This window comes from Micromonospora sp. NPDC049274 (genome assembly GCF_040678875.1).
Lineage (GTDB): Bacteria > Actinomycetota > Actinomycetes > Mycobacteriales > Micromonosporaceae > Micromonospora.
On the sequence record NZ_JBFAQS010000021.1, the window covers coordinates 1 to 57671 of the forward strand.

Genomic DNA, 57671 nt, shown 5'->3' on the forward strand with positions numbered 1-57671 from the left:
CTCAACGACCGCCCCCGTATGACCCTGGGCTGGGCCACCCCAGGTGAGAAGATGACCCAGCTCCTGAGTGTTGCAACCACCAGTTGAGCCCGCCCTCGTAACGGAAAATGTCCAAGATCTGCCCTGCCAACTGCCTCGCCGGCGATCTGCGGGCGCTCAGTGGCCGCCGGAGTGGCCCTCGGGTGACCGGCGGGGGGTGGGGATCGACCGCACCGCGTACTCCTGCACGGCCGCCGCGTGCTCGGCCTCGTCCAGGTTCCACTCGGCGCGTCCCGGCGCGTGCCGGCGGCTCAACACCCCCTGCACGGTGTCCACCATCGTCGCCACCCCGGCGCGGGGCCGGGAGCGCCAGAGCTGTTCACCCTCCGAGGTGATGCGGAACCAGCCGTCCGCGACGGTGACCAGACCCGCCCCGACCAGCCGCTGGACCGCGACCTCCACCTCGTGCCGCTGCGGAATCGTCTGGTTGAGGTGATCGGCGGTGGACAGCACGTCGGTCAGACGTACGCCCTCCGGCCGGCGACTGGTCGCGGACCGTCGGTGCCGCCCGGCCCCGCTCGCGATCACCAACGAGACGAAGATCCAGGCGTCGCTCCAGCGCCAACCGTTCTCCCCCATGCAGAGATGATGACGGCGAGCGTCGCGGAAGGGAACACCCACCCTCCAACGAGCCCACTCGCACCAGCGCGGCGTGCCGGGGTGTGAACGGTAGGTGAGCGCTCAGCCTGCCGGGGCGGGAGCGGCGCTCGGCGGGTCGCCCGTGACGGCAGCCGGCGCGGGCACCGCGACGAGCGGGATGAAGAACTGTGCCAGTGGGCCGATGGCCAGGGCGTACGCGACGGTGCCCACGCCTACGGTGCCGCCGAGCAGAAAGCCCAGCGCGAGCACGGTGACCTCGATGACCGTGCGTACCAACCGGATCGACCACCCGGGCCGGCGGGCGACGAAGCCGGTCATCAGCCCGTCGCGTGGGCCGGGACCCAACTGGGCGCCGAGATAGAGCGCGGTGGCGGCGCCGTTGGCCACAATCCCGGTGATCAACAGAGCGATGCGGACGCCGAGAGGGCCGCCGGCGGGCAGCAGGGCCAGGGTGGCGTCCACCACCAGGCCGATCACCACCACGTTGCTGACGGTGCCGAGGCCGGGCCGCTGGCGCAGCGGGATCCACAGCAGCAGCACCAGGGCGCCGACGCCGATGGTGACGGTGCCGAAGGAGAGCCGGGTCAGCTCGGACAACCCCTGGTGGAAGACGTCCCACGGGTCGAGGCCCAGGTCGGAGCGGACCATGAGGGCCATGCTGACCCCGTAGAGGACGAGCCCGGCGTAGAGCTGGGTGAGCCGCCGCACCGGCCGTTGCCGCAGATTGCCAATCAGTGCCATGCATGCCACCCTAGGTGCCAATTCTGACCGTGGAAGAAGCCAATATCCGAGGGGTGGCCATGACAGGTCAGGTGCGAGGCGTCCAATTGGCCCGGTTGCTGGGGCAGTGGCACGCTCTGCCGGGCCGTCGCCGCAGCCCGGACTACGCCGCCCTGGCCGGGGCGGTGCGTGGCCTGCTCGCCGACGCCCGGCTTCCGCTCGGCGTCCGCCTCCCGGCGGAGCGCGAGCTGGCCGAGGCGCTGCGGATCAGTCGCACCACTGTCACCGCCGCGTACCGGGAGCTGCGCGAGACGGGGCACCTGGCCAGTCGCCGGGGCGCCGGCAGCTGGACGATGCTTCCCGGCAACCACCGGGTCGCCAGCACGGGTCTGTGGACCCCGCTGGACGACCGGGAGATGATCGACCTGGGCGTCGCCGCGCTGGCCGCCCCGCCGCAGCTGCTCGGCGCCGCGCGGGCCGCCGCCGAGGATCTGCCCCGCTACCTGGGCGGAGCCGGCTACCACCCGACCGGGATCGGCGAGCTGCGCGAGGCGGTGGCCGCCGGATACACCGCCCGCGGGTTGCCCACCTCGGCCGACCAGATCATGGTCACCAGTGGCACCCAACATGCCCTGGACCTGGTGCTACGCCTCGCCCTCGCGCCCGGCGGGAGTGTTCTGGTGGAGTCTCCGACCTACCCCAACGCGCTTGCCGCGCTGGCCGGCCGACGGGCCCGGATCACGACCCACGGGCTGTCCGCCGACGCCGGTGGCTGGGAGGCCGACCTGCTGCTGGGCAGCCTGCGGCAGACCCGGCCCAAGCTGGCGTACCTGATTCCGGAGTTCCAGAACCCGACCGGGCACCTGATGCCGTCGGCGTTGCGCGAGCGGGTGGTCGCGGCCGCGCACGCGGTCGGCACCGACCTGATCGTCGACGAGTCCTTCGTGGACCTGCCGCTGGACGGCACCGAACTGCCCCCGCCCACGGCCACGTTCGACAGGCACTCCCGGGTGGTGAGCATCGGGGGGATGAGCAAGCCGTACTGGGGTGGCCTGCGGATCGGCTGGGTCCGCGCCTCCGCGCCGCAGGTGCAGCGGCTGGCCGCCGTCCGGGTCGGCGTGGACATGTCCAGCCCGGTGCTCGACCAGTTGGTCGCGGTGCACCTGCTCGCCGACGCGTCGGCAATCGTCGCGGCCCGCCGGGCGCAGCTCACCGCTCAGCGCGACGCGTTGCTGGACGCGCTGGCGCACCGACTTCCGGACTGGCGGGTGACGGTGCCGCGCGGCGGCGTGACCCTCTGGGCCGAGCTGGACGGCCCGGTCTCCAGCGCCCTCGCCCGGGCCGCCGAGGAGGTAGGCGTCCGCCTCGCGCCCGGCCCCCGGTTCGGTCTGGACGGCACCCTGGAACGGTTCCTGCGGCTGCCGTTCACCCTGCCGGCCGCCGACCTGGTGGAGGCCGTGGAGCGGATCGCCACGGTCCGCTACGACCTGGATCGGACCGGCCGGCAGCGCTGGCGGGAGCCGTCCGTCATCGCCTGAGCATCCGACGCCCACGCCGGTGGCCCACACCCGCCAGGTGCGGGGCCACCGGCGGCCGTTTCTACAGCTCGGCGAGGGTGCCGGCGTACATCTTGTCGATCTCGGCGGCGAAGTTGCTCTCCACGCCGCGCCGCTTGATCTTCAACGACGGCGTGATCTCGCCGTCCTCGATGGTCAGGTCGCGCGGCAGGATCGCCACCTTCTTGATCGTCTCCCAGCGGTTGAGCTTGGCGTTGAGCTGGGCGACGTACTCCTCGACCATCGCCTGCGCCTCCGGCGAGGCGACGATCTCGGTGTAGTCGCGGCCCTCGAGGGGGCCGCCGGCCACCCAGCCCCGGATGGCGTCCGGGTCCAGCGTGACAAGCATCGTGCAGAAGTTGCGGGCCTGACCGACCACGACCGCCTGCGAGGTGTACGGGCAGATGGCCTTGAACATCCCCTCGATGTGCGAGGGCGCGATGTACTTGCCGCCCGAGGTCTTGACCAGGTCCTTCTTGCGGTCGGTGATCCGTAGGTAGCCCTGCTCGTCCAGGCTGCCGATGTCGCCGGTGCGGAAGAAGCCGTCCTCGGTGAACGCGGCGGCGGTCTCCTCCGGCAGGTTGTGGTAGCCGCGCATCACGGGCCGGCCGCGGACCAGGATCTCGCCGTCGCTGTCGATCCTGCACTCCAGATCGCCCATCGCCTGCCCGACCGTGCCGATCCGCAGCCCGGAGGGCGGGTTGACGAAGTTGCCGGCGCTGGTCTCGGTGAGGCCGTAGCCCTCGGAGATCGGCAGGTTGGCGGCGGCGAAGAAGGTGGCGATCTCCGGGCTCAGCGGTGCGGCGCCGGAGACCAGCACCCGCATCCGGCCGCCCAGGCGGGCCTGGAGCTTGCTGAACACCAGCTTCTCGGCCAGCCCGTAGCGCAGCTTCAACCCGGCCGGCACCGGCTTGCCGGCCTGCTCCAGGGCGACCTTCTCCTTGCCGACCTGGACACCCCAGGCGAAGATCTTCGCCTTCGCGCCGCCGGCGCCCTGGGCGGTGGTCACCGCGCGGTTGTAGACCTTCTCGAAGACTCGGGGAGCCCCGCACATCAGGGTCGGCCGGATCACCGCGAGCAGGTCGACAAGCTTCTCCACCCGCCCGTCGACGTAGGTGGGCAGACCGACGTGGATCGCGCCGCAGAGCAGCGTCTTGCCGAAGGAGTGGGCCAGCGGCAGCCACAGGTACTGCAGGTCGTCGTCGCGCAGCAGACCGACCTCGGCCTGCGCCACGGCCTCCCAGCACCAGCCGCCGTGCAGCAGTTCGACACCCTTGGGCTGGCCCGTGGTGCCGGAGGTGTAGATCAGCGTGGCCAGGTGGTCCGGACCGATGCCGGCCACCAGCATGTCGATCAGATCCGGCTCGGCGGCCAGCACGTCGGTGCCCCGCGCCTCCAGCTCGGTGAGGGTGAGCTGGGGGACCGCGGCGCTCGGGTCCGGGGCGCCGTCGAAGAGCACCACGTGGGTCAGCGCCGGCAGGGCCGCTCCGGCGATCTTGGCGGCCTGTGCCGGGTTCTCCGCGAAGAGCACCCGTGAGGCGGAGTCAGCGATGATGTATGTCGCGTCCGCCGGCTCGGTGGTCGGGTAGACGGTGGTGGTCGCCCCGCCCGCGCACATGATGCCGAGGTCGGCGACCACCCAGTCCAGCCGGGTGTTGGCGAGGATGGCGACCGGGTTCTCCTGGCCGACGCCGAGCGCGTGCAGGCCGGCGGCGACTGCCTTGGCGCGCTGGCCGACCTGCTCCCAGGTCAGCCAGTCGGGGCCCGAATCGTCGGGGGTCGGGGACGCGAACGCGTGCTGGTCGGGGGTGGCCGCCACGCGCTTGAGGAACATGTCCGGGATGGAACGGTACGGTACATCGAGAGCCATCGCTGTAGCCGCCTTCGGGGGTGGTGGCGTGACGGGCGTCACGTCATAGTGGTTACCGAAGAGTATTGCCTGCCACCGGGCATCGGCTAGTGCGGGTGATCGACCGGCGGCCCCCGTTCCGCCGGCCGGTGCCCCGCATCAGGCGTAGCGGGCGGCCACGAGTGACCAGTCATAGGTGGCCCGGACCCAGTTGCGCCGCGTGGCCAGCGGCGAACGCAACGCCTCGACACCGCTGGCCAGCAACCTCTCCTCCGCCGCCAGGTACGCCGCCAACCCCCTGTTGAAACGGTCGGCGGCCGCCCGCAGCGCGTCCGCCTCGGCCAGACCGCCCTCCTGGGCGATGACCGTCACCAGATTGTGCGCGTCCGGGTCGGTCCGGCTCTCCTTGCCGTACGAGAAGAGGTCGTTGCACCAGCAGACCAGGTCCACCGCCAGCAGGTCCAGGGCGGTCAGCCCCGGATCGGCACGCCGCGTCGGCCCGGGTGGCTGCTCCGACGCCAGGTCGGTCAGGGTGAGACAGGGGTGCACCCCGCCGATGTGCCGACGCAGTTGGACGTACTCCATCACGCTCGGCACCCGCCGGCGTTCCCGGTTGGCGGCCTCCCAGAGCAGCGCCAGCAGGTACTGGCGCACCTGACTGACGAAACGCAGCAACATCGGCGCCCGGCCCTGTGCCCGGGTCCGGCGGCACAGGTCGTGCAACGCGGCGCCCAGCGGGCCGGCCTCCGGAGGCGGTGTCGCGAGCGGGTCACCGCACCGGTCCAGCACGTCGAGCAGGGCGGCGACCACCGGCGCCAGCCGGCTCGGGTCCGCGCCGAGGCCGTCCTCGTCGCAGGCGTCGTCCATGACGAAGAGCCAGGAAATCAGGTCGGTGAGGAGCCGCAGTCCTCGCGTCGGCCCGTCCGGGCAGGCCCGGCCGGCCAGGCCGGCGGCGTCCGCCCGTTGTAGTCGGTGTACCTGATGACCGGAATTGACCAGGCCGAACGCGCGCGCCCACTCGACGCTCTCGCTGGCCACCCGATCCGTGGACCTGTGGCGCCCCGCCGTGAAGGAGGGTTCCCGTAGCGCCGAGATCGCGAAGCTCCGCATCGTGTGCCCCCACATCGTGCCGCCCCGGCGCGGAACGGCGCGCTGAAGCGTACGGGAGGGGGTATCGGCACGCATCGCTGGGACTGAGGCAGTCGTCCAGCCGAGCTGTGACCGATTAAGTGCAGTAAGTTACATGCCCAGGCTGGCGTTGCGGAGCTGCCGGGCGGACGTGGGCGAACCGTCCAGTTGCACCCGGGCCACCCGCTGCCGCCCGGAGAGGAACAGGGTCAACTCGGCGGGAGCGCCCACCAGACGAAGCCGCTCGCCGCCGCGGCCGACGGAGACCTCGCCGTAACCGGGCGCCTGCACGTAGAGGTCCGCCGGAAAGCGGCGCAGCGTCAACCGGGCCAGCGGGGCGGCCCGCTTCCACAGGGTCGCCTGCAAACCGCGGGCCAGCTCGCGCGGCTGCCACCCCGCAACGGCCCGCCGCACGTCCTCGTGGTGGATGAAGAACTCCATCGTGTTGACCAGCTCATCGGTCAGCGGGTTGCTGATCGGGCTCCACACCGGGGGCCGGCGTACCCGCTGCACCAGATCGGGGTAGGGGCCGGCGGCGAGCCGCCGGCGAACCCGTTCGGCGTGCCCCCGCAGCGGCGCCAGCAGGATCCCGCCGGCCGCGTCGGGACGACGCTCCCGCAACACCAGGTGGGCGGCGAGGTCACGGGTCGCCCAGCCCTCGTTGATCGTCGGCGCGTCGGGCCCGAGGGCCAGGAGGAGATCGGCCAGCGCCTCGCGCTCGGCTCGGGCGTACCGCGACATGGCCCGATCGTAGGCCCGCGCACGCGCCGGCGCGCGGCGGCGGACGCCGGGTCGCGCCCCCGCGTCCGCGCGTCCGGTACGTGACGGTCGACATATCCCGCCCGGGTCGGCGGTGCCGGCCCGCAACGGTAAGGATGAGGGAGATAATTGTGGCTTACGGCGGGGGAGAGCGTGGCGAGCAGGACAAGCCGAGACGTGCTCGGCAGAGGGCTGGGGGTTCTGCGGCAGGCGGTCCGGGAGCAGCCGCGGATCTTCGCGGTTGCCGTGCTCGGCAGTGTGCTGTTCGGCTCGATGGTCATCGTGAGCGCGTACGTGGTGGGCGCTGTGGTCGGTGACGTGGTGGTGCCGGCCATCGCGCGGGGCGACGTGGGCGTCGGCACCCTGGCGTTGGCGGCGGGCGCCCTCTTCGGGATCAGCGTGCTGCGGGTGGTGGGCATCTTCGGCCGCCGGCTCGGCGCGGGTTACATGCAGTACCGGCTCCAGGCCGCCTACCGTCGCCGCGTCACCCGCCGCTACCTGGACCTGCCGCTGTCCTGGCATCACCGCAACGCCACCGGCACGCTGCTCTCCAACGCCAACTCCGACGTGGAGGCGGCCTGGTATCCCATCGCCCCGCTGCCCTTCGCGGTGGGCACGCTGGTGATGCTGGTCGGCGCGATCGTCTCGCTGTTCGCCACCGACTGGGCCCTCGCCCTGGTCGGCCTCGCGGTCTTTCCCGCGCTGTTCGCGCTCAACGTGGTCTACTCCCGCCGGATGGCGCCCCGGCAGGCCCGGGCGCAGCGGTTGCGCGCCGAGGTCAGCAGCATCGCGCACGAGAGCTTCGACGGCGCGTTGGTGGTCAAGACGATGGGTCGCGAGGCGCAGGAGACGGCCCGGTTCGCCGGCCGCGCCGGCGAGCTGCGCGACGCGTTGATCTCGGTCGGCCGGCTGCGCGGCGTCTTCGACCCGCTGCTGGAGACGCTGCCCAGCCTCGGCACCCTGGCGGTGCTCGTGGTCGGGGCGTTCCGCCTGCGTCAGGGCGCGATAAGCGTCACCGAGCTGGTCAGCGTCGCGTTCCTCTTCACCGTGCTGGCCTTTCCGGTGCGGGCCATCGGTTGGGTGCTGGCCGAGCTGCCGCGCAGCGTCGCCGGCTGGGACCGGGTGCGCCGGGTGCTCGACGCCACGGGCGAGATGCCGTACGGGCAGCGTGTGCTCGACCCGGCCCTCTCCGGCCCGGCCACGCTCACGTTCACCGACGTGCACTTCTCCTATCCGCCGGCCGAGGCGCACCAGCCCGGCGCGCAGGTGCTCGGCGAGGTCGGCTTCACCGTGCCGGCCGGCCGCACGGTCGCCCTGGTCGGGCCGACCGGCGCCGGGAAGTCCACCATCGCCTCACTGGCCGTCCGCCTGGTCGACCCGGACTCCGGCGTCGTCGAGCTGGACGGCGTGGATGTGCGGGACCTGACCGCCGCGTCGCTGGCCGGCACCGTCGCCCTGGTCGCGCAGGTGCCGTTCGTCTTCGACGACACCGTGCGGGCCAACGTCGCCCTGGACCGGGCGGGCATCGACGACGAGGCCGTCTGGGCGGCGCTGCGCCTGGCCGAGGCGGACGGGTTCGTCGCCGCGCTGCCCGACGGGCTGGACACGATGGTCGGCGAGCGGGGCACCTCGCTCTCCGGCGGCCAGCGGCAGCGGCTCACGCTGGCCCGCGCGTTGGCGGGGCGGCCACGCCTGCTGGTGCTCGACGACGCGACGAGCGCCGTGGACCCCCGGGTGGAGGCGGCCATCCTCGCCGGTCTGCGGGCGTCGGCGGGTGAGCCGGGAGTGCCGGCCGCGTCGATCCTGGTGGTGGCGTACCGCCGGGCGACCATCGCCCTCGCCGACGAGGTCGTCTACGTGGAGCAGGGCCGGGTGGTCGCCCGGGGCACGCACACCGAGCTGCTGGCCACCGTTGCGGGCTACGTGGATCTGGTCACCGCGTACGAGCAGGCGGAGGTCGACCGCGCCCAGGAGCGCGCGTACGACGACGAGGTGGCGCAGCTGCCGTCGGGCCTCGAGATCGAGGTGGACCGGTGAGCGCGAGGAGTGCAGCGCAGCGGAGCCCCGCAGTCGCGAACGAAAGGCTGGCCCGGTGACGACGACGGTGACGAACGACGAGCGGGACGCGCGGGAGGAGACCACCTGGCAGACCCTGCGGCGGGGGTTGGCGCTCTCGCCGGAGCTGCGGACCGGCCTGGCCGCCACCCTGGGCCTGGCCCTGGTCTACATGGTGGGCCGGGTGGCCGTGCCGGTGGCGGTGCAGCAGGGCATCGACCGTGGCCTCGTCGGTGGTCTGAACCTCGACGTGGTGTGGTCGGTGGTGGCGGTCACCGCGGCGATCCTCGTGGTCACCACGGCGTGCGGCTATCTGATGATGCGCCGGCTGTTCACTGTCAGCGAGACGGCGTTGGCGAACGTGCGGTCGCGGGCGTTCCGGCATGTGCACGACCTGTCGATGTTGCACCAGCAGTCGGAGCGGCGTGGGTCGCTGGTCTCGCGGGTGACGAGCGACGTCGACCAGATCACCCAGTTCCTCCAGTGGGGTGGGGTGATCCTGCTGGTCAACCTGGGTCAGCTGGTGGTGACGACGGCCGTCATGCTGGCGTACTCCTGGCAGTTGACCCTTGTGGTGCTGGCGGCGTTCCTGCCGGCGGTGCTCGTCATCCGTCAGTTGCAGCGTCGCCTCGGCGCGGCGTACGCGACGGTGCGTCAGCGCACCGGCACGCTGCTGGGCGCGATCGGCGAGAGCGTGGTGGGAGCGCCGGTGATCCGGGCGTACGGCATCGCGGGGCGCACGGCGCGGCGGCTGGATGACGCCATCGACAACCAGCGCCTGGCGCAGCAGCGGGCGATCCGGATCAGCATCGTCGGCAGCTCGGTCGGCGAACTGGCGGCCGGGTTGGCGCTGGCGGGCGTGGTGGTGCTCGGGGTGACGTTGGGTGTGGACGGCACGCTGTCGATCGGCCAGCTGACCGCCTTCCTCTTCCTGGTGACGCTGTTCATCCAACCGGTGCAGATCGCCACCGAGGTGCTCAACGAGGCGCAGAACGCGATCGCGGGCTGGCGGCGGGTGCTGGACGTGCTGGACGTCGCCCCCGACGTGGCGGACCCGGGGGAGCAGGGCCGGGATCTGCCGGCCGGTGCGCTGGACATCCGGTTCGCCGGGGTGCGGTTCGCCTATCCGGGTGGCCCCGCCGTGCTGCACGACATCGACCTGGAGATCCCGGCGAAGAGCCGGGTGGCGGTGGTCGGCGAGACGGGCAGCGGCAAGACGACCTTCGCGAAGCTGCTCACCCGCCTGATGGACCCGTCGGCGGGGGCGGTGCTGTTGTCCGGGGTGCCGCTGGCGGACGTCCGGTTCGACTCGTTGCGCTCCCGGGTGGTGATGGTGCCGCAGGACGGGTTCCTCTTCGACGCGACGGTGGGGGACAACGTGCGGTTCGCCCGGCCGGAGTTGACCGACGAGCAGCTCGCCGCCGCGTTCACCGAGTTGGGCCTGGCGGACTGGTTGGACGGCCTGCCCGCAGGCCTGGACACGCCTGTCGGTGAGCGTGGCGAGGCGTTGAGCGTCGGGGAGCGGCAGCTTGTCGCGCTGGCCCGGGCGTACGTGGCCGATCCGGACCTGCTGGTGCTGGACGAGGCGACGAGCGCTGTGGATCCGGCGACCGAGGTGCGGCTGCAACGCACCCTGGACGCCGTCACGCGGGGTCGCACGACGCTCGCCATCGCGCACCGGCTCTCCACCGCCCAGGCGGCCGACGAGGTGATCGTGGTGGACCGGGGGCGCATCGTGCAGCGCGGCCCGCACGACGAGTTGGTGCACGACGCCGACTCGGTCTACGGGCTGCTGTACGCCTCCTGGCTGGAGCAGACCCGATAACGAAGCGGACGGGCTGGTGGACGTCGTGGACCGGGTGCTCTACGCTCCGGGTTAGGTTAGCCTAACCTCTTAAGGAGGTCGTGCCATGCGGCCCAGCCCCGCCGAGATCGTGCGTACCCTCGTCGCCGGTCGGCTGCCCGGTCTCGTCCACCTGGCTCGCCGGCCGGGCCCGCACCACGCCCGGCACGTGACCGACCCCGACGGCCGGGTGCTGCTGCTGGTGCCGGTGGCCAGCCACCTGCTCGCCGCGCTGCAACCGGTCGCCGGGGGCGCCGACGTCGCAGTGGTCCTGGACGTCCTCGACCTGCCGCCCGCGGCCGGCGCTCCCGGGCTGGGGCGGGCCTGGGTGTCCGGCTGGGCGGCCGAACTGCACGACGAGGAGGCGCGCCGCGCGGCGCTCGACTTCGCCGCGGTCGAGCCGACCGGCGACCTGCTCGACGTGGGCGTCCGGTTCCGGCTGTTCCGCTTCGAGGTGGCCGAGGTCCGCTGGGAGCGGGCCGGCGTCGTGCACCGGATCGACCCGCTGGAGTACGCCGAGGCCGAGCCGGACCCGGTGCACCCGTTCGAGGCGCTGCTGCTGGCCGACCTCGCCGAGCGCGACGCCCACCAGGTGACCGACTACCTGCGCCGGCAGCTCGGGTTGACCGAGCAGACCCCGGACGGGCCACCCCGCGTGGTACGCATCGACCGTTACGGCCTGGTGGTCACCCTCGGTCACCCCGGCGCGCGGCGGCGCGTCCGGCTGGCGTTCCCGTGTCCGGTGGCCGACCCGGACGAGCTGGGCCGGATGCTGCCGCCGCTGCGTCGCCCGGCCGACGCCCGCCCACCGCGCTGACCCACCCCGTCCGGTCTAGGTGGGCAGCTCTCCGGTGACGTACCGCTGGATGGTGGGGCCGATGGCGGCGACCAGGGTGTCCGGGTCGGCGGACGCCACCGGCTCCATGCGTACCACGTACCGGATCATCGCCAACCCGACCAGTTGGGTGGCGACAAGTGATCCGCGCAGCGGCAGCTCGGCCGGGTCGACGTCGAGTTGGTCGAGCACCCGGCGCAGCACCTGCGTGGTGATGAACTCCCGCAGCAGGCGCGCCGTCCACTCGTTGCTCACCGCCGAGCGCAGCAGCGCCACCCCGGCGCTGCCGGCCGGGGAGTCCCAGATGCCGACGAACGTGCGTACCAACCGTTCACCCACGCCGTCCCGGTCACCGGCGAGCACCTTCGGCAGCATCTCCCCGGGGTCGACGGGGAAGTTCATGGCGGCCAGGAAGAGCTGGTCCTTGCTGCCGAAATAGTGGTGCACCAGCGCCGGGTCCACCCCGGCGGCGGCGGCGATGCCGCGGATCGGAGCGGCGTCGAAGCCGCGCTCGGCGAACGCCGCCCGCGCCGCGTCGAGGATCGACTCCCGGGTGTCCGGGTTGCCGGGTCGCCGGCCGGTCCGCCGCGTCATCGCCGCCCTTCGTTCGTCCGCTCACGCCGCCGGTCGCCCGACGGCTGGCGGCAACCCGCGGGCGCGGGCCGCCGCCGGCCGGTCAGCCGGTGCGCCGGCGCAGGGTCGCCGCCGCGAGCACCAGCGCCAGCACCACCGCGCCGAGCACCACACCCACATCCCGCCACATGGCGCCGGTCGGCTCGGCGTTGGCGCCGACCTCCTGCAAGGCCTCGATGGCGTACGACAGCGGGAAGGCGTCACTGAGCGCCTGGAGCCAGCCGGCCATCTGGTCGCGGGCCACGAACAGCCCACACAGCAGCAGTTGGGGGACCACCACGACCGGCAGAAACTGTACTGCCTGGAACTCGGTGCGGGCGAAGGCGCTGCACAGCAGCCCGAGAGCGACGCCGAGCACCGCGTCGAGCACCGCGATCCCGATGACCAGACCACTGCTGCCGACGGTGCGGAGATCGAATATCCAGTACGCCACACCGGCGGCGACCGCGGCCTGCACGGCGGCGGCCAGCCCGAACGCGATGCCGTACCCGAAGAGCAGGTCGAGCTTGCCCAGCGGGGTGGTGAGCAGCCGTTCCAGGGTGCCGGAGGTGCGCTCCCGCAGCATCGCGATGCTGGTGACCAGGAACATGATCACGAAGGGGAAGATGCCCAGCATCACCAGCGCGATCCGATCGAACATCGACGGCTGCCCCGGCGGGGTCGGGTGGTCGACGTACATGAAGTAGACCAGGGTGAGCAGGACGGCCGGCACCGCCACGAGCAGCGCGATCGTGCGCCGGTCGTGCCGGAGCTGACGCAGGATGCGGCCGGTGGTGGCCGCCAGGATCCGCGGGTTCACGAGTTCTCCCGTCCGGCCGGTGCGTCGGCCGCGCCGGCCCTGATCAGTCGCAGGAACGCCTCGTCGAGGTCGTCCACGCCGGCGGCGGCGCGGATCGCGGCCGGGCTGTCGTCGGCGATCAGCCTCCCCTGGCGAATCAGCAGCAGCCGGTCGCAGCGGGCCGCCTCGTCCATCACGTGACTGGACACCAGCAGGGTGGTGCCGGCGGCGGCCATGGCGTGGAACCGGGCCCACAGGTCGGCCCGCAGCACCGGGTCCTGACCGACTGTCGGCTCGTCGAGGATGACCAGCTCCGGGTCGCCGACCAGGGCGCAGGCCAGCGAGGCCCGGCTGCGCTGACCACCGGAGAGGGTGACGACAAGTTGACCGGCCGCCTCTGCCAGCCCGACGTCACGGACCGCCTGATCGGCCTCGGCGCGACCACGGCCGTACAGGGCCGCGAAGTAGCGGGCGTTCTCCCTGACGGTCAGGTCGGCGTAGACGCTGGGCGCCTGGGTGAGGTAACCCACCCGGTGCCGCAGGGCCGGAGTGCCCGCAGGCTGGCCCAGCACGGTGACCGTCCCCGTGCTGACCACCTGCACGCCGACCACCGCCCGCATGAACGTGGTCTTGCCGCTGCCGCTGGGCCCCAGCAGACCGGTCACGGCGCCGCGCGGAACGGCACAGCTGATGCCGTCCAGCACCCGCCGCCCGCCCCGGTCGACCACCAGGTCGCGGACGGTTATCGCGTCGTCCATTCCGCACCTCCGAGAAACTCATCGTCTGTTGAACTCAACGCTAGATGAGATACCGCCGCCCGCGCAACGGCCCGCTTGCCGCTGGGCGTCCGCCGTCGCGCCCAGCGGCAGAACAGGCAGTAGGCTCGTACCGGACAGCAGGTCCGGCAACGGGCATTGCGCACCGATCGGGCGTACGGCACGATGGCGCCGTGGGTCACGCTCCGTTACCGCACAGCGGATTTCTTGAGGACTGGGCCGCGCGGTTGCGGGACGCCGCCGAACGGCCGGTCGTCGGCATCCTGCTGCGCGGAAGTCACGCCCGACGGGCCGCCACCGCGCACAGCGACGTCGACCTCGACGTGCTGGTCGGCGGCTCTCCGTACGCTGCCCGCCGCGCGTACCTGGCCGAGACGGCCGGTCGGGTCACCCACGTCTCGGTGGCCGCGCGGGACGTCCGCTCCTGGGTGCGCCGGCTCGGGAAACCGGCCGACTGGGCGTTCGGGCTGCCGGTCACCGCGCCGGCCCGGCTGCTCTGGGCCGACCCGCACTGGCGGCCCCGGATCGACCTGCCGGTGCTCTGCCAGCCCGCCGAGCCACCCCGGCTGGAGGAGCTGATCGCCATGCTCGGCAAGGCCGCGGCCGCCCGGACTTCGGCCGACCGCCTCGGGGTCCGGCTCGCCGTCGCGGACCTCGCCCGACTCTGCCCATCGGTGCTGCGCCCGGCGAACCCGTCGGTGCGGGTGTCCTCCCGTCGGGCGGCGTTCGCGGCCGCCCTGGAGCTCCCGGTCGCCCCGGCCGGCTACCGGGAGGACATGCTGCTCTGCCTCGGGCTGCGTCCCGGCGGCACCGGGCAGCTCTGGGCCGCCGCCGTACGGCTGGTCGCCGGGACCCTGCCGTTGATCCGCCCGTACGCCGCGGAGATCGCCGAGGCGGCCGGCGCCGACCTGGCCGAGGCCCTCATCGACGGCCGGCTGGACCGCTACGTGGCCCAACTCGCCCGGCCCGTGGCCCACCCGCCGAACCCGCGACGGGAGCCGTCGCCGGTGCCCGCCCCGCGTGCGGGACAATGGGCAACTGTGCCCGTACCTGACGCGCCGGTGACCGGCGTCCCCAGCGAACCGAGCGGCCCGGCGGCGTCGACGCCGGTCCGTCCGTCCCGGCTCGACCCGGCCATCGCGGCCCGGCTGCGCCGCAGCGCCGACGGCCTGGTCGCCGCCGTGGTGCGCGCGCACGACTCCGGCGAGGTGCTGATGGTCGCGTGGATGGACGACGAGGCGCTGCACCGCACCCTCACCACCGGCCGGGCCACCTACTGGTCGCGCAGCCGCCGGGAGTACTGGGTCAAGGGCGCCACCTCCGGGCACCACCAGTACGTGCGCTCGGTCGCGCTGGACTGCGACGGCGACGCGCTGCTGGTGAGCGTCGACCAGGTCGGCGCGGCCTGCCACACCGGGCACCGGACCTGCTTCTACACCGAGCTGCCGGTGACGAAGGCCGACGCATGACCGACGGCGCGGTGAGCCCCGACCTGACCACGTTCACCGACGTGGCGGCCCGCTGGCGCGTCGTGCCGGTCACCCGACGCCTGCTGGCCGACGCCGAGACCCCGGTGGGTGTCTACCGCAAGCTCGCCGGCGGTCCCGGCACGTTCCTGCTCGAATCCGCCGAACAGGGCGTCGGCTCGGCGGGCACGGCCTGGTCGCGGTACTCGTTCATCGGCGTCCGCAGCAGCGCCACCCTCGTCGAGCGGGACGGGGTGGCGACCTGGCTCGGCCAGCCGCCGGCCGGGCTGCCCACCGACGGCGACCCGGTGCGGGTGCTGCGGGACACCGTCGCGGCGCTCGCCGGCCCGCCCGGGGACCCGTCCGACGGTCTGCCCCCGTTGACCGGGGGCATGGTCGGCTACCTCGGCTACGACCTCGTCCGCCGCTTCGAGCGGCTGCCCGAGCTGACCGAGAACGACCTGGGCGTACCGGAGTTGGGCATGATGCTCGCCACCGACCTGGTGGTGCTCGACCACTACGACGGCTCGGCGATCCTGGTCGCCAACGCGGTGCTGCCGCCGCTGGACACCCCGGGCCGCGACGCGCAGGTCGCCGCCGCGTACCACCACGCGGTGGGCCGCCTCGACGCGATGACCACGGCGCTGTCCCGACCCATCCCGCCGATGATCTCCACAGTGGAGCGTCCGCCGGCCGGCGAGGTCCTCTGTCGTACGCCCGAGGGTGGTTACCTGAAGGCGGTGGAGGCCGCCAAGGAGGCGATCCGGGCGGGCGAGTGCTTCCAGATCGTGCTGTCCCAGCGCTTCGAGCGGGCGACGCGCGCCGACCCGCTGGACGTCTACCGGGTGCTGCGCACCAGCAACCCCAGCCCGTACATGTACCTGCTGCGCTTCGACGGGTTCGACATCGTTGGCTCGTCACCGGAGGCGCACCTGAAGGTCACCGCCGACGTCGACGGACGGCGTCGGGCGCTGCTGCACCCGATCGCGGGCACCCGGCCGCGCGGCGCCACCGCGACGGCCGACGCCGGGCTCGCCGCCGAGCTGCTCGCCGATCCCAAGGAGCGCGCCGAGCACGTGATGCTCGTCGACCTGGGCCGCAACGACCTGGGCCGGGTCTGCGAGCCGGGCAGTGTCCAGGTGCCCGAGTTCGCGACCATCGAGCGGTACAGCCACGTCATGCACATCGTCTCCACGGTGACCGGCACGCTGCGTGACGACCGCTCGGCGTTCGACGCGCTCGCCGCGACCTTTCCGGCCGGCACGCTCTCCGGTGCGCCCAAGGTGCGGGCCATGGAGATCATCGAGGAGTTGGAGCCGGTTCGCCGCGGCGTCTACGGCGGCACTGTCGGCTACTTCGGGTTCGGCGGCGACCTGGACATGGCGATCGCCATCCGGACCGCGCTGATCCGCGACGGACGCGCCTACGTGCAGGCCGGCGCCGGGGTGGTCGCCGACTCCGATCCGGCCGCCGAGGAGCAGGAGACCCGCGACAAGGCCGCCGCCGTGCTGGCCGCGATCGCAGCCGCCGAAACGCTGAGGCCGGCCCGGTGAGCGCGAGGAGTGCAGCGCAGCGGAGCCCCGCAGTCGCGAACGAAAGGCCAGCCCGGTGAGCGCGAGGAGTGCAGCGCAGCGGAGCCCCGCAGTCGCGAACGAAAGGCGAGTCCGGTGAGCGCGGGCGGGGGCGTGGGTGGTCGGCGTCAGCTGACGTACGCCATGTTGTTCTGCCTGGCCGGCGCGGGCCTGGCGCTGTGGGCGGCGACCCGGGGCTGGTCGGTCGAGGTGACCGCGCGTCCGGCGCCGTTGCCGCCGGTGCGCGAGGCCCGCAGCGGGGCCGCCCTGCTGCCGTGGCTGCCAGCGCTGGCGCTTGTCACGCTGGCCGGCGGTGGCGCCGTGCTGGCGACCCGCGGTCGGGTGCGGCGCGTGCTGGGCGTGCTGCTGGGTGCTCTGGGCGTGGCGGTGGCGGCGGGTGGCGGATACGGGTTGGTAGCCGATCTCGGCGGCGTGGTGAGCCGGCAGTGGCCGGCGCTCTGCCTGCTCGGCGGTCTGCTCGCCGCCGTGGGCGGCGGGTGGACGGCGCTGCGGGGCGGCGGGTGGCCGGCGATGGGCGCCCGTTACGAGCGGCCGGCGCGGACCGTCACGGAGAGTGGCCCCCCGACGGTCGCCCCGCCGAGCCCGATGGTCGGGCGGCGGACCACCGAGGCGTGGGACGCGTTGGACCGGGGCGAGGACCCGACAGCGGGCTGATCAGCCGACCGGCTGACGTTCCCGCTGCCGGCGGGCGGAGGCGGCGCGGGCGGCGGCCAGCTCGGCCACCAGGCGGTCCAGTTCGGCACGCTGGTCGGCGCGGGCACGGTCGGCGCAGACCGCCTCCCAGGCGTTGCCGCGCGCCGTGCGTACCCGGCCCTCGCCGACGACGGCCCGCTCCAGGGTGTGCACCACGCCGACGGCCAGCGACGCCACGGTCCGTGAGATGGTGGTCAGTCCGATGCTCGGGTTCGACTCGGCAATGCTCATGGGTCACCCCGCACGAGGAGTTGGCGGACGGTCGGGCAGGCGCGTCATCGAGTCTGCCCGAGGACGATGCTTGCCGGCTGACGTTTCGCCGGGGTGACCGCCCGGTCAACTGTCCCGCCATGCCCGCGACCTGGGACCGGCCGTTCGGCCTTGAGCTTGCTCACAGCATCGATCAGCGTCGTTGTCGTCGGGCGGCGGGGCGGAACCAGTGGCATGATCGATGGGTCGGCCCGGTTCGACCGGGGCCGCCGGGCTCCCGTCGTGTGACGGCGGTCGATACCGGAGGTGGCGCTGCGTGACATCCCGTTCACGGCAAGTCGGCCATTATGCCGCAGCCCTTTTCGTGAGCAGCGCCATACCCCCGGCTCCCGGCGTCGGTCGGCTGCCCCTAGCATCGGCCCATGACACCCGGAGAGGGGAGTCCGTTGGTGACTGCTGAGCATGCGCACGCGGAGGGGGACGAAGCCGGTCAGGCGGCGTCCGTAAGCGTGCTCGACGAGATCCTGGCTGGCGTGCGCGAGGACGTCGCCCGACGCCAGGAGCAGGTTCCGTTGGAACGGATCCGTGAGCTGGCCGCGGCGGCGCCGCCGCCGCTGGACGCGTACGCGGCGTTGCGTAAGCCCGGCGTCGCGGTCATCGCCGAGGTGAAGCGCTCCTCACCGTCGAAGGGCCGGCTGGCCGAGATCGCCGATCCGGCCGACCTCGCCGTCGACTACGCGGCGGGCGGGGCGCGGGCCATCAGCGTGCTGACCGAGGGGCGCTGGTTCGGCGGGTCGCTGGACGACCTCGCCGCCGTGCGGGCCGCGGTCACCGTGCCGGTGCTGCGCAAGGACTTCGTGGTTTCCAGCTACCAGGTGCACGAGGCGCGCGCGCACGGCGCCGACCTGGTCCTGCTGATCGTGGCCGCCCTCGAGCAGAACGTGCTGATGGGCCTGCTGGAGCGGATCGAGTCGCTGGGCATGACCGCGCTGGTCGAGGTCCACGACGAGGAGGAGGCCGACCGCGCCCTGGAGGCCGGCGCGCAGGTGATCGGGGTCAACGCCCGCGACCTGCGTACCCTTCAGGTGGATCGGTCGGTGTTCGAGCGGATCGCGCCGGGCCTGCCGAGCAGCGTCGTCAAGATCGCCGAGTCCGGCGTCCGCGGGCCACACGACCTGATCCGGTACGCCTCCGCGGGCGCGGACGCGGTTCTCGTCGGCGAGGGCCTGGTCACCCAGAAGAGCCCACGCGAGGCGGTGGCCGAACTCGTCAACGCCGGCAACCACCCGGCGACGCCCCGGCCGGTGCGCTGACCCGCGCCGGTGTGACGCCCCACCGAGAGGATTTCCGATGAGCGCCGATGCGCTGGCCCCGGTGGCCGGCTCGCAGCCCGACTCCGCCGGCCACTTCGGCCGCTTCGGCGGTCGGTTCGTGCCCGAGGCCCTGGTGGCCGCGCTGGACGAACTCGACGGGGCATGGCGTACGGCGATCGCGGACGAGTCCTTCCGGGCCGAGTTCGGCGCGCTACTGCGTGACTACGCGGGCACGCCGTCGCTGCTCTACGAGGCCCGGCGGTTCTCCGCGAAGGTCGGCGCGCGGGTGCTGCTCAAGCGTGAGGACCTCAACCACACGGGCGCCCACAAGGTGCGCAACGTGCTCGGCCAGGCACTGCTCACCAAGCGGATGGGCAAGACCCGGGTCATCGCCGAGACCGGGGCGGGGCAGCACGGCGTCGCCACCGCGACCGCCGCCGCCCTGTTCGACCTGGAGTGCGTGGTCTACATGGGCGAGGTCGACACCGAGCGGCAGGCGCTCAACGTGGCCCGGATGCGGATGCTCGGCGCCACGGTCGTCCCGGTCGTCACCGGCTCGCGGACCCTCAAGGACGCGATGAACGAGGCGATGCGCGACTGGGTGGCGAACGTCGACGAGACCCACTACCTGATCGGCACCGCCGCCGGGCCGCACCCGTTCCCGGCGATGGTCCGGGACTTCGTCCGGGGCATCGGCGACGAGGCCCGCCAGCAGTGCCTCGACCTGACCGGAGCGCTGCCGGACGCGGTCGCCGCCTGCGTCGGGGGCGGTTCCAACGCGCTGGGCATCTTCCACGCCTTCGTCCCCGACGAGGACGTGCGCCTCTACGGCTTCGAGGCCGGCGGCGACGGGGTGGCCACCAGTCGGCACGCCGCGAGCATCACCGGCGGGTCGGCGGGCGTGCTGCACGGCGCTCGCACGTACGTGCTGCAGGACGCCGACGGGCAGACGCTGGAATCGCACTCGATCTCCGCCGGCCTGGACTACCCGGGCGTCGGGCCCGAGCACGCGTGGCTGCACGACACCGGCCGCGCCAACTACCTGCCCGTCACCGACGTCGAGGCGATGGCCGCGTTCGAGCTGCTCTGCCGCACCGAGGGGATCATCCCGGCGATCGAGAGCGCGCACGCCCTCGCCGGCACCGTCACGCTCGCTCCGAAGCTGGCCGCCGAGCTGGGCCGGGAGCCCACCATCGTGGTCAACCTCTCGGGGCGGGGCGACAAGGACGTGCACACCGCCGGGGACTACTTCGGCATCCTCGACAAGGAGCAGTGAGATGAGCCGCATCGGGGTGGCCTTCGACAAGGCCCGGGCCGACGGGCGGGCCGTGCTGGTCGGCTGCATGCCGGCCGGGTTCCCGACCGTCGAGGGCAGCATCGCGGCCATGACGGCGATGGTCGAGGCAGGCGTCGACGTCATCGAGGTGGAGATCCCGTACTCCGATCCGGTGATGGACGGCCCGGTCATCCAGAAGGCCAGCGACATCGCGCTGGCCGGCGGCGTCCGCACGGCCGACACGCTGCGCATCATCGAGGCGGTCGCGGCGACCGGCGCGCCGGTCGTCACGATGACCTACTGGAACCCCATTGAGCGGTACGGCGTGGACGTGTTCGCCCGCGACCTCGCCGCCGCCGGCGGAACCGGCCTGATCACGCCGGACCTCATCCCCGACGAGGCGGCCGAGTGGCTGGCCGCCTCGGACGCGCACGGCCTGGACCGCACCTTCCTGGTGTCGCCGTCGTCCACCGACGCCCGGGTGGCGATGACGGTGGACAACTGCCGTGGCTTCGTCTATGCCACTGCCGTGATGGGGGTGACCGGCGCCCGCACGCGTACCTCCGACGCGGCCCCCACGCTGGTCTCGCGGGTTCGCGCGGTCACCGATCTTCCCGTCGGCGTCGGCCTGGGCGTGGGCACCGGCGCGCAGGCCAGCACGGTCGCCGGGTACGCGGACGGGGTGATCGTCGGCAGCGCGCTCGTCCGTTGCGTGCTCGACGCCCCCTCCGAGGCCGAAGGGCTGGCCGCGCTGCGCACCCTGAGCGCCGAACTCGCCGAGGGCGTCCGCAACCCCGCCCGCTGAGCCCACCTCGCTGGCCCTCCGCCGCTGGGCCTTGGTCCGCGCCTTGGGTCGCGGACCCCGGCTACGCGGCCCGGCCGGCTCAACGCCTGGCTTGAGCGCCGGGAGTGCCATTCCCTCAAGAGCGGTATACCTGTGAGTCATATTTATGACTCACAGGTATACCGCTCTCCAGCGGAAGTGGTCTGCCGGGCCCGGCGGGCCCACGACTCCGCCCGGCAGATGCGTGTGCGGCGCAAGGGGCAAGCGCTGCCAGGGACCAACGCGATGCCGGCGGGCAACGTATAGGTCAGGGCAAGAGGGAGGGGTCCGCGGGCGCCTCGCCGCGCTGCTCCGGCGGCTGACCGGCTCCCGGTCGCCCATCGCGATCCCCAGCCGGTCGGCCTTCGCCGGTCGGGGGGCCTTCGCCGGTCGGGCGGTCCTCCCCAGCCGGTCGGCCTTCGCGGGTTGGGTGGGTCTCGTCGGTCGAGTGGGTCTCGACGGTCGAGCCGGTCGCTGCCGGTGGCGCGATATCGGCGGTGTCGGGTGAGCGGGGGACGGTCCGCAGGACGCCGGAGCGGCCGGCGAGCGCGTCGGTGACGGCCGCCCGGGTGAGCGGGGTGACGGCCTCGGGCAGCGCGCCGGGGGCGTGCCAGGACAGCCGGCAGCCCGGCGGCGGGTCGGCGCTCGGCCGGCCCTCGGCGACACGAGCGCGGAACACGTGCACCAGGACGTCCGGCAGCGGCCCGGCCCGCCCCGCCCGCGCATGCGTGGTCGCACCGTCGAGGTGGTAGACCCCCACCAGGTCGACCAGGTCGATCTCCCAGCCGGTCTCGGCGGGGATGTCGCGCAGCGCCGCCCGCACCGGGCTCTCCGCGGGGCGCAGCCGGCCGCCGGGCAACGCGTACCGGCGCTGGCCTCGGCCCTGGCGGCAGAGCAGCACCCGGCCCGCGTCGTCGGTGACGACGGCGGCGACCGCCCAGGTGAGCGCGCTCATGGACAAAGAGCGTACGGCGGCGCAAACCAGAAGTCATCGGGATCCGCGCACGGCGGCCCGGGGTGCCGCTGCGGGGGTGCGCAGCGGTAGCGTGTGCACCCGTGACCATCGCCTCGCTGTCCCCCCAGGCGGCCCTGCCCAGTCCCAGCACCGCCGTCTGGCAGCTCGGGCCGTTCCCGCTGCGGGCGTACGCGCTGTGCATCATCGCCGGCATCGTGGTGGCCTGCTGGGTGACCGAGCGGCGCCTGCGTCAGCGCGGCGTCGCTCCGGGCGCGGTGCTCGACATCGCCGTCTGGGCGGTGCCGGCAGGCATCATCGGCGCCCGCATCTACCACGTGATCACCTCCCCGGAGAAGTACTTCGGCGCCGGTGGTGAACCGCTGAAGGCGCTCTACATCTGGGAGGGCGGTCTCGGCATCTGGGGTGCCGTCGCCGGTGGCGCGGTCGGCGCGTGGATCGCGGCCCGGCAGCTCGGCATCCCGTTCGGCGTGGTGGCCGACGCGCTCGCGCCGGGGTTGCCGCTGGCCCAGGCGATCGGCCGGTTCGGTAACTGGTTCAACAACGAGCTGTTCGGTGGCCGTACGACGCTGCCGTGGGGTCTGCAGATCCACCGGATGGACCCGGACAATCCGGGGCACGCGCTGCGGGACGACGCAGGCAAGCCGATCCTCGAACCCGGCCTCTACCACCCGACGTTCCTCTACGAGGCGCTGTGGAATCTCGGCGTCGTCGCACTGGTCCTTCTCCTGGACCGGCGGCTGCGGCTGGGGCGGGGTCGGGCGTTCGCGCTGTACGTGATGGGCTACACCGCCGGCCGGTTCTGGATCGAGCTCATGCGGACCGACGAGGCGAACCAGATCTTCGGCGTACGCCTCAACGTCTGGACCGCGGCCCTGGTCTTCCTCGGCGCGTTGATCTACTTCGTGCGGGTCCGCGGCCCCCGGGAGTACCTGATCCCGATCGGTGTGGCGGCGACATCCACGCCGCCGACCACGTCCGACCTGTCCCAGGTCGACATCTCCGAGGGCCAGACCAGCGCCCGCGCAGCCGCCCCGGAGGGTTACCGGGTGGTCAGCGAGGAGCAGTACGACACCTGGCGGGACACCGGCGTGGCGCCTCCGGAGCCGGCCGACGAGGTACGCCCCCAGGGAGCCGAGCCGCTCGACCACGAACCGGCAGGCGACGAGGCAGCCAGCGACGAGGCGACCACCGGCGAGGCAGCGACCGACGACGCGAGCAGTTACCGCGCCCACGGGCCGGTGGACGGCACGCGGGAGGCGCGCGACGACGACCGGGCCGACGCCGCCGGCGTGCGGCCCGCCGACCGGGACAGCTGAGCGGGGGCGACACCGATGCGAAGCGCGGTGGTGGTCGGCGCCGGGGTCGGTGGCCTCGCGGTCGCCGGCGCGCTGGCCCGCTCCGGTTGGCAGGTCACCCTGCTGGACCGCGCCGAGCGGGTCCGCCCCGAGCCGACCGCTGTGGTGCTCTGGCCCAACGGTGTCCGCGCGTTGCAGGCCCTCGGCCTCGGCGCCGGTCTGGCCGCCATCGCCACCCCGCTGCCCGACGGTGGGGTCCGCCGTCCGGACGGGCACTGGCTGGTGCAACCCCGGCCGACGCCGGCCGACCGGATGCCTGTGGTGGTGCACCGGGAGGATCTGCACGACGCGTTGATCGCCGGCCTCGGTGACCGGGTCGAGCTGCGTACCGGGGTGACAGTGCGCCACGTCCGCGTCGAGCCGGGCGAACGCCCCGGGGTGAACGACGGGCGACAGACCATCGAGGCCGACCTGGTGGTCGCCGCGGACGGCACGGACAGCGTCATCCGTCGCCAACTGGCCCCCGAGTCCGGCGTGGTCAGCTCCGGCTGCGCGGCGTGGCGGGCCGTCATCCCCTGGTACCGGGCGCCCCGACTGCCCGCCGACCAGCCGATCGCCGGCGAGGTTCTCGGCGCGGGCTACCGGTTCGTGGCCGCCTCGCTGGGTGAGCGTGGCTCGTCGGGTGGTTCCAGCCGGGGTGGCATCTACTGGGTGGCCACCGCCGCCGGCGCTCCCCGCCCCGAGCCCCCGGAGACCCAGCTCGCCCTCCTGCGCCGCTGGTACGCCGGCTGGCCGGCGCCGATCGCCGCGCTGCTCGACGCCACCGACCCGAGCGACCTCGTGCAGCAGGAGGTCCGCGAGCTGCGTCCGCTGCCCCGCTCCTACGGCTTCGGCGTCGGGCCGGGCGGGGTGGTGCTGCTCGGCGACGCTGCGCACGCCATGCCGCCGCACCTCGGTCAGGGCGCGTGCCTCGCCTTCGAGGACGCCGCCACGCTCGCCTCACTGCTGCGCGAGGCCCGCCTGCCGGATGCCGTGCAGACGTACGACCGGGTGCGCCGTCCCCGGGCCGCGACTGTGGTCCGGCAGACCCGGCGCATGTCGGCGGTGCTCCAGACCCGGGGCCGGTTGGCGGTGCGCGCCCGCGACGCCGCGCTCGGCACCATCAACTCGCGGCTGCTCTCCAGCGCCGCCGCCTCGGCGGCCCAGTGGCGTCCGCCGGCCTGACCGCCCGCGCGGTTCAGGGGATCAGGGCGGCGGGTTCGGCGATGCACGCGGTGCCGATGCGTCGGAAGCCGACGCGCAGGTAGACCCGGGCGATCTCCTCGCTGCCCGCGGAGAGGAAGACGAGGCCGGTGCCGGCGGCGAGCAGTTCGTGGGCGAGGGTGGCGGTCAGCGCGGCGCCCATGCCGCGACGTCGAGCGGCCGGCAGGGTGGCCACCCCGGCGATCTCCGCGACGTCGTCCACCCGCATCGCCATGCCGCTGGCCAGCGCGCCCTCGGTGGGTGTCCCGGCCAGCGCCGAGATCCGCCTGCCGTCGGCGATCCGGACCCGCTCCTCGTCCAGAGCGGCGAGCTCCAACTCGGTGACCGCCGCGTCCCGTTCGGCCGGGCCGGCCGGGCCGGGCGCGGTGCCGGCGGCGCCGAACGCCACGGCCGCCACCGCCCGCCGGGCGGCCACGTCGGCGGCGAGGTCTGGCGCGTCCGCCGCCAGCACCCGCACCGGTACGTCGGACAGCGTCGCCGGGTCGGGCAGCGCGGCCGGGTCGAGGACCATCAGCGGGGCCTCCAGCACGTTCAGCCCCGCCGAGCGGGCCACCGCCAGCAGCTCGGGGGTCGTCTCGTGCACCCACTCGAAGGCCTCCGGCAGGCCCAGCTCCCGCTGGCGCTCCCGCGCCGAACTCACGTCGGCCAGCGACGGCGCCTCGGTGGCGCCGATCCGGGGTCGGGCGTAGAACGGCCAGCCGACGCCCTCGCGGACGAACAGCACCAGCCCGCCATGCTCCTCGACACCGGCGACGTCGCGGGGCACCGCGTCGTAGAAGCGTTCCAACCGGTCGAAGATGTCCTTGTGCACCGAATCCACCGCGCGAGACTACACGTCCCAGACTCTGGACGGTGTGATCAATCTTGAGTGGCCTTGCGCCCCCAGCCCTAACGTAGACTCAATAAACCCACGGGCCGACGTCGTCCCCACCATGATCCAACCTGAGTGACGACAGGAGGCCCGGTGGCTCAGCCGTACGCGGACACGACACAGCCGCACCCGCACAGCCCGCAGGCGTCCCCGACGCCCGGCCCCCATCCGCCCGCCCAGGGTCTCTACGACCCGGCGCAGGAGCACGACGCCTGCGGGGTGGCCTTCGTGGCGGACATGCACGGCCGACGGTCGCACGCGGTCGTCGCCAACGGGCTCGGTGCGCTCTGCCGCCTGGACCACCGTGGCGCCCGGGGCGCGGAGCCCAACACCGGCGACGGCGCGGGCATCATGATCCAGGTCCCGGACGCGTTCCTGCGCGCGGTCGCCGACGTGACGCTGCCACCGGCCGGCGAGTACGCCACGGGCCTGGTGTTCCTCCCCGACGACGACGCTGCCGAGGCGCGTGCCCGTCGGGTGGTCGAGAAGTACGCGCTGGTCGAAGGCGCGGAGCTGCTCGGCTGGCGGGACGTGCCGATCGAGCCGCAGGGGCTCGGCGAAACCGCTCTCGCGGCCATGCCCCGGGTGCGGCAGGTCTTCGTGGCCGCGCACCGCCTCACCGACTCGCCCGCCGGGCCGGCCGGTTCCGCACTGAGCGGCATCGAGCTGGACCGGGTGGCCTTCTGCCTGCGTAAGCAGGCTGAGCGGGAGACCGCCGAGCGGGGCGTGCCGGCGTACTTCCCGTCGCTGTCCAGCCGCACCATGGTTTACAAGGGCATGCTCACGCCCGACCAGTTGCCGGCGTTCTACCCCGACCTGCGCGACGAGCGGGTGGAGAGCGCGATCGCGCTTGTGCACTCCCGGTTCTCCACGAACACCTTCCCGTCCTGGCCGTTGGCGCACCCGTACCGGCTCATCGCCCACAACGGCGAGATCAACACGATCCGCGGCAACCGCAACTGGATGCAGGCCCGCGAGGCGCTGCTGCGCTCGCCCAACGTGCCGGGCAACATCCGGCGGGTCTTCCCGGTCTGCACGCCCGCCGCCTCCGACTCGGCGAACTTCGACGAGGTCCTGGAGCTGCTGCACCTGGCCGGCCGGAGCCTGCCGCACGCGGTGCTCATGATGATCCCCGAAGCCTGGGAGAACGACCCCGGGATGGATCCGGCCAAACGGGCCTTCTACCGCTTCCACGCGAGCCTCATGGAGCCGTGGGACGGTCCGGCCTCGGTGGCCTTCACCGACGGCGAGATCGTCGGCGCGGTGCTGGACCGCAACGGGCTGCGCCCGGGGCGCTGGTGGCAGACGGACGACGGCCTCGTGGTGCTGGGCTCCGAGGCGGGCGTGCTCGACCTCGACCCGGCTCGGGTGGTCGCCAAGGGGCGGCTCCAGCCGGGGCGGATGTTCCTGGTCGACACCGTGGCCGGGCGGATCGTGCACGACGACGAGATCAAGTCCGAGTTGGCCGCCGCGCAGCCGTACGGCGAGTGGCTGCACGCCGGGCTGATCGAGCTGGACGACCTGCCGCCCCGCGAGCACACCGTCTACACCCACGACTCGGTGCGTCGGCGCCAGCAGACCTTCGGCTACACCGAGGAGGAGCTGAAGATCCTGCTCGCGCCGATGGCCCGTACCGGCGCCGAGCCGCTGGGCTCGATGGGCACGGACACCCCGATCTCGCCGCTGTCCACCAGGCCGCGGCTGCTCTATGACTACTTCCACCAGCTCTTCGCCCAGGTCACCAACCCTCCGTTGGACGCCATCCGCGAAGAGCTGGTGACCAGCCTCGCGTCGACGATCGGGCCGGAGGGCAACCTGCTCGACCCGAACGCGGCGAGCTGCCGGCAGATCGTGCTGCCGCACCCCATCATCGACAACGACGAGCTGGCGAAGATCCTCTCCATCGACGAGGACGGCGACCTGCCCGGCTTCAAGGCGGTGCGGGTCTCCGGGCTGTACCGAATCCGCGAGGGCGCCGCCGGGATCAAGGCCCGGCTGACCGAGATCTGCCGGCACGTCTCCGAGGCCATCGAGGACGGCGTCCGCATCCTGGTGCTCTCCGACCGGGACTCCAACGCCGATCTCGCGCCGATCCCGTCGCTGCTGCTCACCGCGGCCGTGCACCAGCACCTGGTGCGGGAGCAGACCCGCACCCAGGCGGCGCTGATCGTGGAGTCCGGCGACTGCCGGGAGGTGCACCACGCGGCGGTCCTGATCGGGTACGGCGCGGCGGCTGTCAACCCGTACCTGGCGTTCGAGTCCGTGGAGGACATGATCACCACGGGCGCGCTGCTCGGCGTGGAACCGGCAGCGGCCGTGCGCAACTACGCCAAGGGGCTCGGCAAGGGCGTCCTGAAGATCATGTCCAAGATGGGGATCTCGACGGTCTCGTCGTACTGCGGCGCGCAGGTCTTCGAGGCGGTCGGGCTGGACACCCGGCTGATCGACCGTTACTTCCGGGGCACTCCGAGCCGGATCGGCGGCGTCGGGCTGGCCGGTGTGCACACCGAGGTGGCCGCCCGGCACGCGCTGGCCTGGCCGCCGGCGAGCACCGCCGGCTCCGACCGGCTGGAGGTCGGCGGCGAGTACCAGTGGCGCCGCGAGGGTGAGCTGCACCTGTTCAACCCGGAGACGGTCTTCCTGCTCCAGCACGCCACCCGCAGCCGGCAGTACGACGTCTTCCGCCAGTACACGGCCAAGGTCGACGCGCTCGCAGCGCAGGCCGGCTCACTGCGTGGGCTGTTCACCCTGCGTACCGGGGTCCGTCCGGCGGTGCCGATCGAGGAGGTCGAGCCGGCCACCGAGATCGTCAAGCGCTTCGCCACCGGCGCCATGTCGTACGGCTCCATCTCGGCCGAGGCGCACGAGACGCTCGCCATCGCCATGAACCGCCTCGGCGGCAAGTCCAACACCGGCGAGGGCGGCGAGGACGTCGATCGGCTGCACGACCCGCTGCGGCGCTCCTCGGTCAAGCAGATCGCCAGCGGCCGGTTCGGTGTCACGAGCGAATACCTGGTCAACGCCGACGACCTGCAGATCAAGATGGCCCAGGGCGCGAAGCCCGGCGAGGGCGGTCAGCTGCCCGGCAACAAGGTGTGGCCGTGGATCGCCCGGACCCGGCACGCCACTCCCGGCGTCGGTCTGATCTCGCCACCGCCGCACCACGACATCTACTCCATCGAGGACCTGGCTCAGCTCGTCCACGACCTGAAGTGCGTCAACCCGGCGGCCCGGGTGCACGTCAAGTTGGTGAGCGAGGTGGGCGTGGGCACCGTCGCCGCCGGGGTGGCCAAGCTCAAGGCCGACGTCATCCTGATCTCCGGCCACGACGGCGGCACCGGCGCGTCCCCGATGAACTCGCTCAAGCACGCCGGCACCCCGTGGGAGCTGGGGCTGGCCGAGGCGCAGCAGACGCTGCTGCTCAACAAGCTGCGCGACCGGGTCACCGTGCAGGTCGACGGCCAGCTCAAGACGGGCCGCGACGTCCTGGTCGCGGCGCTGCTCGGCGCGGAGGAGTTCGGCTTCGCGACCGCGCCGCTGATCGTCTCGGGCTGCGTGATGATGCGGGTCTGCCACCTGGACACCTGCCCGGTCGGCATCGCCACCCAGAATCCGGTGCTGCGCGAGCGGTACACGGGCACGCCGGAGTTCGTGGAGAACTTCTTCCTGTTCCTCGCCGAGGAGGTCCGGGGATACCTGGCCGAGCTGGGCTTCCGGTCCATCGAGGAGGCCATCGGGCAGACCGAACTGCTCGACGTGGCCCCGGCGGTGTCGCACTGGAAGGCCTCCGGGCTCGATTTGGGGCCCGTCCTGCACCTGCCGGAGCTGCCCGCCGGCGCTGCCCGGCGCGGGGTGCGCGCCCAGGATCACGGTCTCGAGCACGCTCTGGACAACGAGCTGATCGCGCTGGCCCGTCCGGCCCTGGAGGATGGGGCACCGGTCCGCGTCGAGGTCGCGGTGCGCAACGAGCACCGCAGCGTCGGCGCGATGCTCGGCGGCGAGGTGACGCGCCGATTCGGCGGGGGCGGCCTTCCGGACGACACAGTCGAGTTCGTGCTGCACGGCACCGCCGGGCAGTCGTTCGGCGCGTTCCTGCCGCGCGGGGTGACGCTGCGCCTGCACGGTGACGCCAACGACTACGTGGGCAAGGGCCTCTCCGGAGGCCGGCTCATCGTCCGTCCGGACGCCGCCGCGCCGTTCCTCGACCCGGACGCCGAGCCGGGGCAGCGGGCCGAGGATCAGATCATCGCCGGCAACACCATCCTGTACGGAGCCACGGCGGGCGAGGTCTTCCTGCGCGGTCGGGTGGGGGAGCGGTTCGCGGTGCGCAACTCCGGCGCTGTCGCCGTCGTCGAGGGCGTCGGCGACCACGGCTGCGAGTACATGACCGGCGGCACGGTGGTGGTGCTCGGCGCGATCGGCCGCAACTTCGCCGCCGGTATGTCCGGCGGTACGGCGTTCGTGCACCGGCTGGACCGGTCCCGGGTCAACGCTGAGCTTGTCGACCTTTCGCCGCTGCGCGAGCAGGAGCAGGCGCTGCTGCACGAGCTGGTGCAGCGGCACGTGGCCGAGACCGGGTCGGCGGTCGCCGAGGAGCTGCTCAAGCGCTGGCCGGAGGCGGTGTCCGAGTTCACCGCAGTGGTGCCCCGCGACTACCGCCGGGTGCTGGAGATCATGCGGGCCGCCGAAGCAGCCGGCCGCGACGTCGACGACGCGGTGATGAGCGCGCTCAGCGTGCCGTCCGCCGCGCCGGTGCCGCCCGCCCCGCGGGTGGCTGCCCAGGAGGTGGCACGTGCCTGACCCGAACGGTTTCCTGCGCTACGACCGGCGGTTGCCGGCCCGCCGCCCGGTGCCGGTGCGGATCAGCGACTGGCGGGAGGTGTACCCGCCGGCCGGCGAGGAGCTGGTCCGTGAGCAGGCCACCCGATGCATGGACTGCGGCATCCCGTTCTGCCACGACGGCTGCCCGCTGGGCAACCGCATCCCGGACTGGAACGACCTGGTCCGCACCGGCAACTGGGACGCCGCTGTGGAGTCGCTGCACGCCACAAACAACTTCCCGGAGTTCACCGGCCGACTCTGCCCGGCGCCCTGCGAGGCGGCCTGCGTGCTCGGTATCGCCGGCGGCCAGCCGGTCACCATCAAGCAGGTCGAGGTGGAGATCGCCGACGCTGCGGCGGCGCGTGGGCTCACCCCGCGCCCGGTGCCGGCGCCGTCGGGCCGGTCGGTCGCCGTGGTCGGCTCCGGGCCCGCAGGCCTGGCCGCCGCCCAGCAACTGGCCCGCGCCGGTCACGCCGTGACGGTGTACGAGCGCGACGACGCGATCGGCGGCCTGCTCCGGTACGGCATCCCCGACTTCAAGTTGGAGAAGCGGCACATCGACGCCCGGTTGGCGCAGCTCACCGCCGAGGGGGTGCGCTTCCGCACCGGCGTGCACGTCGGCGTCGACGTCACCGCCGAGCAGCTGCGCGCCGAGCACGACGCGGTGCTGCTGGCCGCCGGGGCGTTGCAGGGCCGGGACACCCCGGAGACCCCGGGGCGGGCGCTGCGGGGCGTACACCAGGCGATGGCGCACCTGGTCGCGGCGAATCGCGCGGTCGCCACGGCGACCGACGGCGGGCCCGGCGTGGCGGTCACGGGCGAGGGCCGGGCGGCCCGCGCGGTGCTGCCGGACGGCACCCCGATCGACGCGGCAGGCAAGCACGTGGTGATCATCGGTGGCGGGGACACGGCTGCCGACTGCCTCGGCGTCGCCCACCGCCAGGGCGCCGCGGGCGTGCACCAGCTCGACCTGTACCCGCAGCCGCCGCAGGAGCGCGACGAGGCCCGCGACCCGTGGCCGACGTGGCCGTGGGTCCTGCGCAGCTACCCGGCACACGAGGAGGGCGGCGAGCGGGTCTTCGCCGTGGCGGTGCAGGAGTTCGTGGACGACGGCACCGGTCAGGTGCGCGCGGTGCGGATCGCCGAGGTGACGGTCGAGAAGCGCGACGGCCGTCGGGTGGTCACCGTCGTCCCGGGTTCCGAGCGGGAGCTGCCGGCGGACCTGGTGCTGTTGGCGATCGGTTTCGAGGGCACCGAGCAGCAGCCGCTGCTGGAGCAGTTCGGGGTGACCCGCAACCCGCGGGGGGCGATCGACGCCCGCGACGACTGGCAGACGGCCGCGGACGGCGTGTTCGTCGCCGGTGACATGCACCGGGGCGCCTCGCTGATCGTGTGGGCCATCGCCGAGGGGCGCGCCGCGGCCGCGGCGATCCACGGTTACCTGGGTGGCGCTAGCGCGCTACCGGCGCCGGTCGGCCCGGCCGCGCAGGCGCTCGCCGTGCGCTGAGGAGTTCCCGGAGCGGTCCGGTCGGCGCGGCAGGTATCTGCCGCGCCGACCGTCCTTCGTGAGACAGCGGTCACCGCTGGCGGGACGAACCGACACGAAGATCATCGTTACGCTGCGCTCGTGGACAATGAGGAGCGGTTGCGGCGTACGCGTCGGTGGCTGTGGATCGTGCTGATCGGCCTCTTCCTGAGCGGTGCCACCGCGTTCCCGCTGGAGATCGAGGTGCGCTGGCTGCTGCGCGCGCTGGACCCGCTCGCCGGCCAACTGCCGGCGCTTGTCGGCTGGATCGAACGAGTCCACACCGGACTCGTGACGGCGGGCGAGGACTACCCGTTCCTGCTCTACGGCACCGACTGGCTGGCCTTCGCCCACCTGGTGCTGGCGGTGGCGTTCTGGGGGCCGCTGCGTGACCCGGTGCGCAACGTCTGGGTGGTGCAGGTCGGCATGATCGCCTGCGCGGGGATCGTTCCGCTGGCGCTCATCTGCGGCCCGATCCGGGACATTCCCTGGTTCTGGACCCTCGTCGACCTGTCCTTCGCGGTGGGGGCGTTCCCGCCGCTCTGGTTCGCCTACCGGCACATCCGCGCGGTCGAGGCGAGCACGGCCGAGGCGGCGGGGTCCCCGGCGACGGTGGACGGTTCGGTGGCGCCGGCGTCCTGAGCAGCCGGTTGACCGGCTCGGCCGCAGCCTGCGCTGCCTGGTCGACCCGGAATCCGACCGCTGGCGACGACCCGGCCCGGAGGCCAGCCACCTCTGCGCGTCCTTTGCTCTGCTTCACCCCACGCACCACCGCGCGTCCGATAGTCGGACAACCGGTGGTGCGTCCGTTGAAGCAGAGCAAAGGACGCGTGGGGGAGGGCCGACGGGGGACGCGGCAGTGGCAGGTGAGATCGCACCGGCGCGACCAGCACGACCAGCACGACCGGCGGGGACGCCGGAAGGCCCGCCACCTGGGTGACGGGCCTTCCGGTGACGACTGCCGCTAGTGCGACAGCAGGCGGTGTGCCTCGTGGGACTCGCGGATCTTGGCCCACGACTTGGGCTCGGTCGGCGGGGCGGCCTTGCGGGCGGCGCTTGCCACGTCGGGCCGGCCCGGGGTGAACAGCCAGGTGGTGAACAGGTCGTCCAGGTCCAAACCGGAGATCCGCTCGGCCAGGGCCTGGAACTCCTCGATGGTGCCGTTGCCGTGCCGGTGCTCGGCCGTCCAGGCGGGCAGGATCGCGAAGAACGCGTCGTCGCCGACGGCCAGCCGGAGCTGGTGCAGGGTCATCGCGCCCCGGTCGTAGACCGCGTCGTCGAAGACCCGAGCGGCGCCCGGATCACCGGGCAGCACCTGCCAGAACTCGTCGTCGGCCGGGTAGCTGGCGTACGTGAAGTCGAAGATTTCCTGGGTGGTGCCCTCGTCCTGCTCCTCCGACCAGAGCCACTCGGCGTACGAGGCGAAGCCCTCGTTGAGCCAGATGTTGCGCCACTCGGCCACCGAGACCGAGTCGCCGAACCACTGGTGGGCGTTCTCGTGGGCCACCACGTACGTGTTGGCGCCGCGACGCCAGAAACCCGGGCCGTACACCGGTCGGGTCTGCGTCTCCAGGGCGAAGCCGATGCCGTCGACCGGCCCGGCCACGCCGCCTCGTGCCTCGGACGGGTACGGGCCGAAGATCCCGCTCTCCCAGTCGGTGATCTCACCGGTCCGTTCGATGCTGGCCCGCGCGGCCGGCCCGAGCGCGCCCAGCGAGGTGCTGTACGCGTTGATCACCGGCTGGCCGCCCGGGGTGGTGTCGGTGACGATGTCGTACTGGCCGATCGCCATGAAGGCCAGGTAGGTGGCGGTGGGAGTGGTGGTCCGCCAGATCCACCGGGTGCGGTTGCCGGCCTCGGCCGCTGGCGGCCGGGGCTGCACGCCGTTGCTGATCACCTCGATGCCTGTGGGCACCGAGACGGAGATGTCGAAGGTGGCCTTGTCCAGCGGGTGGTCGTTGCTCGGGAACCACCACCACGCCGACTCGGGCTCGTTGACCGCGAGCGCCCCGTCGTCGGTGCGCGTCCAGCCGGTGTAGCCGCCGACAAGGGTCTCCGACGGGATGCCGCCGTAGCGCACCACGATGGTGAGCTGCTGGCCCCGGGTGATCGTGCGGGCCGGGGTGACCACCAGCTCGTGCGCGCCCGTCGTGCCGGTGGTGGCCTCCCAACCGTTGACCCGCACCGACTCGACGTCGAGCAGGAAGTCCAGGTTGAACGCCGAGAGGTCCTGCGTCGCGGTGGCGAGGATCGTGGTGGTGCCGGTGAGCCGGTCGGTGGCCGGGTCGTAGCGCAGTCGGACGTCGTAGTGCGAGACGTCGTAGCCGCCGTTGCCGTAGTCGGGGAAGTAGGTGTCGCCCAGGCCCGCAGCGCCGGGTTGCGGCGCGACCGAGACGACGGGCCGGCCCCAGCCCGTCGGGGCGGCCGGGGCGGGCGCGCCGGTGAGCATGGTGCCGGCGGTGGTGAGGGTCAGGGCGGCGGTGGCCGCCGTGAGGACTCGTCGCACGAGGTGGACTCCCTCCATCGGGTGTACGCACCGCCAACCTAATCGACAACTGTGAACGTTGCTCGCCGGTCGGTCGCCGCGGATGGGTCATGGCGTCGCTGTCGCGAAAGAGTGGGTCGCTACTGTCCCGGTGTCACAGCTGTCCGTTAGGGTTTCGGCGAACCGGACGGCCGTGGCGTGGGAGGCAGAGCGTGGGCAGGCTCGCGTCGGCGTACGGGCAGGCGGTCACCGCCCACCGGGCGGCCCGCGCACACCTGGAGGCCGCCCGGGGCGTGCTCGGCACGGCGCCGGCACCGACGCCGCAGGCCGGCGGGGGCGACGTCGTTTCCCGACTCGCGCGTCTCGGCGGCGCGCTGGCCACCCCGACCCCCGGCGCCACCGCGCTCACCGACGCGCCCGCCGCGGTGCGGATCGGCGAGGCGTCCACTCCGGACGGCGGCTTCCCGGTGCTGCTGCCGCTCGGCGGCGGCCACCACCTGGCCCTGGACAGCGACGCCCGGGACGGGCGCGTCGCCGCGCTGCTGCGCGCGCTGGTGCTTCGGCTGGTCGCCACCGCGCCACCCGGTCGGGTGCGGGTCACCGGCATCGACACCGCCGCGCTGGGCGCCACCTTCGGCCCGCTGCGCCCGCTGCTCGACGCCGGGGTGCTCGAACCGCCGGCCACCGGCGAATCCGAGGTGGCCGCCCTGCTGGCCGCCGCCGAACGGCACGCCCGCGAGGCCCAGCACGCCGATCCCTCCACCCGGCAGTTGCTGCTGGTGGTCGCCACCGCCGCCCCGCCGCCGCGCGAGCTGGCCCGGCTCGCCGCGCTCACCCACGCCGGCCCGGCCGCCGCCGTCTGCGTGCTCCTCGCCGGCCACCCGTCGCGGCTGCCCGGCGAGATGTCGCCGCCGCTGGGCAGCACCACCGCCATCCGGCTCATTGAGGGGTACGCGCACGTCGGCGACCCGCCCGGCGCCCCGTTCAGCGCCGACGGCAGCGGCCTCGCCGCGCCCGTGCTGCTCGACGGCGATCCGCCGCCGGCCTCCGTCCGCGCGCTCGCCGAGCACCTCGGCGCCGCCGCCCGCCGCGCCGACGCGCTGCCCTTCGCCGAGCTGCTGCCCGAGCGGCGCTGGGCCGAGTCCGCGGCGAACGGCCTGCGTACCGTCGTCGGCCGGGCCGGCACCGCGCCGCTGACCGTCGCCTTCGACGACGCCACCCCGCACTGGCTGGTCGGCGGGCGCACCGGCGCCGGCAAGACGGTCTTCCTCCTCGACGTCCTCTACGGGCTGGCCGCGCGCTACTCGCCTGCCGAGTTGCAGCTCTACCTGCTCGACTTCAAGGAGGGCGTGAGCTTCACCGAGTTCGTGCCCACCGGCCGTGACCCGTCCTGGCTGCCGCACGCCCGTGCCGTCGGCATCGAATCCGACCGCGAGTACGGCCTCGCCGTGCTGCGCGAGCTGCGCCGGGAGGCACAGCGCCGGGCCACCGCACTGAAGCGGCACGGCGTCACCAAGCTCGCCGACCTGCCACGCGACAGTCCGCTGCCGCGCATCGTGGCAGTCATCGACGAGTTCCACGTGCTGCTCGCCGGCAACGACGCCCTGGCCCGCGAATCCGTGGACCTGCTGGAGGAATTGGCCCGCAAGGGCCGCTCCTACGGCATCCACCTGGTGCTGGCGAGTCAGAGCATGACAGGCATCGAGGCGCTCTACGGTCGAGCCGAGGCGATCTTCGGGCAGTTCGCGCTGCGGGTGGCACTGCCCGGCGGCGGCGGGGTCCTCGACCAGCTCAACGACGCCGCCGCGGCCCTGCCGATCGGCTCCGCCGTGATCAACACAGCCGCCGGGGCGGTCGGCGCCGACACCGTGCTGCGCTTCCCCGACGCGCACGCCGCCGCCGCTGACCTCGCCGCGCTGCGCCACGAGCTGTGGCAGGCCCGCCCGCCGGGCTCGCGGGCCCCGGCGGTCTTCAAGGGGTACGAGGCGGCGCGCGTCGAGGACGATCCCACGTTCGCCGGGCTGCGCCCCGGTGGCCGACGCCCCATGGCGCTTGTCGGTCGGACAGTCGACGTGCACGGCACCACCGCCCTGTTCCTGATGGACTCCACTCCCGGCCGGCACCTCGCCGTGGTGGGCACCGCACCGGCCGGCGCGGACGTGCTGCGCGCCGCGGCGCTGAGCCTGGCCCGCCAACACACCCCGGGCGACGCCCGGTTCCAGGTGGCCTCCCTGGTCACCGCCGCCGACCCCATCGCGGCCGAGACCGAGGCCGCGCTACGGGCCGCCGGTCACCCGGTGCACCGCCTCGACGCGGCCGGCCTGCGTGACCGGATCGTCACGCTGGCCGCCGAACCGGCCGGCCGCGAATACCTGGTGGTGTTCGGGATGGACGCCGCTGCCGGAGTCCTCGGCGCGGCCGACCCGGTCACGTTCCGCTCCGGTCTGGACGACCTGCGTACGCTGCTGCGCCAGGGTCCCGCCCAGGGCGTGCACCTGCTCGGCTGGTGGCGGGGCCTGCGACGGCTCTCCGACGACCTCGGCGGCACCCAGAACCGCGACGACGTCGCCTGCCTCGTCGCGCTCAACGTGCCCGGCGCCGAGCTGGCCCTGCACCTCGGGGTGCACGACCTGGCCTACACGCCGCGCGCCGACCGGGCGCTGCTTGTCGACAGGCACGACCAGCGCACGAGGCTGATCGTGCCGTTCGCCCGCGACGGGCACGAGTCGTACGGGGAGCGGTGAGGGTGTCCTTCGAGGAGTACGCGGCGCTGGCCCGACAGCTCGCCGAGCACCGCCGTGCCGGCGAGCGGGACGCCGCGGCCGAGTCCGAGCGCCGCCGTGACCTGCACGCCGCCGCCGACTACCTGCACCAGCGGCTGACCGCCCAGGGCCACCGCCTCGACCAGCTCGGCCGCGCGACAGGCATCGACCAGCCACCCGCCGGTCCGACTGCCGCACCGGGCAACGACGCGTCGGGAGCGAGGCCGGGCGTCCCACCCGTGGGGTCCGGCTCGCCGGCGGCGACCGGGTCGGCCGGTGACCCTGCCGCTTGGCCTGGTCCGCCGGCGGGGTCCGGCTCGGCCGCCGCACCCGGATCGGGGGACGGCGGATCCGTCGGCGCAGCCGGCGTGCCGGGGCGGGCGGGTGTCGGGGCGTACCCCGAGCTGCCGGGGGTGCAGGCGCGGCTGGCGCTGCCGACGGCGGTGAGCCCGACGGGCGCCGGGGTGCCGGCGCAACGGGCGGCCGTGGTCGACCCGGTGGTGGAGCTGGAGCTGGCCCGGCGGATGGCCGACGAGGCGGACCGGCACGGGCAGCAGGCCGAGGTGTTGGCCCAACGGCCGGCGCTGCTGCCGACGTGGTCCGCGCTGGCGCGGGCGGTCGCCGTCTACGCCGCGTGCGGTGCGGCGGCGGGGGTGCTCATGCTGACCCTGGTGCTCGCCTCCGGGGTCGGTCTGGTGGACGGCTTCACCCTCGGTGCGTGGATCTGTGCGGGGCTGCCGGCGCTGGCGTTCTTCGGGGGATACCTGGTGCTGGGCCGGTGGGGGAGACCCGCCATGGTCGCCGGCACCCCACCCCGCTACCTGCCGCTCGGGTTCCTGATCTGCTTCCTGCTGGTGCCGCTGGGCTACTGCGCCTATCTGCTGCTGTTCCGCGCCCTGCGCTGAGGGGTTTACGACGAACACCTCGTGTGTCAGTGTGGTGAACGACCCGTGGCGGGGTGAGCAGGACACTCACATCCACGTCGGACGACCGCCGCCGGTTCCCCAGTGATAGCGGGGGTTCGTGCGCATGTAGGGATGCGTTCGGCCCCCGAACCATCACGATTCGCTTCGTGGCAGACGAGCGGGGAGCCTGCATGTCCTACCCACGTACCAACAAGGTCTTCACGTCCGGTGAGTTGCACGATCTGCGCCGGACGGTGGCGATCCGGTCGGCGACGCGCCGTAATCTGGCGGCGGACCCCCTCTACGCGACCGCGTTGCCACAGGAGGTCAGCATGCAGCTGACCTACCGGTGCAATCTGCGGTGCCACCACTGCTTCCAGTGGAACGAGCAGGGCTTCTTCCACAATTACGACAGCAAGCGCAGGCGTTCCGAACTCGACCTCGACGTCGTCCGCGACGTGTTGGAGACGACCGCCCCCGAGCAGGCGAAGGTCTTCCTGTGGGGCGGCGAGCCGCTGATGCACTCCCGGTTCGGAGAGATCGCGAAGCTGCTCGGCGCCGTGCCGCGCGTCGTCAACATGTGCACAAACGGCCTGTTGATGGAGCGCAACGCGGAACACCTGCTGACCATCGGACCGCGACTCAACCTGCTGGTCAGCCTCGACGGCTTCGAACCGGAGCACGAGGCGCTGCGGGGCAAGGGATCGTTCCGGCGCACCATGCGCAACGTCGAGGCGATGCTCGACCTCCAACGGCGCGGCGAGTACCAGGGCGAGTTGTCCGTCGCGTGCATGGTCAGCGAGGACATGGTCGGCCGCATGTACGAGTTCACCGAGTGGGCCGAGCAGACCGGCTTCAACTCGGTCTACTGGCTGCTGCCCTGGTACATCAGCCCCGAGACGGCGTCGGCGATGGACCGGCTCTACGCGGAGTCGTTCTCCTGGCTCAACCCGCCGGAGCCGGGCGACAAGCCGACGTGGCACTCGTACACCTACGCGCTGCCCGAGCAGTACCTGCCGGTGCTGAAGGAGTCGATGGCGCGACTGGCGAGCCGGGTGTGGGATCTGCGGGTGCGTTACCAGCCGCAGGTCGAAGAGGACGAGATCGACGACTTCATCCGCGGCACCTCCCGTCCCGCCCAGCGGCGCAGCCGCTGCCTGGCGGTGTCCAACCGGATCGAGATCCACGCGGACGGTCGGGTCAGCTCGTGCAAGTTCTTCCCCGAGTTCGTCATCGGCGACCTGAGCGAGCAGTCCATGCAGGACATCTGGCAGAGCGAACGCTTCACCCGGGTCCGCGGCATCCTGCGCGACAGCGGGCTCATGCCTGTGTGCTCGAAGTGCATCCTTCTCTACCTGAGCGGGGAGTGAACGCATGGCAGAGGTCATCACCCGCATGGCGGCCCTGCTCGCGCGGGTTCTGGAGGATCCGGCGCTGGCCCAGGAGGTGACGGCGGACACGAATCTGCTGCTCGACCTCGGAATCGACTCGCTGCACATGATCACGTTCCTGCTCGCCGTCGAGGAGGAGTTCGACATCGAGATCGACTTCGAGTCGCTGGACACCATCCACCTGGAGTCGGTGAAGGCGTTCTGCCACTTCGCCCTCGACGGCGATGGTCGGTGAGGTGAGCGGGACCGTTCACTTCGGCTCGTTCGACGCGGAGGCGGTGTGGCGGCCGGAGGATCTCGCCGGGCTGCCTGCCGCCCCGACGGCGGGTGGCAGTCGGGGACGTCGCGGCATGGACGAGCTGCTGGCGGTCGGGTGCGCTCCGGGTGATCTGCTGCTCACCGCCGAGCCGATGGACGAGGCCCTGGTCGAGGCGCTGGCGGTCGCCGGCATCGCGCCACGGGTCGCCGCCGTGCCCGGCCACCCGGACTCCACGGTGGAGGAACGGTTGGCCGCGGCCGGCGGCACGTCCCTTCCGGCGGTGTCCGGGTGGGCCGCGGCGTTCTACGCCGTCCGACCGGACACCTCCGTGGCGGTGCGCAGGCTCGGCCTCCGTGCCGTGGTCCCCGCCGTCGAGGTCGTCGCCCGCGTCAACTCCAAGGTCTGGTCGAACGACCTGGTCCGGGACGCCGGCCTGCCCGGCGGCGCCGTCCTGGCCACCACGCCCGCACAGGTGCGGCGGCTGGTGCGGGACGCGCAGGGCGACGTCGTGCTCAAGGACCCGTACGGGGTCGCCGGCCGGGGCGCCCTGCGGGTCACCACCCCTCGGATGCTGGACACGGTCGTCCGGCACCTGGAGCGGCAGGTCGCGCGGGGTGCTCGGGTGGAACTGCTGGTGCAGCCCCTCTTCGAGGAGGCGTCCAGCTTTTCCACGCACGTCGAGGTCGACCCGGGCGGCGTGGTGCGGTGGCGGGGCGTGCAGCACGTCGACAATGCCGAGTTCGCCTACCGCGGTTCCGGTCCGCTCCCCGCGGATCAGCACGCGAGCCTCGACACGTCCGCGCATCGGGAGGCGATCACGCGGGTCGGGACGGCGCTCGCGGCGGAGGGCTACAGCGGTCCCGTCTGCGTCGACGGGTTGCGGCTGCACGACGGCACTGTCGTGCCGGTGCTGGAGGTGAACGCCCGGCGATCGATGGGCCTGCTGAACCTGCACCTCGACCGACGGGCCCGGGCGGTCGGCCTGCGTTCCTGGCTGCGCTGCCGCCCGACACCTGTGCGCCCGGGCGACACGGTGGCCCGGCTGGTGTCGGCGTTCGCCGACGCGAAGCTGCTGTTCCGGGGCACCGACCCCGGGGTGCTGCCGCTGGCCTCGGGGACGCTCACCCCGCCCCGTGGCCGGCTCTTCCTCGCGGTGTTCGCCCCGGACGACGCCTGTCGGATCGCCCTCGAAGCACAGGTGAGCGACGTGCGCGCCGCGACGGGCGGCGCAGCGAGTCTCGTCTCCTGACTCCCGACGATCGGAGCAACGATGGCGATTGTGCTGCTGACGTCGGGTGCCACGCTCGGCACCCACGTACCGGCCCTCATCCTGGCGGGCCGGCTGCGGGCCCTCGGGATCGAGGTGCGCGTGGAGGTGTTCGAGCGGCTGCTGCGACCCGACGAGCTCGACAGGCTGAGGGCCGCCAAGCGGGCCTTCCGCGGAAACTTCAAGCTCGCGGTCACCGCCCAGCGGATGGTGCGGGACCAGATGCCGGCGCTCGACGGCGCCGCTGTCGATGACCTCCTGCGCGGATGGCGGGCCGCCGACGTCGACCAGGTGGTGCTCTTCTCCGGCTTCTGGGTGCCCGTCGTCGAACGGTACGAGGCGCTCGCGTCCCGGACGCCCCGGGTCGACATCTGCCACCTCGACGCCGCGCCGACCGCCTCCTTCAACCTCTTCCGGGCACGCACCGAGCGCTTCCGGCACGTGTGGATGTTCGACGCCGAGCGGGGCACCGCGCCGACGAGCATCCGCGTCGGCGACGAGGACCCGGTGCCGTGGCACGAACGCGAACAACGCCTGCTGGCGCACGGCGGCGGCTGGGGGTTGGGCACCTACCGGGACCGCGCGGTGGATCTCGCCCGTGCGGGGCTGCTTGTCGACGTGGTGACCCACGACCCGGCCGACGTGTCCGGCCTGCCCCCCGGCTGCCGGGCGTACATGATCGACCCGGAGTGGGAGGCGTGGCAGGACGGCGACTTCCCGCCGTTCGGGGAGATCCGTCCCGACGGCACGGTGCGATACCGCAGGGGTCGGGCGCACCACGACTCGTTCGATCTCGCCCGGCACCGCGTCGCGATGCTCTGCAAGACCGGCGGGGGCACCCTCATCGACTCGCTGTGGTCGGCCACGCCGATCGTGCTGCTGGCACCCTTCGGCGCGCACGAGCAGGTGAACGCCGACCTGTGGCGTCGGTTGGGCTACGGCGTCACCGAGGACGCATGGCGCGAGAGCGGATACTCCCTCGCCCTGCTGGAGACCCTGCACCGCAACCTGCTGGCCGCCCGCGAGGGGACCGCCGACTACGCCGCCGAACTGGCGGCCCTCGCCGCCCGGACCGAGGTCGGGAGATGACCGCGGCGCCGGCCCCGGTCACGGTGGTCGTCGGGTCGGACGGGTTCATCGGCGCGAGTCTGTGCCGTGCGCTCGACCGCCGCCGCCGGCCTCCGCACCGGGTGACCCGACCCCGCAACGCCGCCGAGGAGCACCGGTACGCCGACACGATCAGGCGCGCGGACCTGGTCTTCTGGGCTGCCGGCACGGTTACGCCGAAGCGGGCGGTGAGCCAGCCCGAACTCGCCGAACTGGACCAGCGTGCCCTCGCCGCCGCGCTGGAGGCGTGCAAGCTGGGCGCCCGTCGTCCCACGGTCGTCCTGCTGGGATCCGGCGGGACGGCGTACCGGCCGGATGTGCCGCCGCCGGTGGACGAGACCGGCCCACTCGGCCCCGACAGCGTCTACGGCCGGGCGAAGCTCGCCCAGGAGCAGGCCCTGCGCGAGGCCGCCGACCATCTCCGGCCGGTCGTGCTGCGGCCGTCAAACGTGTACGGGCCCGGCCAGCGCGCCGAGGGTGGGCTCGGTGTGGTGTCGCACTGGTTGGAGGCAGCGGCCGCGCACCGGCCGTTGCAGGTGTTCGGCGATCCGGCGACCCGCCGCGACTACGTCTACGTCGACGACGTCGTGGCCGCCCTGCTGGCGGTGTGGGACCGGCACCTCGACCGCGACACCCTGGAGGGGCTCGACGGCGCGGTGCTCAACGTGGGCGCCGGCCGGCCCACCTCCCTCGCCGAGCTGCTGGAGGTGGTGACGGCGACCGTCGGCCGGCCGTTGACCGTGCGGTACGCGGCTCGTCGAGCCTTCGACCGGCGCGACATCTGGCTCGACGTCCGGCGTGCGTCGGCGCTGCTGGGCTGGCGTCCCGGCACCGACCTGCGGACCGGGGTGGCCCGGACGTGGGCGGCGCTGACGCCCCGCGCCTTCTGAGTCAGGGCTGGCCGGCCGGCTCGGGGACGGGCGTGAAGTCCCGCATTGTGCGCAGCGGGGAGAAGTAGACCCACAGTCCGGAGGCCCAGACGCCGAGGGCGGCGATCACCAGGGTCTCGCGGACGCCGAGCCAGGTGCCCAGCACACCACCGAGGACCGCCCCGATCGGCAGGGCGCCCCACACGATCCAGCGGACCCCGGCGGTGAGACGGCCGAGCAGTTCCGGCGGGCACATCTGCTGCCGGTAGCTGATCTGGGCCGCGTTGTAGATCGCGCAGAGCGCGGCGAAGCCGGTCATGCCGACGGTGTAGAACGCGACACGCCAGCCGGGCTCGGCCAGCGGCACCAGCAGCATCGTCCAGCCGAGCCCGAGCAGGGAGACCCAGATGATGCGGGCGGTGCCGATCCGTCGCGCCAGCCGGCCCGAGGCGAGCCCGCCGGCGATGCCGCCGGCCGTGCCGAGCGCCAGTTGCACGGCCACCTCGGCCGGCGTCAGTTTGAGGACCCGGACCAGGTAGATGACCGAGAGGGCGTAGATCACCTGGCTGAAGACGTTCAGGGTGCCGCTGGCCGCCACGATCTTCCGCAGCACCGGATGCCGGAAGGCGAAGGCGAGACCGGCGGAGATCTCCTCCCGCAGCCGTGGCCGGGGGCCCTCCGGTGCGGCGATCTCCGGCTCCTTGCGCCGGATCAGCAGCAGCGAGACGGCGCTGACCGCGAACGAGGCGGCGTCGATGAGTACCGTCCGCGCCGCGCCGAAGACCGCGACCAGTCCTCCGCCGAGCCCGATGCCCGCGACCTGGGCCACCGAGTACGTGGTGCTGAGTTTGCCGTTCGCGTCCAGCAGCTGGTCGGAGCGCACCACCGCCGGCAGGTAGCACTGGTAGGCCACCTCGAAGAAGACGGAACAGACGCTGCACAGCGCCGCCACCAGCCACAACTGCGCCATGGTGAGCTCACCGGCGAAGAACGCCAGCGGAATGGTCGCCATCGCGGCGGCCCGCACCAGGTTGCAGAACACCATCAGCCGCCGCTTGCGCATCCGGTCGACGATGACTCCGGCCGGCAGCGCCACGAGCAGGTACGCCGCCATCCCGGCGGCCTGTAGCAGGCTCACCGAGAACGTCGACGCGTTCAGCACCGACACCGCGATGAGCGGGACGGCGAGGGTGGACACCGCGGAACCGGTCTCGCTGAGGGTCTGCCCGGTCCACAGGGTCATGAAGTCCCGGTGACGCCACAGGCTCGGCGTGACCGGGACGGTGGTGGGCGGCGCGGTAGTGGTCATGCGGTGGCCTCCGCGTTCGCGCCGACGAGGTCGAGCAGGTCGTCGCGCATGGCGACGAGCAGAGCGTCGAGTTCCTCGCGGCGGTAGCCCTCGCGGATCACCCGGACTGTCAACCGGACCGTCGTGTCGGCGTTGGCCATCAGGTAGAAGCCGGGCCCGGTCGAGCGGATCGGCACGTGCCACTCGATCCGCGATTCCTGGATCTCCTCCGGCGGCCGCACCTCCATCGGGGGCAGGAGGAACGTGAAGTGGTATCCCGGGTCGAGCGCGCCGCCCTCCCGTTCGGCGTCCTCGCGGATCCGCGCCACCGCGTCCGGGTCGTAGACCCCGTGCTTGAGGGCGCGCATGTTCCGGACGTACAGGGCGCGCGCGGTGTGCGCGAACGACTCGTCCGGGGCCGGTGCGGCCAGCAGCGGAACCCACTGGTTCATGGACGTGACGAGCGACGTGACCGCCGGGTCGAAGCGGTTGGACGACATCGGGTAGAGCAGAACCGGCGTGCCGGTGGTGCCGGTCCGGATGACCGCCCGGCAGTAGGCGGTGAGCAGGACGCCCGCGACGGTGACGCCGATGCCGCGCGCCGCCTGCCGGAGGATGGGCTCGGGGATGCCTGTGTGCATCGTCGCCCGCAGCACCGGCCCCGGTGGTGGAGGGGTCCGCCGGGGTGCCCCCGACAGCACCTTGCGCCAGTAGGACTCGGCGGCGAGCAGTCGGGCGTCCATCTCGCCGGACCGTTGCCGCGTCGCGAGGTCGGCCGGCTGCGGCGCCGGTGGCAGCGCCTCGCCGGCCAGCAGCGCGAAGAAGTCCCGCTCCATGGTGTTGATGCCCGCACCGTCGGCCGCCATGTGGTGGATGACGACCAACAGGTCGCGGGGTCGGCCGTCGCTCTCGGTCAGCCACACCCGCCACGGCAGGTCGGTGGTCAGCGTGAACGGACGCTGGATCTCCTCGGTCTCGATCCGGGACATCCCCGTCTCGCCGTCGGGCTGTCGTACCGCCGCGACCACGTCGGCGGGGGAGTCCACAGCGACGCGTTGCCGCGGATCGGTCGGGTCCTCGACGTCGAACGTCGTGCGCAGCGAGGCGTGCCGCATGCCGAGCGCTCCGACCGCACGCCAGACCTGCGCCGCGGTCACATTTTCCGGCAACGACCAGGAAAAGCAGAGGTTGCCCTCCCACCACTTCTCCGGATGCATTCTTTCGATGTCCCGCCAGACGGATAGTTGGCCGAGGGTCATCGGATAGGTCGTTTCCGGGGTCACACCTGTTCCTTCCCGAGCGGGAACGACTGCGCCGCCGATGAGCGTGTGCCGCGACGCGACACACGCTCATCGGGACGAAAGGTAATTGGTGTGTGTCAGCCGGCCGAGTTGTTCTTCATCACGACACCTCCCGAAGAATTGCGGTTGTCGGAGGTGAGGCCGTGGCCCTGCGCCGTGCTTAGGGGTGCATGACGCGCCACCGTCGGATGACGGTTGGATGCAACGGCAGCAGTCCGACCAGCGATCGACCGAGCTGGTACGGCAATTGTCCACGCCCAACGTCGGATGCATTCTGCGGCATCCTGCGGCGAACACGGACGATGGCCGTCCCATTCGGAGCATTCGGTGGCGGATGAGCTTCCGGTGCAGGCCATGGAGCCGCGCGCGGGCGAATGCAGTAAAAGAACCGATCCCCCAATACGTGGCCCCGCCTCGGTTAGCAGGACTCCCACAGCATTCCGGCCGTCAATGGCTGTGTCAAGCCTCACATTGATGGATCTTGCTGTCTTGACCGCCGCCCCGGCGGTGATTATGGTCGGGGCGGCGGGCGTGTCCACAGCGCCCGCCACACGGGGGAGCACATGGGTGCGACAGGTCCTTTCGGACCGCCGATGACGGCTGGCCCACAATGATCAGTCCCGCGCACGCCGTGGTCGTCGGCGCGGGAATCGCCGGCACCGCCGTCGGTCTCTTCCTGCGCCGGATCGGCTGGCGCGTGACGGTTCTCGAGGCCCGCCCGGCGCGGGAGCGACCACTCGGCTCGCACCTGAGCATCGCCGACAACGGCCGTACCGTGCTGCGCGAGCTGGGGCTCCTCGCCGCGGTCGATGAAGCCGGCACGCCCACCGACCGCATCTCCTTCCACGACCACCGGGGACGGGAGATCGGCAGCAACAACCAGGTGAGCACGCTGATCCGCCGGGACCGGTTCGGCGAGGTGCTGCGGGAGGCGGCCCGCGAGGCCGGCGTCCGCGTCGTCGAGGGCGGGCGCGTCGTCGGGCTGCGCGACGACGGGCAGGACGGGGTCGTCGCCACCCTCGCCGACGGATCGACTCACGGCGGTGAGGTGTTGATCGGTGCGGACGGGGTGCACTCCCACACCCGTCGGACGCTGTTCCCCGACCACCCGTCGGCGCGGTTCACAGGCGTCCTCGACGGCGGCGGCTCGGCCCCCCGGGTCGACGGAATCGCACCTGAGCCGGTGCTGCGCCTGACGTTCGGCGTCAACGCGTTCTTCGGCTTTCAGGCGCTGCCGGACGGCGAGGTGGTCTGGTTCCAGAGCATGCTCAGCGGGGACGGGGATGTCGTGGCGGCCCCACGTGCCGACCCGATGGACCGGTGGCGGCAGCGACTCGTCGCGCTGCACGGCGCCGACCACCCGCCGATCCCCGGCATCATCGACGCCAGCACCGGCCCGGTCATCCGGTGGCCGGTGCACGATCTCGATCCGCCCGCGCGGTGGAGCCGAGGCCGGATCTGCCTGGTCGGCGACGCGGCGCACGCGATGCCGCCGCACGACGGGCAGAGCAGCTCCATGGCCCTCGAAGACGCACAGGTCCTGGCCCGCTGCCTCGCCAGCGCCGACGACCTCACCGACGCCTTCGCGCGCTTTCAACAGCTCCGGGAGTCGCGGGTGGCGGCGGTCGCCGCCCTCGCCCGTCGTACCGGCAGCCTGAAGTTTCCGACCGGCGCCCGCGAGCGGCGGGCGCGCGACGCCGTCCTGACGATGTTCCTGAAGGCAGGTGTGGCCGCCTCCGAGGACGTCAGCCGGTACCGCCTGCGATGGCCGACGGACTCGCACGCCGCAGCTCGGTCAGCTCATGATCCAGCAGGTCGGCCAGCCGCTCGAACCGGTCCGGACGAGTTTCCCGGGTGATCCCACGGCTGGGCATCTCGACGGTCATCAACAGATACAGGTGCAGACGGTAGAGGCTGAGCCGCCGCAGGGTGGCCTCGTCGAAGATCACCGGCTCGGCCGCGGCGGCGCGATAGCCGCGTAGGAAAGGATGGTCCGCGTCGTCCTCCACCCGCCGATAGATCAGGGGCGACACGAGATCCATCAGCGGATCACCGAACAGATACCGCTCACCGTCGACGATCCCGCGCAGGCGCAGGGCGCCAGCGGGTTCGGGTTCGGGTTCGGCCAGCACGTTGCCGTCCCAACCGTCGAAGTGCAGCAGCGCCGGCCGGCGCACCTGGTCCAGCACCCAGGCGTACCGCTCGGTCAGCTCCAGGATCCGCGCGGCCGGGACGGGCAGCCGCACCTCCCAGTCGGCCGCGTCGGCGAGCAGGTCGCCGAGCATGGCGGCGAAGGCCTCCCGCCACGTCACGCCGCTCGCCCGGCCGCCGTCGTAGCCGTAGTGGTCGCCGGTCACCGTGTGCAGGGCGGCGATCGCGGCGCCGAAGTCGCGTCGGGCCGGGGAGTCGTCGAGGTGCTGCTCGGAGTCCGACCACTCCGTCAGCGACCGCCCGGGCAGCAGGCCGCTGAACAGCCACTCGCCGTGCTCCCGATCGTTGCCGTAGTGCAGCAGCGGCGGCACCGGCACCTGCGGCGCGCGCGCGGCCACGAGGCGGAAGTAGCGGGCCTCCGCCCCGCCGAGGCCCCGCTCGTAGCGCAGCAGCGGCGCGTCCGGCGGTGGTGGCACCTTCAGCACGACCTCGCGCCCGTCGTCCAGCGTCACCCGCCACACCGTCGCGAAGCCGCCCCCCGGGATCGGTCCGCAGTCCACCACCCGGCGATCCGCGCCGAAGGACGCGTCGACGAAGCCTTGCACCTGATCATGGTCGAGTGACCGCTGGGTGCGGCTGAGCGCTTCCACCCGTCGTCCCTTCTCCCCGCCGTGCCGGTGCGGGAACGTCGATCCGTCACGAGCGGTGATCGCTCCGGTGACGTTCGTCAGCGTGCCAGAGCTCTCGACAGTTTGTGGTCCGGCTTCGCCCGCCGATGATCGTGCGGGCGGTTCCCGATGGCGGGTTCCTAGCGCCTCTCCTGCTGGTGGCGCGCGTCTGCCTGGCGCTCGTCCCCGCCGTGCGCTGCGGTGTCGGTCGCGTGCGCTGCGGTGTCAGTCGCGTGCGCTCGTGCCCGCGCAGCCGTCCCGCCAGCAGACCGCGCAGCGCCGCGTGCGGATCGGTCACCACCGTGACTCCCCGCGCCTCCGTCGGCGTCTTTGCCTCAGCAGGGCGCCCGCCACCCGACAGCCGCGGGCGATCTCCCCGGCGGTGGCGGCGCTCCGGGTCGCGTCGGGCACGGGCGACACCGCTTCGCCGGTCAGCGCCGCCACCGAGCGATCGATGCGGCACGCGCCGACCGCGAGCCGCGCGATGACCAGGTCCAACCGGGTGATGGCCGCCGCGAAGCGCCGGGCCGCGACCACGTCCGCCCCACTGTGAGTACGCCGCAGCCGGTACTCGGCCGCACCCAACCGCCATCGGGTACGGGCCGTCAGCGCGGCGGCCCGGTCAGCGTCGACCCGAGCCGCTCGGAGCCCGGGGAGCAGTTCACCCGCCGTCGCGGTCGCCGACGAGGCCCGATCGGCGGCCAGGCCGGCGTAGACCAGACTGAGCGCCCTCCAACACTCGGTGACCGCGTCCTGCCAGGGCAGCCGCCGACCTGGCAACCCCGAGCCGTGCAGGTGCGCGCCGGCCCGGTCGGCGGCGGCGATCGTGGCCAGCCAGGCGTCGCGCAGGTCATCCACCGGATCGTCGTAGTGCGCTATTCGGGCCCGCGCGGCCCGCTGCTCGTCGCATGGGCCGGGCCGTCCGCAGCTCCGGCAGATCCCGGTGTACGCCTCCGTCACATGCTCGGCGATCCTCATCCTCGCCTCGGTGACCTGCTGGTTGGTGTGCGTGTCTAGATCGTCCGCGTTCACCGGCGGCCTCGGCGGTTCACTTGTCGGCCTCAGCGGTGGCCTTGACCAGGCGGGCGAAGAGCACGTCGGTGCACGGGTAGTCCATGCCGCAGCCGCACACCCACCTGCGAACCACGCGCGGTGGATGGGCAAAGAGAGTGTCGTCGGCGTCCTCGACGTCCTGCTCGGACACGAGTCGCTGGGCTGGTGGGTGTTGGGCGGCTGGGTCGGTGGGCTGTTCGTCGGGTCGATCGGGCATCGGCGTGCTCCCGTCCGGTTGGTCTCCTTGCTGGTCAGGGCTGTGCTTGTGACGGCATGTGCCGCTCGCGGCGGTGCGCTGGGGCGCGTACGGGCACACCCCGGCACGCCCGGTCGGACGGGGGGACCGAACGACCGGGCGCTTCCTGCCGGTGGGAAAGAACCAGCTCCGGGTTTGCAGACCTGGGAGCCGGTCATGGGAAAGCGTATATAACAGGTCATGCACGCGCAAGCACTGTCCGCACATTGCTTGCTATACAAAGTTGCTCGTGATCGAATGGCGGGGCAGACCTGGGAGACACCAATGCCCGCCAAAGCCAAATGGGCGCTGATCGCCGACGGCATCCGCGCTCAGATTCAGTCCGGCGAACTCGTGCCGGGCGACAAGCTGCCTTCAACCTCCGAGTTGTGCCGTCAGCACGACGTCTCGGCCATCGTTGTTCGCCAGGCCATCAACGCGCTCAAGGTTGAGGGCCTGGTGGAGGGTGTCGGCGGCGTAGGAGTGTTCGTCGCCGACCGCTGAGCGCACGCGAATCTGGAGTGCCGCCAGAGATCTTGGTACGAAAGCGCCCCTGGAGGGGCAGTTTCGTACCAAGATCTTTCCACCGGGGTCACGACTGGGCGATCGAGTGGTCGCGCTAGGTGCATGGATCTCGTACGCTCCCTTGTGGTCTCTGCCAGTGCGGTGGTGGAGGCGATGGTCGACCAGGGGGAGGGTGCGCGTGAGCGCAGCACAGATCATCGCGAGGTTGGCGGCGGCATCGCAGAAGCTCGACGAGGCGAAGGCCAAGACCGCAGCGGCGGCACAGGACGCGGCCGAGGCGCGATCACTCGTTGCCGGTGCGCTCGAGGGCATCGCCGCCGGCCCGCTGGTCGGCATGATCGACGCGTACCGCCAGGCGCTGGCGCAGGCGTCTCAGGGCGGCGAGCCGGCCAAGCAGCACGTCCAGGAGACGATCGCCAAGGTCCGCGCTCTGGGAAACTGACCACGGGTGGTGGCAGCACAACGCACCAACCACCCGTGCGACCAGCGGTTCCACCGTCTGAGCCGGGGCTTGGCCGGCCTGCTCGTCCATCTCCAAGCGCCCCCAAGCGCGTGAGCGGGATTCTGAAGCCCCTCGGCGGGAGCGCCGGGTGGATGAAGTTGTCTCCTATTCAGCCCAGGGGTGTGATCCTCTCGCAGCGGCGTTCGATGGACTGAGCGAGGACGAGGTTGAGCGGCACGGGAGCGTCGCAACGCAAGTGACTGGCGTGTCGCTGTAAGTAAGCGGTGCGATCCGATAGGCTCCCTGGTGTGACCGGATCGGTGAGCAAGAAGTCGTTCTCGCTTCCGCAGGACGTGGCAGAGCGCTTGGAACGTGAGCCGAACGCCAGCGCGTACGTGGTCGACACGATTCGGGCGCGGATGCGCGCCGAGGATCTGGACGCCGAGCTGGCCCGCCGGGGCATGACCGTGACGGCCGAGGGGCAGGCTCGCGCCAAGGCCCAACGCGCTCAGGTCGAGCAGGAGTGGTCGCCCGGTCGACGGGCCGCGCTGCGTGACCGTTCCCGCCGCTCGGCAGCAGAGATGATCGATGGTTCCGGCAGCCAGGCCCCTGCGGCATGACGACTCCCGATGCGCCGTCGGTCCGGCTCATCCTGGATCGGTCCGCGCTGCTCGCCTACGTGGCCGGATCTATGGATGTTGCCGAGCCGATCCATGAGGTCGCCCAGGACGGCGTTCGGTTCGGTGTGCCGGCTGTCGTCGCGGCCGAGGTGCTGGCGGTGGTGGACGATCCGGCCGACCGCGCGGTGCTGCACCGACTGCTCGAACGTCCCGCCTGCGCGGTGTTGCCGACCTGGGGTGAGGACTGGCAGGAGTTGGCCTACTGGCGGTTGGTTACCGGTCGGGTCGACCTTGCCGCCGCCGTGATGGCAGTCCTGGAGCAGGATGCCTCGGTGCTCACAAGCGAGGGCAAGGCGTACGGCGACGGCGGTGACCTGCCGGTCATCCGCTTCCCTGGCTAGGGGCGGGATGTGCGTTCGATGACGATGACGGGGATCTCCCGGTCGGTCTCCTTCTGGTAGCGGGCGTACGTCGGGAAGACCTTCGTCATCACCGGCCACAGCCGGACCCGCTCCTCGCCTGTCGCCGTGCGGGCCCGGCCGGCGAACCGCTCCGCGCCGACCTGGATCTCCACGGTCGGGTCGGCGCTCAGGTTCAGATACCAGGCGGGGTGCTTCGCCGCGCCCCCGTTGGACGCGACAAGCAGGTAGTTGTCGCCGTCGCGGCCGTACATCAGGGCGGTGCGGCGCAGCGTGCCCGACCGGCGCCCGCGCGTGGTGAGCAGCAGCGAGGGGATGCCGTGGAAGGTCCCGCCGTCGGCACCGTCGGACTCCACGTATCGCCGGATGTGCTTGGCGACCCAGCCGACCGGGCTGTCCTCGATTGTCTCGTGCTGTTCCTGTGCGGTCACGCCGTCGCCTCCGTCACCGAGCCGGCCGATCGCGGACGCGATCGCGAATGGACGGTATACCTGTGAGTCATAGTTATGACTCACAGGTATACGGCGCGCAGCCCACACCCAGCGCAGCGCAGCGCACGCCCGGGGCAGCGCAGCGGACGCCCGGGGCAGGTCAGTCGCGCGAGCGCGGCAGGCAGCACTTCTTGTACTTCGCGCCCGATCCGCACCAGCAGGCGTCGTTGCGGCCGGGCGGCCAGGCCGTCAGGCCCGCCTCGTCGACGCTGAGGCTGTCGGCGTACTCGTCGAGGGTTTCCTCGTCGATGGGGTCGTCGCCGGCGAAGGTCGCCAGGCCTGCGACGGTGCCGGCGACGACGCCCAGGTCGCCGCCGCCCAGCCGGGACGCCTCGACGAGGGCGCGTTCGATCTGGGTACGGTGTTCGTCCCACGTCTTCGGGTAGCTGTCGACAAGCGCGGGCCAGCGCATCAGCAACGCGTCGAACTCGGCCTGCGGCCAGTACAGCAGCGTCGCGGGGCCGTCGTCGAGCGCGTCGAGGGCGTGATCGGTCGCGGCGCGCAGCCGGTCGGCGAGGTTGTCGTACTCGTCGTGCGGCAGGCCCAGCTCCTCGCGCAGGTCGTGCCGCTGCTGGCTGAGGCCGAAGATCATGGCGGCGGCCTCGTCCTGCGCGTCCTCGGACTCGTGCTGCTGGGTCCGGGTCCGTTCCAGGATCGTGTCCAGGGCGGCGGTGAGCCACTCCAGCGCCGTCTCGGTGTGGCCGGACTCGACCAGCTCGTCGATCAGGTACGTGGCGTCCGGGGCGGTCTCCAGCAGTGGACGCAGCTCGGTCAGCTCGGCCATGCCCTCGTCGGAGCGGCCGAGGCGCAGCAGCAGGCCGCCGCGCACCGCTCGGGCGTACGCGTCCTCGTCGGGCTGTTCGGCGATGGCGCGGGTGACCAGCGCGAGGGCGTCGGCCAGGTCGCCCGCGTGTTCGAGGATGTCAGCGGCGACCAGCAGCGCGAAACCGGTGTCGTTGGGGTCGGCGACCCGCCCCTCGTCGACGGCACCCACCAGCTCGGCGACCAGCGCGGCCGGGTCCGGGCTCTCGGGCCCCAGCTTGCCGATCTCTTCGATGCGGTCGGCGGTCAGCAACTCGGACATGGGCGCATCCTGAAGGGCGACGAACGGACGGGGAAGCGGCCAGCGTACTCCCGAACATGGAGCAGCCCGGGCGGCGAACCGCCCGGGCTGCGTCACGTTCCCTCAGGGCGTGTGTCAAAGCCCCTGGCCGGCCTGCGGCGGGCCCAGACGACGACCGGCGGCGTCGGGAATCGGCCCGGATACAAACACCGGTATCCGGGCCGATTCCCGCCTTGCCGGACCGCCGCTTGGACTCCGCCTCGGCTCGACCGAGGTTTGACACACGCCCTAGCGGGTCGCGGGCATGGTGGCGAACTCGGCGGCTAGCTCGGACTCGACGATCGTCGCGGTGGACGGCCGGCGACCGGCCGACGCCCGCCGGGCGGACGGGACGGCCAGGGCCGCGAGCGCGGCGGCGAGGGCGATCGCGGTGAGGACGAGAAACCCCGTCGTGAAGCCGGCCTCCCGGGGCAGGCCGCTGGCCTGCGGGTGGGCGGTGATCACGCCGCTGACCACGGCCGCGCCGATCGCGCCGCCGATGGTACGGATGTTGGCGTTCATGCCTGTCGCCACGCCGGTCTGGCTGGCGGGCACGCTGGCGACGATCAGGTTGGCCATCGACGCGAAGGCCAGGCCGATGCCGAGACCGACCAGGCCACCGGCGACGGCGACCTCCCAGCGGGTGTCGTGCGCGCTGGCGAGCATCGCGGAGGCTGCCACGTTGAACGTGGCACCGGTGGCGAGCTGCGCCTTGGAGCTGAACACGGCCTGGAGCCGCCCGGCGATGATGCCGGCGACGAACATCGCGACGAGCATCGGCAGCATGAGCAGACCGGCCTGGCTGATGCTGGCGCCGAAGCCGTAGCCGGCGGCGGTCGGCGTCTGCACGAACTGGGGAAGGAACGCGTACACGGAGAACATCGACGCGCCGTAGAGCAGGGCGACCAGGTTGGTGGTCCAGACGCCGGGCAGGCGCATCATCCGCATGTCGATGAGCGGGTTGCTCGAGCGCACCTCGGCGATGAGCCAACCGACCAGCAGCACCACGGCGAGCGCCAGCAGGCCGAGCACCCGGGCCGACGTCCAGCCCCAGGCCGCGCCCTGGCTGATCGGCAGGAGCAGCGCGACAAGCCAGCCGGAGAGCAGCAGTGTGGCGCGCCAGTCGATGCGACCGGGGGTACGGACTGGCGACTCGGGCACGAACAGGTGCGCGGCGACGGCGGTCAGCCCGACCACGACCATGGGGATCCAGAACAGCCAGCGGTAGTCGAGCGTGCTGACGATCGGGCCGGCCAGCACGATGCCCAGGCCGCCGCCGACGGCGACGATCGCCGAGATGCTGGCCACGGCGGTGGAGACCCGCGCGGCGGGGAACTCGTCGCGGATGATGCCGAACGACAGCGGGAAGACCGCGCCGCCGATGCCCTGGATGACCCGGGCGACGATGAGCACGCCGATGTTCGGCGCGATGGCAGCCACCAGGCAGCCGAGGGCGAGGGCGGCGAGCGAGACGACAAGCATCCGCTCCTTGCCGATCATGTCGCCGACCCGTCCGAGGATCGGCGTGAAGATCGACGCGGAGAGCAGGTAGGCGGTCAGGACCCAGGTCACGGTGTTCTGCGAGGTGTGCAGGTCCTGCTGGATGGTCGGCAGCACCGGGGTGATCAACGACTGGAGCATCGCGAAGAACCCGGCGCCGGCCGCGAGCACGGTGAAGGTGAGCCGACGCGAGCTGCGTCGGGAGGTCACTGACACGAGAGAAAACTCCCTGATTGGTACGGAAGGAGGTTCGTCGCCCGTCGTCGGCGGCGGGCAGGTCTGTCGGGTCCGGGCGATCGGGTGGCCAGGCGGATCGGGCGGACCCCGAGGTAAGCTAACCGGAGGCTATCCTCCGGCATGTCCGGAGGGGTGCCTCCACTAAGCTAGCGGAGGGGTGCCTCCGGATGCAACCAAGGTGAGGTGACGCACGTCATGACCAGCGCGGGGCAGATGCCCGAGGTCTTCGCCCAGCGGCCCAAGCGGGCCGACGCGCGGCGTAACTACGACGCGCTGGTCGCCGCGGCGCGCGACGCCTTCGCCGAGAACGGCGCGGCCGCCTCCCTGGAGGACGTGGCCCGCCGGGCCGGGGTGGGCATCGGCACCCTCTACCGCAACTTCCCGACCCGCCGGCACCTGTTCGAGGCCGTCTACGTCGAGGAGGTCCGCGCGTTGAGCAGCTCCGCCGCCGACCTGGCCGAGCTGCCCCCGTGGGACGCCCTGGTCGCGTGGCTGCACCGCTTCGTCGCGTACGTCGCCACGAAGCGGGCGCTCGCCGAGCAGTTGCTGCACGACTCGGAGATCTTCACCAGCTGCCGGACGGAGATCTACGCCGCCGGCGAGCCGTTGATGCACCGCGCCCAGTCGGCCGGGGTGGTCCGCGACGACATCGGCTTCGACGACGTGGTGCGCCTGATCAGCGGCCTCACGATGGCCCAGTTCCCCGCACCCGAGCAGCGGGACCGGGTGCTCGGCGTGGCCCTGGACGGGCTGCGCGCGTCCGCTCGCTGAGCAGGCATCAGCGCGTCCGCTCGCTGAGCAAGCGCCAGCGTGTCAGCGGTCGACCAGGAGCAGCCACTCGTCGTCGAGCCGTTCCACGACGGTGCCCGGTGGCCAACGGTGGCCGGGGTCGAGCACGGCTCGGGCCTGCTCGACCTGCGGTGGACGGCTGAACCGTGCGTCGCGGAAGCTGGCCATGCTGTGGAACCGGGCCCGGCCGAAGTTCGCGGCGTCGGCGAAGCGGGCACGGTCGAACAGCGCCTCTGCGGCGAACATCGTCCAGCGGAACAGCGCCATGCTGGCGAAGCGGACGGAGTGGAAGTTGGCCGACCGGCCGAACTCGGTGTGCTCCATCGACAGGGCGCCGTCGAAGATGGCCTCCCGGAACGTGGTGGCGTCCTCGAAGCGTGTCGCATCGAAGGTGGTCGGCTGGCCGAAGGTCGCTCGGCGGAATGACGTCAGACCGGCGAAGCCGGCCCGCCGGCAGGACAGCCCGTCGGTGAAGGCGGCGCCGTCGAAGCTGGCCGGGCCGCCGACGCGTACGCCGTCCAGCATGACCTCGCCGTCGGCCGCGAGGCCCTCGAAGACCACGTCGTCGAAGGTCGCCGCCGCGAACAGGAGACGCCCCCGCGCTGTCACGCCCGCGAAGGTGGTCGTGCCGGTGAACGCCGTCGCCGTGAAGTTCGCGTCGACGAGCGTGCAGCCGCTGGCGTCGAAGTCGACAAGGGCCGCGCCGGCCAGGTCGAGGGTCAGCTCCGGCCAGTACGCGGGGTCGTCCGCGCGCAGGTGTCGGGTCAGCACCCGCTGCGCGGTGCGCCGGACCTCGGTCTCGCGCGGCTCGTCGTCAGGTGCCGGCATCCGCAGGTACGCGCAGAGCACCGCCCCGATCGTCGGCCGTTGGGCCGTATTGTCCTGCCCGAGGCGTTCCAGAGCGTGCAGCCCGCCGAGGCGTACCGCCGCGCTGTCGCTGCCGAGCAGCTCGACGGCTCGGGTGTAGAGCTCGGTCAACCGGCGTTCGGCCGCGTCGTGTTCCGCCGCGCCGGACTGCCGGTCCTGGTGGCGCTGCGCGGCCTCGGCCACCGACTCGGCGTGCGCCTGCACCCGGTCCCGGTGTGCCTGGTCGCGGACGGCGACGCTCTCCTGGTGTCGCTGCGCGCGCTCGGCGATCCACTGCCGACGGGCGGCCAGCAGCAGGGCCAGTCCACCGCCGGTGCCGGCGACCACTGTCAGGCCGGTGCGGATCGCGTCGATGCGCAGCATGGCCCGGGTGTCCGGCGCGACGGCCCGGTCGGCCTCGGTGAGCAGCAGATCCAGCACCAACCAGCCCAGGGCGACGGCGAGCAGCAGGCCGACCAGGACCAGCCACCACGGCAGCACCCGCAACTGGCGCTCGGAGGGTTCGTCGGCGGCCACGGCCACAGCATGCCATCGGCCGTCACGGGACGGGGGTACGCGGACATCGGTTGGTGTCCGCTGTGGAGCGCGACCGGTTTGCCGGTTTGCGCCGTCGGTGGGACAACGGGTTACCGGTGCGTAACAAGTGATTGACGTTTCTGAATTGTTGCGGGGATGATCGTCGCACGGTCGACCGGACACCCCCACCCACCTGCCCGGTACGCCGGGCGCCTCCCCCCGGAGGTGCGGCCATGCTGCTCCGAAAGACCGTCCTCGTCGCGTTCCTCGCCACCGCCGCCCTGCTCGCGCCCGCCGGCGCCGCGACAGCGGCCCCCACGACACCCGCCCCCTCGACAGCCGCCCCCGCAGCACCGGTCGGCGCGGCGGCCGTCACCGCCGCCAACCCGGTCATCGTGGTCGGCGGCCTCAGCGGCGTCGCCGTGGCGTACGAGCCCATCGCCGCCCGGTTGCGCGCCGACGGCTACCGGACCTTCATCTACCAGCTGCCGGGGCTGGGCCTCGGTGACATCCCCGCCTCGGCCCGCGCGTTCGCCGGTTACGTCGCGCAGGTGCGCGCCAGCACCGGCGCGGCGACAGTCGACCTCGTCGCCCACTCCGAGGGCGGCCTGGTCAGCCGCTACTACCTCAAGCGGCTGGGCGGCACCGCCAGCATCGGCCGGTACGTCAGCCTGGGCACACCCCAGTACGGCACCTACGTCGCCAACATCGTGGCGTTCCTCGGCCT

The 57671-nt window shown here is 72.7% G+C and carries 50 protein-coding genes and 1 pseudogene (1 of these 51 running past the window's edge); 30 read left to right on the top strand and 21 right to left on the bottom strand.

Annotation, left to right across the window (positions count from 1 at the left end; all coding sequences use genetic code 11):
- Positions 1-156: 156 nt before the first annotated feature.
- Together AB0K10_RS28905 and AB0K10_RS28910 are read right to left on the bottom strand one after the other, a co-directional pair.
- Positions 157-618 carry a hypothetical protein gene (locus AB0K10_RS28905; RefSeq protein ID WP_363688666.1) on the bottom strand — a complete coding sequence of 154 codons (462 nt, stop codon included), beginning with the start codon at positions 616-618 and terminating at the stop codon, positions 157-159.
- A 102-nt stretch (positions 619-720) separates the two neighbouring features.
- Positions 721-1380 (bottom strand): hypothetical protein, encoded by a 660-nt coding sequence (locus AB0K10_RS28910; protein ID WP_363688668.1) that lies wholly within the window; start codon positions 1378-1380, stop codon positions 721-723.
- Between the two features lie 59 nt (positions 1381-1439).
- Here AB0K10_RS28910 and AB0K10_RS28915 point away from each other — a divergent pair, with 59 nt between their 5' ends.
- Positions 1440-2897: a PLP-dependent aminotransferase family protein gene (locus AB0K10_RS28915; RefSeq protein WP_363688670.1), complete on the top strand. Its 1458-nt coding sequence runs from the start codon at positions 1440-1442 to the stop codon at positions 2895-2897.
- Between the two features lie 61 nt (positions 2898-2958).
- Here the strand turns inward: AB0K10_RS28915 and AB0K10_RS28920 are convergent, their stop codons facing one another.
- The 3 genes from AB0K10_RS28920 to AB0K10_RS28930 all read right to left on the bottom strand — a co-directional run bounded on the left by AB0K10_RS28920 (position 2959) and on the right by AB0K10_RS28930 (position 6633).
- Positions 2959-4785, bottom strand: a complete 1827-nt coding sequence (locus tag AB0K10_RS28920) for a long-chain fatty acid--CoA ligase (RefSeq protein WP_363688672.1) — start codon at positions 4783-4785, stop codon at positions 2959-2961.
- Between the two features lie 138 nt (positions 4786-4923).
- Positions 4924-5874 (bottom strand): terpene synthase, encoded by a 951-nt coding sequence (locus AB0K10_RS28925; RefSeq protein ID WP_363688674.1) that lies wholly within the window; start codon positions 5872-5874, stop codon positions 4924-4926.
- 129 nt (positions 5875-6003) lie between these two features.
- Complete coding sequence (locus tag AB0K10_RS28930; RefSeq protein WP_363688676.1) at positions 6004-6633, bottom strand: TIGR03085 family metal-binding protein; 630 nt, start codon at positions 6631-6633, stop codon at positions 6004-6006.
- Between the two features lie 171 nt (positions 6634-6804).
- On the opposite strand from AB0K10_RS28930, the gene AB0K10_RS28935 reads away from it, so the two are divergent.
- The 3 genes from AB0K10_RS28935 (at position 6805) to AB0K10_RS28945 (ending at position 11366) form a co-directional block, all read left to right on the top strand.
- Complete coding sequence (locus AB0K10_RS28935) at positions 6805-8688, top strand: ABC transporter ATP-binding protein (protein WP_363688678.1); 1884 nt, start codon at positions 6805-6807, stop codon at positions 8686-8688.
- A gap of 55 nt (positions 8689-8743) precedes the next feature.
- On the top strand, positions 8744-10531 hold the full coding sequence (locus AB0K10_RS28940) for an ABC transporter ATP-binding protein (protein WP_363688680.1): 1788 nt from the start codon (positions 8744-8746) through the stop codon (positions 10529-10531).
- A gap of 85 nt (positions 10532-10616) precedes the next feature.
- Complete coding sequence (locus AB0K10_RS28945; protein WP_363688682.1) at positions 10617-11366, top strand: DUF2470 domain-containing protein; 750 nt, start codon at positions 10617-10619, stop codon at positions 11364-11366.
- A gap of 15 nt (positions 11367-11381) precedes the next feature.
- Here AB0K10_RS28945 and AB0K10_RS28950 read toward each other — a convergent pair whose 3' ends face one another.
- From AB0K10_RS28950 to AB0K10_RS28960, 3 genes are all read right to left on the bottom strand, one after another.
- Positions 11382-11978 carry a TetR family transcriptional regulator gene (locus tag AB0K10_RS28950; RefSeq protein WP_363688686.1) on the bottom strand — a complete coding sequence of 199 codons (597 nt, stop codon included), beginning with the start codon at positions 11976-11978 and terminating at the stop codon, positions 11382-11384.
- An 82-nt stretch (positions 11979-12060) separates the two neighbouring features.
- A complete protein-coding gene (locus tag AB0K10_RS28955; protein ID WP_363688688.1) occupies positions 12061-12816 on the bottom strand; it encodes an ABC transporter permease in 756 nt (251 codons plus the stop codon).
- Positions 12813-13553 (bottom strand): ABC transporter ATP-binding protein, encoded by a 741-nt coding sequence (locus AB0K10_RS28960; protein ID WP_363688690.1) that lies wholly within the window; start codon positions 13551-13553, stop codon positions 12813-12815. The genes AB0K10_RS28955 and AB0K10_RS28960 overlap by 4 nt, the downstream gene beginning before the upstream one ends.
- 44 nt (positions 13554-13597) lie before the next feature.
- On the opposite strand from AB0K10_RS28960, the pseudogene AB0K10_RS28965 reads away from it, so the two are divergent.
- The 4 genes and pseudogenes from AB0K10_RS28965 to AB0K10_RS28980 form a co-directional block, all read left to right on the top strand.
- Positions 13598-14431, top strand: a pseudogene (locus AB0K10_RS28965) (hypothetical protein); the annotation flags it as partial.
- Between the two features lie 180 nt (positions 14432-14611).
- Positions 14612-15040, top strand: coding sequence for a phosphoribosyl-AMP cyclohydrolase (hisI, locus tag AB0K10_RS28970; protein WP_363688856.1), 429 nt, complete (start codon positions 14612-14614; stop codon positions 15038-15040).
- Complete coding sequence (locus AB0K10_RS28975) at positions 15037-16590, top strand: anthranilate synthase component I (protein ID WP_363688692.1); 1554 nt, start codon at positions 15037-15039, stop codon at positions 16588-16590. Before hisI ends, AB0K10_RS28975 begins: the two co-directional genes overlap by 4 nt.
- Positions 16591-16704: 114 nt before the next feature.
- Positions 16705-17283: a Trp biosynthesis-associated membrane protein gene (locus tag AB0K10_RS28980; RefSeq protein ID WP_363688694.1), complete on the top strand. Its 579-nt coding sequence runs from the start codon at positions 16705-16707 to the stop codon at positions 17281-17283.
- Here the strand turns inward: AB0K10_RS28980 and AB0K10_RS28985 are convergent, their stop codons facing one another.
- Positions 17284-17553, bottom strand: coding sequence for a hypothetical protein (locus AB0K10_RS28985; RefSeq protein WP_363688696.1), 270 nt, complete (start codon positions 17551-17553; stop codon positions 17284-17286).
- 488 nt (positions 17554-18041) lie between these two features.
- Between AB0K10_RS28985 and trpC the strand changes: the two genes are divergently transcribed.
- The 3 genes from trpC to trpA are packed head-to-tail and all read left to right on the top strand — an operon-like array spanning position 18042 to position 20926.
- Positions 18042-18845 (top strand): indole-3-glycerol phosphate synthase TrpC, encoded by an 804-nt coding sequence (gene trpC / locus AB0K10_RS28990; protein WP_039906616.1) that lies wholly within the window; start codon positions 18042-18044, stop codon positions 18843-18845.
- Positions 18846-18882: 37 nt separating this feature from the next.
- A complete protein-coding gene (gene trpB / locus AB0K10_RS28995; protein WP_363688698.1) occupies positions 18883-20121 on the top strand; it encodes a tryptophan synthase subunit beta in 1239 nt (412 codons plus the stop codon).
- A 1-nt stretch (position 20122) separates the two neighbouring features.
- Complete coding sequence (trpA, locus tag AB0K10_RS29000) at positions 20123-20926, top strand: tryptophan synthase subunit alpha (RefSeq protein ID WP_363688700.1); 804 nt, start codon at positions 20123-20125, stop codon at positions 20924-20926.
- A 286-nt stretch (positions 20927-21212) separates the two neighbouring features.
- On the opposite strand, the gene AB0K10_RS29005 is transcribed toward trpA, so the two are convergent.
- Positions 21213-21899: an NUDIX domain-containing protein gene (locus tag AB0K10_RS29005; protein ID WP_363688702.1), complete on the bottom strand. Its 687-nt coding sequence runs from the start codon at positions 21897-21899 to the stop codon at positions 21213-21215.
- 101 nt (positions 21900-22000) lie between these two features.
- On the opposite strand from AB0K10_RS29005, the gene lgt reads away from it, so the two are divergent.
- Complete coding sequence (lgt, locus tag AB0K10_RS29010) at positions 22001-23236, top strand: prolipoprotein diacylglyceryl transferase (RefSeq protein ID WP_363688704.1); 1236 nt, start codon at positions 22001-22003, stop codon at positions 23234-23236.
- 15 nt (positions 23237-23251) lie between these two features.
- The gene (locus tag AB0K10_RS29015; RefSeq protein WP_363688706.1) at positions 23252-24439 is read left to right on the top strand and encodes an FAD-dependent monooxygenase; all 1188 of its coding nucleotides are present in this window, start codon (positions 23252-23254) and stop codon (positions 24437-24439) included.
- A 13-nt stretch (positions 24440-24452) separates the two neighbouring features.
- Here AB0K10_RS29015 and AB0K10_RS29020 read toward each other — a convergent pair whose 3' ends face one another.
- Positions 24453-25289: a GNAT family N-acetyltransferase gene (locus AB0K10_RS29020; RefSeq protein WP_363688858.1), complete on the bottom strand. Its 837-nt coding sequence runs from the start codon at positions 25287-25289 to the stop codon at positions 24453-24455.
- A gap of 153 nt (positions 25290-25442) precedes the next feature.
- Here AB0K10_RS29020 and gltB point away from each other — a divergent pair, with 153 nt between their 5' ends.
- The 3 genes from gltB (at position 25443) to AB0K10_RS29035 (ending at position 32337) form a co-directional block, all read left to right on the top strand.
- Positions 25443-30149 (top strand): glutamate synthase large subunit, encoded by a 4707-nt coding sequence (gene gltB / locus AB0K10_RS29025; RefSeq protein WP_363688708.1) that lies wholly within the window; start codon positions 25443-25445, stop codon positions 30147-30149.
- Positions 30142-31677, top strand: coding sequence for a glutamate synthase subunit beta (locus AB0K10_RS29030; RefSeq protein WP_363688710.1), 1536 nt, complete (start codon positions 30142-30144; stop codon positions 31675-31677). Before gltB ends, AB0K10_RS29030 begins: the two co-directional genes overlap by 8 nt.
- A gap of 120 nt (positions 31678-31797) precedes the next feature.
- Positions 31798-32337, top strand: coding sequence for a hypothetical protein (locus AB0K10_RS29035; RefSeq protein ID WP_363688711.1), 540 nt, complete (start codon positions 31798-31800; stop codon positions 32335-32337).
- Positions 32338-32659: 322 nt separating this feature from the next.
- On the opposite strand, the gene AB0K10_RS29040 is transcribed toward AB0K10_RS29035, so the two are convergent.
- Positions 32660-34201, bottom strand: a complete 1542-nt coding sequence (locus AB0K10_RS29040; RefSeq protein WP_363688713.1) for a M1 family metallopeptidase — start codon at positions 34199-34201, stop codon at positions 32660-32662.
- Positions 34202-34392: 191 nt separating this feature from the next.
- Between AB0K10_RS29040 and AB0K10_RS29045 the strand changes: the two genes are divergently transcribed.
- The 7 genes from AB0K10_RS29045 (at position 34393) to AB0K10_RS29075 (ending at position 42761) form a co-directional block, all read left to right on the top strand.
- Complete coding sequence (locus tag AB0K10_RS29045) at positions 34393-36924, top strand: FtsK/SpoIIIE domain-containing protein (RefSeq protein WP_363688715.1); 2532 nt, start codon at positions 34393-34395, stop codon at positions 36922-36924.
- Between the two features lie 2 nt (positions 36925-36926).
- Positions 36927-37847, top strand: a complete 921-nt coding sequence (locus tag AB0K10_RS29050) for a hypothetical protein (protein WP_363688717.1) — start codon at positions 36927-36929, stop codon at positions 37845-37847.
- A 191-nt stretch (positions 37848-38038) separates the two neighbouring features.
- Positions 38039-39217 (top strand): radical SAM protein, encoded by a 1179-nt coding sequence (locus AB0K10_RS29055; protein ID WP_363688719.1) that lies wholly within the window; start codon positions 38039-38041, stop codon positions 39215-39217.
- A 4-nt stretch (positions 39218-39221) separates the two neighbouring features.
- On the top strand, positions 39222-39473 hold the full coding sequence (locus AB0K10_RS29060) for a phosphopantetheine-binding protein (RefSeq protein ID WP_363688721.1): 252 nt from the start codon (positions 39222-39224) through the stop codon (positions 39471-39473).
- A 1-nt stretch (position 39474) separates the two neighbouring features.
- Positions 39475-40746 (top strand): hypothetical protein, encoded by a 1272-nt coding sequence (locus AB0K10_RS29065; RefSeq protein ID WP_363688723.1) that lies wholly within the window; start codon positions 39475-39477, stop codon positions 40744-40746.
- Positions 40747-40767: 21 nt separating this feature from the next.
- Positions 40768-41853, top strand: coding sequence for a hypothetical protein (locus AB0K10_RS29070; RefSeq protein WP_363688725.1), 1086 nt, complete (start codon positions 40768-40770; stop codon positions 41851-41853).
- Entirely contained in the window at positions 41850-42761 is a 912-nt protein-coding gene (locus tag AB0K10_RS29075) for an NAD-dependent epimerase/dehydratase family protein (RefSeq protein WP_363688727.1), read from the top strand. Before AB0K10_RS29070 ends, AB0K10_RS29075 begins: the two co-directional genes overlap by 4 nt.
- 1 nt (position 42762) lies before the next feature.
- Here the strand turns inward: AB0K10_RS29075 and AB0K10_RS29080 are convergent, their stop codons facing one another.
- Both AB0K10_RS29080 and AB0K10_RS29085 read right to left on the bottom strand, forming a co-directional pair.
- Positions 42763-44049, bottom strand: a complete 1287-nt coding sequence (locus AB0K10_RS29080; RefSeq protein ID WP_363688729.1) for an MFS transporter — start codon at positions 44047-44049, stop codon at positions 42763-42765.
- A complete protein-coding gene (locus AB0K10_RS29085) occupies positions 44046-45311 on the bottom strand; it encodes a condensation domain-containing protein (protein ID WP_363688731.1) in 1266 nt (421 codons plus the stop codon). Before AB0K10_RS29085 ends, AB0K10_RS29080 begins: the two co-directional genes overlap by 4 nt.
- Positions 45312-45939: 628 nt before the next feature.
- Between AB0K10_RS29085 and AB0K10_RS29090 the strand changes: the two genes are divergently transcribed.
- Positions 45940-47187 (top strand): FAD-dependent monooxygenase, encoded by a 1248-nt coding sequence (locus AB0K10_RS29090; RefSeq protein ID WP_363688733.1) that lies wholly within the window; start codon positions 45940-45942, stop codon positions 47185-47187.
- Here AB0K10_RS29090 and AB0K10_RS29095 read toward each other — a convergent pair.
- The 3 genes from AB0K10_RS29095 to AB0K10_RS29105 all read right to left on the bottom strand — a co-directional run bounded on the left by AB0K10_RS29095 (position 47075) and on the right by AB0K10_RS29105 (position 49418).
- A complete protein-coding gene (locus AB0K10_RS29095) occupies positions 47075-48130 on the bottom strand; it encodes an aminoglycoside phosphotransferase family protein (protein WP_363688735.1) in 1056 nt (351 codons plus the stop codon). The two genes, AB0K10_RS29090 and AB0K10_RS29095, sit on opposite strands and share 113 nt — an antisense overlap.
- A 312-nt stretch (positions 48131-48442) precedes the next feature.
- Positions 48443-49180 carry a hypothetical protein gene (locus tag AB0K10_RS29100; protein ID WP_363688737.1) on the bottom strand — a complete coding sequence of 246 codons (738 nt, stop codon included), beginning with the start codon at positions 49178-49180 and terminating at the stop codon, positions 48443-48445.
- Positions 49181-49196: 16 nt separating this feature from the next.
- On the bottom strand, positions 49197-49418 hold the full coding sequence (locus AB0K10_RS29105) for a hypothetical protein (RefSeq protein WP_363688739.1): 222 nt from the start codon (positions 49416-49418) through the stop codon (positions 49197-49199).
- 276 nt (positions 49419-49694) lie between these two features.
- On the opposite strand from AB0K10_RS29105, the gene AB0K10_RS29110 reads away from it, so the two are divergent.
- The 4 genes from AB0K10_RS29110 to AB0K10_RS29125 all read left to right on the top strand — a co-directional run bounded on the left by AB0K10_RS29110 (position 49695) and on the right by AB0K10_RS29125 (position 51424).
- Positions 49695-49940 carry a winged helix-turn-helix domain-containing protein gene (locus AB0K10_RS29110; protein WP_363688740.1) on the top strand — a complete coding sequence of 82 codons (246 nt, stop codon included), beginning with the start codon at positions 49695-49697 and terminating at the stop codon, positions 49938-49940.
- Positions 49941-50139: 199 nt separating this feature from the next.
- Positions 50140-50403, top strand: a complete 264-nt coding sequence (locus tag AB0K10_RS29115; RefSeq protein WP_358141560.1) for a DUF6244 family protein — start codon at positions 50140-50142, stop codon at positions 50401-50403.
- A 308-nt stretch (positions 50404-50711) separates the two neighbouring features.
- Positions 50712-51023: a hypothetical protein gene (locus AB0K10_RS29120; protein ID WP_363688742.1), complete on the top strand. Its 312-nt coding sequence runs from the start codon at positions 50712-50714 to the stop codon at positions 51021-51023.
- On the top strand, positions 51020-51424 hold the full coding sequence (locus AB0K10_RS29125; protein ID WP_363688744.1) for a hypothetical protein: 405 nt from the start codon (positions 51020-51022) through the stop codon (positions 51422-51424). Before AB0K10_RS29120 ends, AB0K10_RS29125 begins: the two co-directional genes overlap by 4 nt.
- Here the strand turns inward: AB0K10_RS29125 and AB0K10_RS29130 are convergent.
- The 3 genes from AB0K10_RS29130 to AB0K10_RS29140 all read right to left on the bottom strand — a co-directional run bounded on the left by AB0K10_RS29130 (position 51421) and on the right by AB0K10_RS29140 (position 54751).
- Entirely contained in the window at positions 51421-51873 is a 453-nt protein-coding gene (locus AB0K10_RS29130) for a nitroreductase family deazaflavin-dependent oxidoreductase (RefSeq protein ID WP_363688746.1), read from the bottom strand. The genes AB0K10_RS29125 and AB0K10_RS29130 overlap by 4 nt on opposite strands.
- A 160-nt stretch (positions 51874-52033) precedes the next feature.
- Complete coding sequence (locus tag AB0K10_RS29135) at positions 52034-53017, bottom strand: SEC-C domain-containing protein (protein ID WP_363688748.1); 984 nt, start codon at positions 53015-53017, stop codon at positions 52034-52036.
- A gap of 267 nt (positions 53018-53284) precedes the next feature.
- Positions 53285-54751: an MFS transporter gene (locus AB0K10_RS29140; protein ID WP_363688750.1), complete on the bottom strand. Its 1467-nt coding sequence runs from the start codon at positions 54749-54751 to the stop codon at positions 53285-53287.
- 216 nt (positions 54752-54967) lie between these two features.
- Between AB0K10_RS29140 and AB0K10_RS29145 the strand changes: the two genes are divergently transcribed.
- Positions 54968-55543 (top strand): helix-turn-helix domain-containing protein, encoded by a 576-nt coding sequence (locus AB0K10_RS29145; protein WP_363688752.1) that lies wholly within the window; start codon positions 54968-54970, stop codon positions 55541-55543.
- Positions 55544-55585: 42 nt separating this feature from the next.
- Here the strand turns inward: AB0K10_RS29145 and AB0K10_RS29150 are convergent, their stop codons facing one another.
- A complete protein-coding gene (locus tag AB0K10_RS29150) occupies positions 55586-56944 on the bottom strand; it encodes a pentapeptide repeat-containing protein (RefSeq protein ID WP_363688754.1) in 1359 nt (452 codons plus the stop codon).
- A gap of 233 nt (positions 56945-57177) precedes the next feature.
- Between AB0K10_RS29150 and AB0K10_RS29155 the strand changes: the two genes are divergently transcribed.
- Positions 57178-57671, top strand: partial view of an alpha/beta fold hydrolase gene (locus tag AB0K10_RS29155; RefSeq protein ID WP_363688755.1) — the 5' portion only. It continues 310 nt past the right edge of the window; the window shows 494 of its 804 coding nt (coding positions 1-494); its start codon is at positions 57178-57180; the stop codon falls past the right edge of the window.

Coding starts and splice junctions, on each gene's coding strand:
- AB0K10_RS29090 (WP_363688733.1), top strand. CDS start 45,940: ATGATCAGTCCCGCGCACGCCGTGGTCGTCGGCGCGGGAATCGCCGGC.
- AB0K10_RS29075 (WP_363688727.1), top strand. CDS start 41,850: ATGACCGCGGCGCCGGCCCCGGTCACGGTGGTCGTCGGGTCGGACGGG.
- AB0K10_RS29080 (WP_363688729.1), bottom strand. CDS start 44,049: ATGACCACTACCGCGCCGCCCACCACCGTCCCGGTCACGCCGAGCCTG.
- AB0K10_RS28985 (WP_363688696.1), bottom strand. CDS start 17,553: ATGAGCATTGCCGAGTCGAACCCGAGCATCGGACTGACCACCATCTCA.
- AB0K10_RS28915 (WP_363688670.1), top strand. CDS start 1,440: ATGACAGGTCAGGTGCGAGGCGTCCAATTGGCCCGGTTGCTGGGGCAG.
- AB0K10_RS28975 (WP_363688692.1), top strand. CDS start 15,037: ATGACCGACGGCGCGGTGAGCCCCGACCTGACCACGTTCACCGACGTG.
- AB0K10_RS29005 (WP_363688702.1), bottom strand. CDS start 21,899: ATGAGCGCGCTCACCTGGGCGGTCGCCGCCGTCGTCACCGACGACGCG.
- AB0K10_RS28945 (WP_363688682.1), top strand. CDS start 10,617: ATGCGGCCCAGCCCCGCCGAGATCGTGCGTACCCTCGTCGCCGGTCGG.
- AB0K10_RS29060 (WP_363688721.1), top strand. CDS start 39,222: ATGGCAGAGGTCATCACCCGCATGGCGGCCCTGCTCGCGCGGGTTCTG.
- trpA (WP_363688700.1), top strand. CDS start 20,123: ATGAGCCGCATCGGGGTGGCCTTCGACAAGGCCCGGGCCGACGGGCGG.
- AB0K10_RS28925 (WP_363688674.1), bottom strand. CDS start 5,874: ATGCGGAGCTTCGCGATCTCGGCGCTACGGGAACCCTCCTTCACGGCG.
- AB0K10_RS28905 (WP_363688666.1), bottom strand. CDS start 618: ATGGGGGAGAACGGTTGGCGCTGGAGCGACGCCTGGATCTTCGTCTCG.
- AB0K10_RS29105 (WP_363688739.1), bottom strand. CDS start 49,418: ATGCCCGATCGACCCGACGAACAGCCCACCGACCCAGCCGCCCAACAC.
- trpB (WP_363688698.1), top strand. CDS start 18,883: ATGAGCGCCGATGCGCTGGCCCCGGTGGCCGGCTCGCAGCCCGACTCC.
- AB0K10_RS28960 (WP_363688690.1), bottom strand. CDS start 13,553: ATGGACGACGCGATAACCGTCCGCGACCTGGTGGTCGACCGGGGCGGG.
- AB0K10_RS29125 (WP_363688744.1), top strand. CDS start 51,020: ATGACGACTCCCGATGCGCCGTCGGTCCGGCTCATCCTGGATCGGTCC.
- AB0K10_RS29145 (WP_363688752.1), top strand. CDS start 54,968: ATGACCAGCGCGGGGCAGATGCCCGAGGTCTTCGCCCAGCGGCCCAAG.
- AB0K10_RS29055 (WP_363688719.1), top strand. CDS start 38,039: ATGTCCTACCCACGTACCAACAAGGTCTTCACGTCCGGTGAGTTGCAC.
- AB0K10_RS28910 (WP_363688668.1), bottom strand. CDS start 1,380: ATGGCACTGATTGGCAATCTGCGGCAACGGCCGGTGCGGCGGCTCACC.
- AB0K10_RS29110 (WP_363688740.1), top strand. CDS start 49,695: ATGGCGGGGCAGACCTGGGAGACACCAATGCCCGCCAAAGCCAAATGG.
- AB0K10_RS28930 (WP_363688676.1), bottom strand. CDS start 6,633: ATGTCGCGGTACGCCCGAGCCGAGCGCGAGGCGCTGGCCGATCTCCTC.
- AB0K10_RS29135 (WP_363688748.1), bottom strand. CDS start 53,017: ATGTCCGAGTTGCTGACCGCCGACCGCATCGAAGAGATCGGCAAGCTG.
- AB0K10_RS28950 (WP_363688686.1), bottom strand. CDS start 11,978: ATGACGCGGCGGACCGGCCGGCGACCCGGCAACCCGGACACCCGGGAG.
- AB0K10_RS29070 (WP_363688725.1), top strand. CDS start 40,768: ATGGCGATTGTGCTGCTGACGTCGGGTGCCACGCTCGGCACCCACGTA.
- AB0K10_RS29015 (WP_363688706.1), top strand. CDS start 23,252: ATGCGAAGCGCGGTGGTGGTCGGCGCCGGGGTCGGTGGCCTCGCGGTC.
- AB0K10_RS28920 (WP_363688672.1), bottom strand. CDS start 4,785: ATGGCTCTCGATGTACCGTACCGTTCCATCCCGGACATGTTCCTCAAG.